The organism is Nocardioides panaciterrulae, from assembly GCF_013409645.1.
Taxonomy (GTDB): Bacteria; Actinomycetota; Actinomycetes; order Propionibacteriales; family Nocardioidaceae; genus Nocardioides; species Nocardioides panaciterrulae.
Genome location: NZ_JACCBG010000001.1, coordinates 1,519,716 through 1,575,859, shown reverse-complemented (window position 1 = coordinate 1,575,859; position 56,144 = coordinate 1,519,716). Strand labels below are relative to the sequence as shown.

Here is a 56,144-nt window from a genome sequence, read left to right as displayed (position 1 = left end):
CGTCCTCGAGGCCCGCACGGACGAACCAGCGGTGCCCGTCGGTGGCGTGGATCTCCTTCTGCTGCCGGCGCCTGGTCAGCACGATCCGGTGGAGCCGCTGGACGCCGTAGGACCTGAACGGCGCATCGGTCCAGTCTCCCCCCGCGCCGAGCACCTTGTGGGTGCCACCCGCGAGCTCGCTGATCGGGCGCACGCCGTCCCAGGTCAGCACCCGGGTCTCGGCGGCGAGGCAGTGGTAGAAGCCGCGCGAGGGCGTGACGTGGAACGACGGGGACTTCTCGTCGTGGAAGGGACAGAGGCCCTTCTGCGAGCCGCCACCGGCGTTGCGCAGGCTCACGTAGGAGGAGACGACCTCGTCGATGCGCGCCTTCTCGCGCACCTCGGCGATGCTGTCCTCGCGAATCCTCCCGGCCACGCTGCGGAGTCTACGGGCGCCGCCGGGGCCTCCGGGCGGCACTCCACAGGAGTCAGTACTCCCCCGTCATCACGTTGGCCAGCGGCTCGCCCGCGGCGAAGCGCCGCAGCTGGTCGCGGACCAGCCGGTGGGCGCGCGACCACATGGCGCTGCTGGCCCCACCGACGTGCGGGGTCAGGAGCAGGTTCGGCGCCGACCACAACGGGTGGCCGCCGGGCAGCGGCTCGGGGTCGACCACGTCGAGGGCCGCGGAGATCCGGCCCGAGTGCAGGGCGGCGACCAGGGCGTCGGTGTCCACGACCGGGCCGCGGGCGACGTTGACCAGCAGGGCCGCGTCCTTCATGCGGTCCAGGAACTCCCGGTCGACCAGGCCGCGGGTGGCCTCGGTGAGCGGCAGGATCAGGATCACCACGTCGGCCCCGGGGAGCAGCGCGGGCAGCTCGTCGATGCCGTGGACCCCGGCGCGGGCGGAGCGGGCCACCCTGACCACGTCGACCTCGAACGGCCGCAGCCGGGCGTCGATGGCCTCGCCGATCGCGCCGTACCCGACCAGCAGCACCTGCTTGTCGGCCAGCGCCGGGCGCCACTGCGCGTCCCACTCCCCCCGGTCCTGGGCCCGCACGAACCCGGGCACGCCACGCAGCGAGGAGAGCGTGAGGGTCACCGCGAGCTCGGCGGTGGAGGTGTCGTGGATGCCGCGGCCGTTGCAGAGCAGGACGCCCTCGGGCACGTACGCGCGCACGTTGTCGACCCCGGCGGTCATCGTCTGGACCACCTTGAGCGCACTCATCCGGGGCAGCACCTCCCCGACGCGCCGACCGACCTGGTAGGGCGGGACGTAGAACTCGACCTCGGCCACGCTGTCGGGCACGTGCTCGGTGGGGTCGACCACCTCGTAGCGCAGTCCCGACGGCGGCTCACCGAGACGCTCGGGGTCGAACGGGAGCCAGACGAGGGGTGCACTCACGCCAGTGAGGCTAGCGGTGCCGGCGCAGCCGCTCGTGCCAGGCCACCGCACTGGCGTCGGTGAGCGAGGCCACCTGGTCGACCACCACACGCAGCCGACCCGCGTCGTCGCCGGCCGCGCGCCAGTCGTCGGCGAAGGCCCGCTCGAGCTCGTCGGGACCGCGATCGGCGAGCCGGGCGACCAGGTCGGCCAGCAGCTCGCGCTGCCGCACCATCGTCGCCAGCCGGTCGTCGGCCTGCATCACGTAGTGGGCGGCGATGCCCTTGAGCACCGCCATCTCGACCCGGGCGCGCTCGGGGACCACGAGGTCGGCGGAGTAGCGCGCGAACGGTCCCGCCGAGCCGGCGAACGTCGCGTGCTGGACCGCCCCGCAGAACCGGCCGATCAGGTCGCTGGTGAGGTTCTTCAACGCGGCCAGGCTCCGCCTCGAGGCGTCGTACGGCGCGGTCGGCCAGCTCTGCTGCTCCCGCAGTCCGGCCAGCCCGGCCTCGAGCAGGTCGTCGGAGGCCTCGGGGAGGTACCAGTCGCGGACCGTGTCCCACAGCGCCGCGTGGTCGAGCCGGGTCAGCTCGATCCGGCCGGCCACCACCCCGTCCTCGACGTCGTGGACGGAGTAGGCCACGTCGTCGGCGAGGTCCATGACCTGCGCCTCGAGGCAGCGGCGGGTGCCCTCGACCCCGGCCCGCATCCAGTCGAAGACCGGCCGGTCGTCGTCGTAGACCCCGAACTTGCGCACCAGGCGGGGCGAGCCGTCGGCGTGCACCCCGCCCGGCGCCCGGGCCTGGCTACGCGACCAGGGGTACTTGGTGCAGGCGTCGAGGGTGGCCCGGGTGAGGTTGAGCCCGACCGACCGGCCCGCGGCGTCGAGGGTCTTGGCCTCCAGCCGGGTGAGCAGGCGCAGCGTCTGGGCGTTGCCCTCGAAGCCGCCGCAGCGCTCGCTGAGCTCGGCCAGCACGCGTTCGCCGTTGTGGCCGAACGGCGGGTGGCCCAGGTCGTGGGCCAGCGCGGCGGTCTCGGCGATGTCGGGGTGGGTGCCCAGGGCCCGGGAGAGGTCGCGGGCGACCTGGGCCACCTCGAGGCTGTGGGTCAGCCGGTTGCGCACGAAGTCGTCGGTCTGCGGGCCCACCACCTGGGTCTTGGCCGCCAGCCGCCGGGAGGCGGCCGCGTGCACCACGCGGGCGCGGTCACGCTCGAACGGCGTGCGCTCGGGCGCGTCCACGCGCTTGGGCGGCTCGGGGACGAGCCGCTCGCGCGACGCGGCGTCGTACTGCTCCAGGGAGTCCATCGGCGCCGACCCTATCCGCGGCCGCCGACGCACCGGCGCCCGCGCGTCGGGTCAGTTGACCGACACGTGCACGTGGTCCATGTGGTTGGCGGTCGCCGACCCGTGGTCGCCGTAGTCCCGCCAGCCCTCGGCGGCGCGCTCGGGCGTCCAGATCCGGTCCCACCAGATGACGTCGTAGAGGCCCAGCTCGGAGGCGTGGGACTGGAGGAAGGCCGCGATCTGGTCGCCGAGGGCCTTGTCGCTGGTCATGATGTCGATCGCCTTGCCCGAGGCGTGCTCGCCGTGCGCGTCCCAGCCGCCGTACGACGTGATCTGCGGGAAGGCGTGGCACACGGCCCGGTAGACCAGCACCGCACCCGACGTCAGCCCGTTCTCCACGCTGCCGTCGGGGCAGGGCGCGGTCGACAGCCCGGCGGGCGCGGTCCGCGACGAGGTGGACGGCGAGCCCGAGGACGGGGACGTGGCGGGCTCCGGCTTGGGCTGCGGCTCGGGCTTCGACGCGCTGAGGTAGCCGGCGGTGACCCACCGGGACTTCCCGTCCACGGCCAGCTCGACCCGGCCGGACTCGGCGCGGCCGGTGATCAGGACCCTGGAGCCGGCGTCGAGGAGACCGACCTGCTCGGCGCCCTTCTCCGGCGAGGCCCACAGGTTCAGCAGCGCGGTGCTCCACCGGTGCACGTGGGCGTGGGTGACGGCGTGCCGGGTCTGCCGCGCGTCGTAGCCGTCCTGGAGGCGCATGATGTAGCGCTCGCCACGAGCGGCGGCCTGCCGCGACTCCGAGCGGGAGACGATGTCGTCGGCCCGGCTGATGCCGGTGGTGGTGGCTTCCTGGGCGAGCACGGCGCTCGGCGCGGGGTCGGAGCCCAGCACGCCGAGGGTGACGGCGGTGCCGGTGGCCAGGAGGGCCAGGGGGCCGGCCACGAGGGCGGCACGGGGCTTGCGGCGGGCAGCGGCGTCCCGCTTGTGGCGGATGGCCACAGCGCTGATCCTTTGCTGTTGCTGACGGGGGTCAGGTCCGAGAACGCCGCCGCGCTCGGGTAACAGAACGGCAACGAGCCCAGAGTCAAGCACACATTGACCATGCCGTCGCAACTTCGCCCACCCGGATGGGGGACGCGCTCCCGGGGGCACCCCGCGTCCGCGTCAGTTGGTGCAGACGTGCACGTGGTCGTCGTGGTTGGCGGTCGGGGACCCGCGGTCGGGCATCAGCCGCCAGCCCTCGCTCGCCCGCACCGGGGTCCAGATGTGTTGGCGCCAGATGATGTCGTAGAGGTCCAGCTCGGCGGCGTGCGCCTGCAGGAAGTGGGCGATCGAGGTGCCCAGCGCGACGTCGCTGGTCATGATGTCGATCGCCTTCCCCGAGGCGTGCTCACCGTGGGGGTCGTAGCCGAGATAGGCGTGGATCTGCGGGAACGCGTGGCACACGGCCCGGTGGACGAGCACCGCGCTGGGGGTCAGTCCGCTCTCCACGGCGGAGTCCGGGCACGGTGCGGTGGACAGCCCGGTCGCCGGCTGGCCGGCGGCTGTGGGTGTGGGCGTGGGCGTCGGCGTCGGCGTGGGCGCGGGAGTGGGTGCGGCCGTCGGCGTGGGCGTCGGCGTCGGCGTGAGCGCCGGGGTGGGTGCCGGCCGCTCCCGGGACAGGTAGGCGGCGGTGACCCAGCGGGCCTCGCCGTCGACGACCACCTCGGCGCGGTCGCCAGTACGCCGTCCGGTGACCAGGACCCGCTCGCCCCGGTCGACGACGCCGACGTCCCTGGCCCCGCCGCCCGGCCCCGTCCACAGGTTCAGCGCGGCGGTGGTCCACAGGTGCGCGTGCGCGCCACGGATCGCCTCACGGGTCGCCTCACGGGTCGCCTCACGGGTCGCCTCGCGGGTCACCCGCCGGTGGTAGGCGGCGTGGAGCTGCTCGAGGGAGCGCCGGCCCCGCAGGGCGAGCCGTGACGCCGACCGGGAGAGGGCATCGGCCCGGGGCGAGGACGGGGGCGCCGGGGCCACCGATCGCGCCGGGCTCGCCGCGTCGCGCGCGGGTGCCGTGAGTGGCGAGGACACGGCGAGGAGCACCGCGGCCAGCGCCGCCACCACGGCGAACGGTCCGGCGACCAGGATCGCCCCGGCCGCGCGGCTGACGGCGGTCTCCCGCCGGTGGCGGTGCGCCACAGCGCTTGTCCTTTGCTGTCGCTGTCAGGGATGTGCCCGAGACTGCTGCCGACCGCGGAGGCACGGACCGGCAGCGCGCGCCGAGTGAAGCACAGACGGGCTACCTTGCGACGGCACGTACCCCCCATCTGGGGTATGCCGGCCCGTCATCCGCCGGTGGCCTCGGTGGCCTCCTCCTGCAGGAAGCAGTCGCTGCCGTCGCGGTCGTCGAGCCAGCCCTCCGGCAGCGCCACCTTGGCCCGGGGCGAGCCCTGGCGGCCCCGCGGGCTCCCCAGCTCCGAGACCGGGAACGGCTCGGCGGGGTCCAGCTCGGCCAGCAGGGCGTCGAGCGTGGCGAGGCTGTCGACCAGGCCGAGCGAGCGGCGCAGCTGGCCGCCGGTGGCGAAGCCCTTGAGGTACCACGAGACGTGCTTGCGGAACTCCTTGCAGCCCCGCTCCTCCCCCATGTGCCGGCACAGCAGCTCGGCGTGGCGGCGCATCATCGAGGTCACCTCGCCCAGGGTGGGCAGGGTCGCCACCTGCTCGCCGGCGAAGGCGGCGGCCAGGTCGCGGAACAACCAGGGGCGGCCCAGGCAGCCGCGGCCGACCACGACCCCGGCGACACCGGTCTGCTCGACCATGCGCACCGCGTCCGCGGCCTCCCAGACGTCCCCGTTGCCGAGCACCGGGATGTCCACGTGCTCGACCAGGGCGGCGATCGCGTCCCAGTCCGCCTCGCCGGAGTAGGCCTGGGCCACGGTGCGGCCGTGCAGGGCGATCGCGGCCGCGCCGGCCTCCTGGGCGATCCGTCCGGCGTCGAGGTAGGTCAGGTGGTCCTCGTCGATGCCCTTGCGGGTCTTCATGGTCACCGGGACGTCGTACGGCGTCGCGGCCGCCACCGTGGCCTCGAGGATCCGCGCGAGCAGCCCGCGCTTCCAGGGCAGGGCGCCCCCGCCGCCCTTGCGGGTCACCTTCGGCACCGGGCAGCCGAAGTTCAGGTCGATGTGGGCCACGCCGTACTCCGCGCAGAGGATCTCCGCGGCCTTGCCGACGTAGACCGGGTCGGAGCCGTAGAGCTGGACCGAGCGGACCGTCTCGGCGTCGTCGAAGACCAGCATGTCGCGGGTGTGCTGGTCGCCCTCGACCAGCCCCCGGGAGGTGATCATCTCGCAGACGTAGAGGCCGGCCCCCTGCTCGGCACACAGGCGCCGGTAGGCCGCGTTGGTGATGCCGGCCATGGGGGCGAGCACCACCGGGGTCTCGACGTGGACCGACCCGAGGGTGAGCCCCGGGGCGGACTGGTCGGTCACGGTCGGCACGGCAGACATGGGCACCATTGTCCCCGGCCGCCAGCGCGGGCGGAAACCGGCGCCGGCTCCGCCGGGGGCCGCCGGGTCAGCCCTGCTTCGAGCCGCCGTGCCTCTTCGAGCCCTTGCCGCTCCGGTGGTGCTTGCCGGACGCCGGCGCGTCGGCCTCGGCGATCTTGCCGGTCCAGGTGATCGGGTTGAACTCCTGGCTGGGCCGGAAGCTCACGGCGGTCAGGTCGCCGTGCCGGGGCGAGAGGAAGACCAGGCAGGTCTTCACGGTGTCGCCGTGGCCGAACTTCTTCGGGAACGGCGTGCTCGGGCAGGGCTTGAACGAGCTGGCGAACGTGGAGGACTCGATCAGCGTGTCGTGCCCGTCGACGATGTAGAGCGGCACCGGCTTCCCGCCGAGATCGGTGTCGCCGACGTTGCGGACCGTGACGTGCACGAAGTAGGGGCTGGTGGCGCGGGTGGCCTTGTCCAGCTGCCACCCCTGGAAGGAGCGCGCGAACGTGGTCCGCTCCAGGCCGGTGACCTTGAGGTCGAGCGCCCCGATCGTGCCCTGCCGCGGCCGGTAGGCCACGACGGCGTCGTCGCCGAGCTGCAGCTCGCTGCCCTGGGCGGTGAGCTCGACGCCGTCCGGCACCGGGAGGTACGGCGAGGCCGCGACCGAGGCCTGGCCAGAAGCCGGCCCCGAAGCCGGACCTGGGTCGGCCGGGCCCGAGGAGCCCGACGGGGTCGCGGAGCCCGCGGCCGAGGCGGTGGTGTCCCCGCCCCCCGAGCAGCCCCCGAGGACCAGCGTGGCCGCCAGGCCGGACGCGAGCAGCACGCCGAGCGGCGCGACCCGGGAACCCATGGTCGAAGTCTGCATGGCCGGTGCCGTCAGCAGCCGACGAAACGCTCGGCGAAGTAGGAGGTGATGGCGTCGAGGCCGATCCGCTCCTGCTTCATCGTGTCGCGCTCGCGGACGGTGACGGCGTGGTCGTCGAGGGTGTCGAAGTCGACGGTCACGCAGTACGGCGTACCGATCTCGTCCTGGCGGCGGTAGCGGCGACCGATCGCCCCGGAGTCGTCGAACTCGACGTTCCAGTTCCGGCGCAGCTCGGTGGCGAGGTCGCGCGCCTTGGGCGACAGGTCGGCGTTGCGGCTGAGCGGGAGGACGGCCACCTTCACCGGCGCCAGCCGCGGGTCGAGGCGCAGCACGGTCCGCTTGTCCACGCCGCCCTTGGTGTTCGGCGCCTCGTCCTCGGTGTAGGCGTCGATCAGGAACGCCATGAGCGACCGGGTCAGGCCGGCGGCCGGCTCGATGACGTAGGGCATGTAGCGCTCGTTGGCGGCCTGGTCGTAGTAGGACAGGTCCTGGCCGGAGAACGTGGAGTGCTGGGTCAGGTCGAAGTCCGTGCGGTTCGCGACCCCTTCGAGCTCCTCGAAGTCGCGGCCGGAGAAGCCGAAGCGGTACTCGATGTCCACGGTCCGCTTGGAGTAGTGGCTGAGCTTCTCCTTCGGGTGCTCGTAGTGCCGGATGTTCTCGGGGTTGATCCCGAGGTCGGTGTACCAGCGGGTCCGCTCGTCGATCCAGTACTGGTGCAGCTCCTCGTCGTCGCCCGGCTTGACGAAGTACTCCATCTCCATCTGCTCGAACTCGCGGGTGCGGAAGATGAAGTTGCCGGGCGTGATCTCGTTGCGGAAGCTCTTGCCCATCTGGGCGATGCCGAACGGCGGCTTCTTCCGGCTCGAGGTCACGACGTTCTGGAAGTTCAAGAAGATGCCCTGCGCGGTCTCGGGCCGCAGGTAGGCCAGGCCCGACTCGTCCTCGAGCACGCCCAGGTAGGTCTTGAGCATCATGTTGAACGCGCGCGGCGGGGTCCACGCGCCACGGGTGCCGCAGTTCGGGCAGGGCACCGACTCGTTGATGTCGACCGAGTCGGGGTCCACGGGCTCGCCCTTGCCGGCCTTGCGGGAGGCGAAGTCCTCCTGCAGGTGGTCCTCGCGGTAGCGCTTGTGGCAGGACTGGCACTCGGTCAGCGGGTCGTTGAAGGTGCTCAGGTGGCCGCTGGCCTCCCAGGTCCTGGTCGGCAGGATCACGCTGGAGTCGAGGCCGACGACGTCCTCGCGGGCGGTGACCATGTAGCGCCACCACTGGCGCTTGATGTTCTCCTTCAGCTCCACGCCCAGCGGGCCGTAGTCCCACGCCGACCGGGTGCCGCCGTAGATCTCGCCGCACGGGTAGACGAACCCCCGGCGCTTGCAGAGGGAGACGACCTGGTCGAGGGTCGAGGCGGGCGGCTTGGCCACAACTGCTCCTGTTCGATGGCCGGCTGGCTGCCGGTCTGGTTCGCGGGCTGAGGGATCAGCCTAACGACCTCGGCGACCCGGTATTCAGCACGGTGTCCCCGGTGACCACCTCGTAGGCGCTGGGCTCGTCCAGGGCCCGTGAGAGCACGGCCACCGCCCGCAGCTTCACGTCGTACGACGACAGCGCCCGGCGGTAGGAGCCGACGTTCTCCCAGGTGGTGGTGAGCACCCACAGGGTGGGGTCATCGACGTTGCGGCCGACCGTCCCGCCGGCGTACCCGGGGCACGCCGCGAGGGCGGCGTGGGCCTGCGCCAGGGCGGCCCGGAACTCGCCGGCATCGCACTCGGGCACACGGAACCTGCTCACCACGATCACGCCCCGACCCTACGTCCGCGCGCAGTTGACAATGATTCTCATTCTGATTGAGAATCGTTGTCATGACCAGTTGGGCTCGCCGCATCGCCGGGGCGGTGACGGGCCTGCTGGTCGCCCCGCTGCTCGGTGCCTGCGGCCATCTCGGCACGGCCTGGGAGCAGCCGACGGTGGTCGCCTCGTTCTACCCGCTGGCGTTCGTCGCCCGACAGGTCGTCGGGAACCACGAGCGGGTGGTCGACCTCACCCACCCGGGCCAGGAGCCTCACGAGATCGAGCTCACGGTCGGTCAGACCGCCGACGTCGTGGACGCCGACGTCGTCCTCTACGAGCAGGGCCTGCAGCCGGCGGTCGCCAGCGCGGTCGCGGAGAACCGGACCGGCCCGACCGTGGATGCCGCGGTGTCGGGCGGTCCGCTGCGTGCCGGCGACCCGCACTTCTGGCTGGACCCGGTGCGGCTGGCGCGGGTCACCGAGGCGTTCAGCCGCGAGATGGCGCGGGTGGACCCGGCCCACGCGGCGGACTACCGGCGCCGCGGGCATGACCTGGAGCGCCGGCTGCACCGGCTCGACGAGCAGTACCGCCGCAGACTGGCCCACTGCGCGCGCCGGACGATCGTCGTCAGCCACGACGCGTTCGGCTACCTCGGGCGTCGCTACGGCCTGCACGTCGTGGCCATCAACGGGCTGTCCCCCGACGCCGAGCCCTCCCCCGCGCACCTGCGCCAGCTGCACGACCTGATCCGCACCGACCACATCACCACCGTGTTCAGCGAGGCGCTGGCCAGCCCGGTGCTCGCGGACACGCTCGCCCACGACCTGGGCATCCGGACCGCGGTCCTCGACCCGATCGAGGGCCTCACCGACGCCACGGCCGACCAGGACTACCTCTCGCTCATGCGCCGCAACCTCGCGGCGATCCAGGAGGCGAACCACTGTGACTGAGACCGACTCCCCCGTGCTGGAGCTGCGCGACGTCGCAGTCGAGCTCGGCGGCCGGCCGGTGCTGCGCGGCATCGACCTCACCGTCGAGCCCGGCGAGGTGCTCGCCGTGATCGGCGCCAACGGCTCCGGCAAGTCCACCCTGGTGCGCACCGCGCTGGGGCTGGTCCCGACCTGCCGCGGCGAGGTCCGGCTCTTCGGCACGCCCCTGCGCGAGTTCGCCGAGTGGCACCGGGTCGGGTTCGTGCCGCAACGCTCCGCGGCCGCCGGCGGGGTGCCCGCCAGCGTCCGCGAGGTGGTCGCCTCCGGTCGGCTCTCGCGCCGCCGGCTGCTGCGTCCGACGAGCCGCGCCGACCGGGACGCGGTCGCCGAGGCGCTCGACCAGGTCGGCCTGGCCGACCGGGCCCGGGACGCCTTCGCCACCCTCTCCGGCGGCCAGCAGCAGCGGGTGCTGGTGGCTCGGGCGCTGGTCTCGGGGCCCGACCTGCTCCTCCTGGACGAGCCGACCGCGGGGGTCGACCTGCTCTCCCAGGAACAGCTCGCCGCCACCCTGCGCCGCCTGGTGGACCTGGGGACCACGCTGGTGCTGGTGCTGCACGAGCTCGGGCCGCTCGCGCCGCTCATCGGCCGCACGCTGGTGCTGGGCGGCGGCCGCACGGCGTACGACGGCCCGCCGCTGGCCAGCTTCACCGACGTCGACGCCCACGCCCACGCCCACCACCCGGACCTCGAGCCGCAGCGGATCCACACGCCCGGGATGACCTCGCCGCTGGACCCGCAGAACCGACAGGAGGACCGGGGATGACCCTGCTGCACTACGACTTCGTGGTCCGGGCGCTGCTCGGGGCGCTGTTCACGGGCCTGGCCGCCCCGGCGGTGGGCACCTACCTGGTGCAGCGCCGCCTGTCCCTCCTCGGCGACGGCATCGGCCACGTCTCGGTCACCGGCGTGGCGCTCGGCCTGCTCACCGGCACCAGCCCCACCTACACCGCCGTCGTGGTGGCCGTGCTCGGTGCGGTCGTGATCGAGCTGATCCGCGCCACCGGCCGCACCAGCGGCGATGTCGCGCTCGCGCTGCTGTTCTACGGCGGGATCGCCGGCGGCGTGCTGATCACGGGCCTGGCCGGCCAGTCCGCGGCCACCCTCAACACCTACCTATTCGGCTCCATCACCACGATCTCGGACTCCGACGTCGTGGTGACAGCGGTGCTCGCCGCGATCGTGGTCGCGGTGGCGATCGGGTTCTCGCCCCAGCTGTTCTCGGTCGCCCAGGACCCGGACTTCGCCCGGGTCAGCGGCCTGAACGTGCGCGCCTACAACCTGCTGGTCTCGGTGCTGGCCGCCGTCACCGTGACCGTCGCGATGCGGACCGTGGGGCTGCTGCTGGTCAGCGCGCTCATGGTCGTGCCGGTGGCGACCAGCCAGCAGGTGGTCCGCGGGTTCCGCGTCACGCTGTTCTCGGCGATGGCGCTGGGCACGTCGGTCTCGCTGGTCGGCGTCACGACGTCGGCCTACGTCGACGTCGCCCCGGGCGCGAGCATCGTGCTGCTCGCGCTGGCCTGCTTCGTGATCACCTACCCGGTGGGGTCCTGGCAACGTGCGCGCCGGCGACGGTCGGCGCCGTTCGACGCCGGCCCCGAGGACGGCTACGGCGTGGACACCGGGCACACCGAGGTGCCCGAGGAGCACGTCCACCGGCACGGCGAGGACTGCGGGCACGTGGCCGTCCCCCACGGCGGCCACGTCGACTACGTCCACGACGGGCACCGCCACGCAGCGCACGGAGGTCACTATGACGAGCACTGACGCCGGGGCCGGTCCGCTGCGGCCCACCCGCCAGCGGCGCGCCGTGGTCGAGGCGCTGGCCTCCTTCGCCGACTTCCGCTCGGCGCAGGAGATCCACGAGCTGCTCGGCGAGCGGGGCGAGCAGGTCGGGCTGGCCACCGTCTACCGCACCCTGCAGCGCCTCGCCGATGCCGGCGAGGTCGACATGCTGCGCTCGGAGGACGGCGAGGGGATCTACCGGCGCTGCTCGGACACCCACCACCACCACCTGGTCTGCCGGGAGTGCGGCGCGACCGTGGAGGTCGAGGGCCCGGCGGTGGAGCGGTGGACGGGGGCGATCGCCTCCGAGCACGGGTACGCCGAGGTCAGCCACACCCTGGAGATCTTCGGGACCTGTCCGGCCTGCCGCTGACCGGATCCACGCCGGACTCGATTTCCGGGCTCGACTACCGGCTCGACTACCGGGCCCCGCCGTACCTCCGGTCCCGGCTCGCGTAGGTCTCGATCGCCTGCCACAGGTGCCGGCGGTCGACGTCGGGCCACAGCACGTCGGAGAAGACCAGCTCGGCGTAGGCCGACTGCCAGAGCATGAAGTTCGACAGCCGCTGCTCCCCCGAGGTGCGCCACACCATGTCGGCGTCGGACTGCTCGGGGACGTAGAGGTGCCGGGCGACGGTGCGCTCGTCGACCTTGTCGGGGTTCAGCCGGCCGGCGGCGACCTCCCGCGCGATCGCGCGGGCGGTGTCGGCGAGCTCGGCGCGACCGCCGTAGTTGACGCACATCGTCAGCGTGAGCACGTCGTTGTCGCGGGTCAGCTCCTCGGCGACCTGCAGCTCGCGGATGACCGACTTCCACAGCCGGGGCGCCCGCCCCGCCCACCGCACCCGGACGCCGAGCTCGTGCATCTCGTCGCGCCGCCGCCGGATCACGTCGCGGTTGAAGCCCATGAGGAAGCGCACCTCGTCGGGCGAGCGCGACCAGTTCTCGGTGGAGAACGCGTAGGCCGAGATCGCCCTCACCCCGATCTCGATCGCCCCCTCCACGACGTCGAACAGCGAGTGCTCGCCCTGCTCGTGCCCGGCGGTGCGGGGCAGGCCGCGCTCCTTGGCCCAGCGCCCGTTGCCGTCCATCACCACGGCGACGTGGCGCGGCACCAGGTCGCGCGGGACGGCCGGCGGGCGGGCTCCGGACGGGTGCGGGGTCGGGGGACGTACGGCGCGCTTCACGCGGTAGAGCGTAGGCCCGCTGACCCGGTCAGGGCCGGACGCTCCCGGCCCGCTCGAGGACCAGCCCCTCCACCTCGGCCAGCACCTCCCGGGGCGGGACCACCTCGACCGGGCACGGCGCCTCGCGCAGCAGCGTCCGGGCGGTGCCACCGAGGTGCGCGGTGAACGGCAGGCCGTGGGCCCGCCGGACGAGCACGAGCAGGTCCGCGCCGGCCGCGGCGTGCAGCAGGGCGCGGGCCGGCTGCTGGTGCACCACCGAGAGCTCCACCTCCACCGCCGGGTGCTCGCGGCGGTGCCGCTCGACCAGCGGGTCGAGCTCCTCCTCGAGCTGTCGCGCCCGCTCCCCCGGGTGCGAGCGGGCCTCCACGACCTCGTCGTACGGGCCGGGGAGCTGCCAGGCCCGCAGCACGACCAGCCGGGCCCCCCGCGTCTCCGCCAGGTCGAAGGCCCGGGCCAGCAGCTCGGTGGCGTGCGCGGGCGCGCGCAGGCCGACCACCACCCGCCCGTGGTCCCCGTCCGGCTCCCAGTCCGGCGGGACAGACACCATCGGGCAGCGGGCCCGACCGGCGACGCCGACGGTCGTCGACCCGGTGAACACCGCACCCAGCCGGCCGTGCCGGTCCCGGCCGAGCACGATCAGGTGGGACTCCGCCGCGAGGTCCAGGATCGTGGCCGCCGTCGGGCCGGTGCGCCGCACCGTCGCCACCTCGCAGTCCGGCGCGGCCGCGCGGACGACCGCCACCCCCTCCTGCAGGATCCGGTGGCCGACCTGCTCGAAGTCGTCGCGGATCAGCGGCAGCATCGGTGTGGTCGGCGTGTAGTCCGGCGACACGTGCACCAGCCGGACGCCGGTCCCGACCCGTTGCGCCTCGGCGACGGCGTACCGGATCGCGCGCTCGCTCGCCGGCGAGCCATCGGTCCCGACGACGATGAACGGGGTGGTGCTCGCGGCGCCCATGGCCGATGCTCCCCACGCCGCGGACGAAGCGGGCAGGGGCGTTGTTCGGCGCGTGGAGGACCGAACGGCCCGCCGGGGGCGGCGGCGCCGGGGCGGCTCAGCGCTCGACGTAGGCGAGCGAGCGCAGCGCTCGCTCGAGGTGCCAGGCCAGGTAGGCCGACACCAGGCCGCTGGCCTCGCGCAGGTGCCGCTCCTCGGCGGCCTCCACCACCGGCCAGTCCCCCGTGAGCAGGGCACCGAGCACGCCGATGGTCTCGGTCGCCGGGCTGGCGGAGCCGGGGATCCGACAGGTGGCGCAGAGCACCCCGCCCATCGAGGGGTTGAACCACCGGTGCGACCCGCCCGCGGTCGGCAGCGTGCCGCACCGGGCGCAGTGCTCGAAGGTCGGGGCGTAGCCGGCCACCGCCAGCGACCGCAGCAGGTAGGAGTCCAGGACCTGGCCCGGGCCGCGCTCGCCGGCGACCATCACCCGGAGCCCGCCCACGAGCAGCAGGAACTGCTGGACCGCCGGCTCCTTCTCCTCCACCACGAGCCGGTCCGCGGTCTCGAGCATGACCGTGCCGGAGGTGTACCGGTCGTAGTCCTGGCCGAGCCGGTCGGAGAACGGGGTGATGGTCTCGGCCTGCGTCACCACGTCGAGGCTGCGGCCCTCGGCCAGCTGCAGGTCGACGTGGGTGAACGGCTCCAACCGCGACCCGAACCGGGAGCCGGTGCGACGCACGCCCTTGGCGACCGCACGCACCCGCCCGTGCTGACGGGTCAGCAGGGTGATGATCCGGTCGGCCTCACCCAGCTTGTGGGTGCGCAGCACGATCGCCTCGTCGCGGTAGAGCACCGCACCATTGTGCCTCGCCCCGGCGCCTGCGACCGCCTCAGCGACCCGCGCGCCGCGCCCGCCCCGGGGTCTGCCAGCAGCCCAGGGCGAAGCCGATGGCCGCGCGGTTGAGCCGGTCCGGGGTCGCCCGCCACTCCAGGATGCTCCGGGCCCGCACGAACGTGGCCCGCGGCATCTCCCCGGCCAGCATCGCCGCGTCGGCGGCCGGGTGGATCGGGTCCGCGGGGTGGCCGACCACCAGCGCGGGGGCGGTGATCCCGCGGCGCTGCTTGGAGGAGGGGGCGATCCGGCCGAAGAACAGCCCGTGGACCACGGCCGCGACCGAGTCGGCGTGCTGGTCGAGGGTGTCCAGGGCGATCCCGGCCCAGAACGGCACCAGCCCGCGCGGGACGGGCCGCGTCAGCAGCCGCAGCCCGTTGACGGTGAACGGTAGGAAGCGGGCGGCGAAGAGCAGCGGGCCGAACGCAAGGATGCCCGCCTCGAGCGCGTTGTTGAGCACCGGCATCTCGATGAGCAGGCCGCGCACCCGGTCCGGGGCGATCACCGCGACCTCGAGCGAGACGTTCGCGCCGAGCGACGTACCTCCGATCACCGCCTGCGGGGCGCCGAGGTGGTCCAGCAGCGCCACCACCTGCTCCGCGAACGCGGTCATCGAGTAGAGCAGCGGGTCGGCCGGCCGGTCGGAGCGGCCGTGGCCGAGCAGGTCGAGCGTGACCACGTGCAGGCCCTCGGCCGCGAGCGCGCGCGCCAGCGGCTGGTGCATCCGGCGGGGCATCAGCTGCCCGTGCAGCAGCACCACCCAGGCGTCGCCGGAGCCGTACTCGGTGTACTCCAGGCGGTCCCGCCCGCTGTCGCCCTCGACGAAGAACTGCCCGATGCGCTCGGAGACCAGCATGAGGCGAAATCTAGTGGCATGCCGGTCGCGCCGGCTGACATCGTCCTGCCCCGTGGACCTGGAGCTCATCGAGACCTACTACGACACCGTTCCCCGCGCGGTGGCCGTCGCCGAGGAGGTGGGCCCGTTCACGCTCTTCGTGGCCGACCCCGCGACCGGTTGGCAGTTCTACGCCCGACCCCGGCTCGGGCTCGACGTGGACGTCACCGCGGACGACGTACGACGGGTGTTGGCCAGGCAGGCCGAGCTGGGCGTGCCGCGGGCGATCGAGTGGGTCGACGAGGTGACCCCGGGCCTGCTCCCGGCGGTCCGGGCAGCGGTGGACGGTCGCCACGACCTTGCGCGCTGCCCGCTCCTGATCCTGGCGAAGGACGCCGCGCCGCCGGCGCCGGCCGCGCGGGCACGGGTGCTCACCGGAGACGACCCCGACCTCCCGCTGGTGCTCGGCGCCGTGAGCGCGGCCTTCCGCGGCCACGACGACGTCGTGCCGAAGGAACCGGGCCGCCAGACCGAGATGGTCGCCCAGGGACTGCTGGTCGTCGTCGCGGCCCTCGACGCCGCCGGTGCCGTGGTGGGCGGCGGGTCCGCCGCCCCCCGCGGGGAGGTCGCCGAGCTGATGGGGATCGCGATCGTGCCGTCCGCCCGCCGGCAGGGGCTCGGCGCCGCGGTCACGGCGACGCTGGCGGCCGAGTGCCGCCGGCGCGGCGTGCGCACGACGTTCCTCTCGGCGGCCTCCGAGGACGCCGCCGGCGTCTACCGCTCGGTCGGGTTCGAACGGGCCGCCAGCGCCTGCATCCTGGGGGTCGGCTGAGCGGCACCGGTCGCGGTCGACCTCCCCAGCCCTCGGTATTGACCCCGCCCGGGGTCGGCTGTGCACGGTGGAGGTGAAGCAACCGCCCCGTGACAGGCAGCCGGGCCACACACGGCCCCGGCTCACGCGTCTCGCGGCTGCCGTCGCGGCCCGGTGAAACCCATCCCACGTAGGAGGCGCGACATGCTCGTGCGCACCATCTTCGGATCTCTGGCCACCTCGGCCCTGATCGCCGGCGGCCTGGCGGCGCCGGCCAGCGCCCACGGGGACCACCGCCATCACCACCATCACGCCGACGAGGTCAAGGTCCTCGTCTGCGCGAAGTTCCAGGACCACCACGACCACGGCGACCACCACGGCGACGACCGCGGGACCGACCCCGGCAGCGACCACGGGGACGACCACCACGGGGACGACGCCCAGGTCGCGATCACGGTCCGGACCGACGAGGACCAGGGCAGCGCGACGCTCGGCGACGGGGAGTGCTCGCGCTTCCAGCTGGACTTCCACCGCAGCCTGCTGCGCGTCTACGCCGCCACCCAGGACGACGAGGGCCACATCCGGTTCAAGGTCTTCGGCGACGTCGTGGGCGCGTGGAGCCGCGACAACCTGCTCAAGGTCCGGTTCGATGCCGGTGAGGACCACCCGTTCGTCGGCGTCGGCGTGGGGGTCGAGGAGGACCATCACCACCACGACCACTGACCGGCCGCACCGATCCGGCCGCACCGATCCGGCCGCCCCACCCCCCGCGCGGGGGGTGGGCGGCAGCGGATCGGGGCCTAGCCGCGGTTGACCGCGCTGATCACGGCCTTGAGCGAGGCCGTGACGATGTTCGGGTCGAGCCCCACGCCCCACAGGACCCGTTCGCCGACCAGGCACTCGACGTACGCCGCGGCGATCGCGTCGCCACCGGAGGAGAGCGCGTGCTCGGCGTAGTCGAGGACGCGCACGTCGAAGCGGCTGCCACCGGCGGGGTCGGGGAGCTCGTTGATCGCGTTGACGAACGCCGCGATCGGTCCGTTGCCGGTGCCCTCGAGGGTCCGCATCTCCCCGTCGACGTAGACGTTGACGGTGAGCGCGTCCTTCTCGCCGGCCGCGGAGGAGGTGTGCACGGAGTTCAGCTTCAGCGGCGCCTCGCGGTCGAGGTACTCCGCCGAGAACACCGACCAGATCTGGTCGGCCGACATCTCGCCGCCGTCGGCGTCGGTGCGCTCCTGCACGACCCGCGAGAACTCGATCTGCGCGCGGCGCGGCAGCTCGAGCTTGTGCTCGGCCTTGAGGATGTAGGCCACGCCGCCCTTGCCGGACTGGCTGTTGACGCGGATGACCGCCTCGTAGGAGCGGCCCACGTCCTTGGGGTCGATCGGCAGGTACGGCGCCTCCCAGGGCATCCGCTCGACCGGGATCCCCTGCTCGGCGGCCCGCCGCTCGAGGTCCTCCAGGCCCTTCTTGATCGCGTCCTGGTGGGACCCGGAGAAGGCCGTGTAGACCAGGTCGCCCGCGTAGGGGTGGCGCGGGTGGACCGGCAGCTGGGTGCAGTACTCCACCGTCCGGCGGATCTCGTCGATGCCCCCGTCGATGGCGAAGTCGATCATCGGGTCGACGCCCTGGCTGAACAGGTTCATGCCGAGCGTGACCAGGCAGACGTTGCCGGTGCGCTCGCCGTGGCCGAACAGGCAGCCCTCGACCCGGTCGGCGCCGGCCATCATGGCGAGCTCCGTCGCGGCCACCGCCGTACCCCGGTCGTTGTGGGGGTGCAGCGAGATCACGGTGTGCTCGCGACGGGTCAGCTGGCGGGAGAACCACTCGATCTGGTCGGCGTAGACGTTGGGCGTGGCGACCTCGACGGTGGCCGGCAGGTTGAGGATGATCTCGCGACCGTCCTCGGGCTGCCACACGTCGGAGACCGCCTCGCAGACCTCGGCGGAGAACGGCAGCTCGGTGGAGGTGAAGATCTCCGGGCTGTACTCGTAGCCGATCACCGTGGTGTCGAGGTGGTTCTCGACGTGCTTCATCACCAGCTCGGTGCCGCGGACGGCGATGTCCTTGACCTCGTCCTTGCTGGCCCGGAAGACGACCCGGCGGAACATCGGCGCCAGCGCGTTGTAGAGGTGGATGTTGGCGCGCGGCACGCCGACCAGGGACTGCACGCTGCGCTCGATCAGGTCCTCACGGGCCTGGGTGAGCACCGAGATCGTGACGTCGTCGGGGATCCGGTCGCCCTCGATCAGCTGGCGCACGAAGGCGAAGTCGGTCTCGCTGGCCGAGGGGAACCCGACCTCGATCTCCTTGTAGCCCATGCGCACCAGGAGGTCGAACATCTTCATCTTGCGCGCCGGGCTCATCGGGTCGATGAGGGCCTGGTTGCCATCGCGCAGGTCGGTGGAGAGCCAGCGCGGCGCCTCGGTGATCGTCGCGTTCGGCCAGGTGCGGTCCGGGAGGTCGATCGGGGGGAAGGCGCGGTAGCGCTCGATCGGCATGCCGCTGGGCTTCTGGGAAGGGATGGTCATGGGGTCCTCGCCTCGGGAGTGGGGTGCCGGTCGCAGGCGAACCTCCGCAGCGAGGGGGTCCGGCTGTGGCTCAGACCTCGCTGCGGCAGCGAAGGAGGAGGCTGCGCATCATGACGGCCCCCACCATAGACCAGCGAGCCCGACCGCCGGCCCGGGCGTCTCACCGCTCGGTCGCGGTCGAGCCGTCGGGGCCGTGGGGGCCGTCGGGGCCATCGGGGCCGTGCGGGCCGTGGGGGTCGTCGGGGCCGCGCAGCCGGTCGTCCAGGGCCGCGATCCGCTCCTCGAGGGCGGCCAACCGCTCCAGCAGCTGTCGGTCCAGGGCCTGCTCGCGGGCCTCGGCCGGCGCCTCGTCCTCCCGCACGAACAGCGAGGCCAGGCCGGCGCTGAGCAGCGACAGCAGCAGGAAGCCGGCCAGCATCAGGACCGCCGAGGTGATCGCGCCGCCCAGCGTGCTGGGTGGCGCGCCCTCCACGAAGCCGACGGTGGTCATCAGCCCGAGCGCCCACCACAGCCCCTCCCAGTAGCTGTCCACGGTGTCGGACTCGAAGGCGGCCGCGGCCCCCGCGCCCACCAGCAGGGCGGTGAACGCCACGATCACGCCCGGCAGCACCAGGCTGCGTCGCAGCCGCGGCACACGCATGCCCCCACGATAGAGCGGTGCGAGCGCCGGGGGTCCTGCCACGGCGGCCGGTCCCCACTGGCACGATCGGCGCATGACGCAGCCCGACACCGACGGCCGGACCATGCGCGACCGGATGCTCGCCGGTGACCCCTACATCGCCGACGACCCGGAGCTGTTCCGGGAGAGCCGGCGCGCCCGGGTGCTCTGCCACCGGTTCAACCAGCTCGACCTCGAGCAGGCCGAGGAGGCGGACCGGCTCCTCGGCGAGCTGCTCGGCGGCTTCGGCGAGCACAGCCACGTGCGGGCGCCGTTCCACTGCGACTACGGCTACCAGACCTCCATCGGCGCGCGGACGTTCGTGAACTTCGGGCTGGTCTGCCTCGACGTGGCGCGGGTGCGGATCGGCGACGACGTGCAGATCGGCCCGAACGTGCAGCTGCTCACCCCGACCCACCCGGTCGAGGCCGGCCTGCGCCGCGAGAAGTGGGAAGCCGCCGCCCCGATCACCATCGGGGACAACGTGTGGCTCGGCGGCGGCGTGATCGTCTGCCCGGGCGTCACGATCGGCGCGAACACCGTGGTCGGCGCGGGCTCGGTCGTGGTGCGCGACCTGCCCGCGAACGTCGTCGCGGTCGGCAACCCCGCCAAGGTCATCCGGCACCTCGAGGCCTGACCCGCACCGTCCCGCACACCCGTCCCCCAGTCACCGGGGATGAACATCAGCCACCGGCCATGAACACTGGTGCCATGACCGCGACCGCACCAGACGCCTGGGGGATCCAGCAGGACTGGATCGACGCCTACGACCAGCCGCACCGCGTGCCCGACCCGACCGTGGCAGCGCTGCGCGAGGCGATCGGCGCTCCACCGGCCGACCTCGAGCAGCGCGCGCCCGTGGTGACCCGGCCCGGCCGACGGCTCGGGCTCGTCGACCACGGGGGCAGCCTCGAGGTCGAGTGCGAGGACGGCTCGCGTCGTACCCTCGGCGACCTCGTGCCCGAGGACTTCCCGCTCGGCTACCACCGGCTGCTCACCGCCGACGGCTCGAGTCGCCGGCTGATCGTCTCCCCCGGGCGGTGCTGGCTGCCGGAGGACCGGCTGTGGGGCTGGACGGTGCAGCTCTATGCGGCCCGCTCGCGCAGCAGCTGGGGCATCGGCGACCTCGGCGACCTGCGCACGCTGCGGGAGTGGACCGCCGCGGCGGGCGGCGGCTTCCTGCTGGTCAACCCGCTGCACGCGGTGGCGCCCACGCTGCCCCAGGAGGCCAGCCCCTACCTGCCCGCGACCCGGCGGTTCCGCAACCCGGTCTACCTCCGCGTCGAGGACGTGCCGGGCGCGGTGGTGAGTGGGGACCTCGCGCGGGCCCGGGAGGTCAACGGGCTCGACCCGATCGACCGCGACGCGGTGTGGGCGCTCAAGCGCGACGTGCTGTGGCGGACCTTCTGCGACACCGACGCCGGCCGCGACCCCGCGTTCTCCGCCTGGCGGGAGCAGCAGGGCCGGGCGCTGGAGGAGTTCGCCACCTGGTGCACGCTCGCCGAGCAGCACGGGCCCGACTGGCGCGACTGGCCGGCCGGGTTGCGCCGCCCGGACGGTCCGGAGGTGGCGGCGTACGCCGAGGACCGGGCCGACCGGGTGTCGTTCCACGCGTGGCTGCAGTGGCAGCTCGACGTGCAGCTGCGCCGGGCCGCCGGCGACCTGATGGTGCTGCAGGACCTGCCGATCGGGGTCTCCGGCGGCGGCGCGGACGCGTGGGCCTGGCCCGACGAGGTGGCCGGCGGCATCACGGTCGGAGCCCCGCCGGACCTGCTGAACAGCACCGGCCAGGACTGGGGCTCGCCGCCGCTGGTGCCGTGGCGGCTGCGCGCGGCCGACTACGAGCCGTTCATCCAGTCGCTGCGCGGCACCATCGCCGGCGCGGGAGGGCTGCGCATCGACCACGTGATGGGGCTGTTCCGGCTGTGGTGGATCCCCGAGGGCCACGCGGCGACCGACGGCGCCTACGTGCGCTACCCGAGCGAGGACCTGCTCGACATCGTGGCGCTGGAGTCCCACCGCGCGCAGGCGGTGGTGGTCGGCGAGGACCTCGGCACGGTCGAGCCCGGCGTGCGCGAAGCGCTCGCCGAGCGGGGCATCCTGTCCTACCGGCTGCTGTGGTTCGAGGAGGACGACCCCGCCGACTGGCCGGCCTCCGCGCTGGCGGCGGTCACCACCCACGACCTGCCGACGGTGGCCGGGCTGTGGACCGGCTCCGACGCCGAGGACCAGCTCGCCACCACCACGATGACCGAGGACGACGTCCGCGCCGGACGCGCCGACCTGCTCGCCCGGCTGCAGCGGGACGGCGAGCTCTCCGCAACGCCGGGCCCAGGCCCGGTCGCCGGGCCGGTCGCCGGGGTGGACGAGGCCGTCACCGCGGCGTACCGCCAGCTCGGGCGCGCGCCCAGCCTGCTGCTGTCGGTCGCGCTCGAGGACGCGGTGCGCGAGGAGCGACGGCCCAACGTCCCCGGGACCGTGGCGCGGGACAACTGGCGGATCCCGCTGCGGGTGCCTGTCGAGGACCTGCCGCAGCTCCCGGAGGCGGTGGCGTTGGCCCGGCTCGTCGACGGGGCGGTACGACGGGACGGGGTCAGCCCGCCAGCATGATCCCCACGAACGTGGCGGCGAGCGCGGTGAGGCCGGTGAGCGCGCCGTAGACCGCCATCTGCGTCTTCGAGCTGGCCCGCGCGTGCAGGAACGCGGTGACGCCGGAGAGCAGGACCAGCACGTACTTCAGCTGCAGCGTGTGCTGGAAGGCCGCCGAGTGGTCGTCGGCCGCGACGACGTTCCACACCCCGGTCAGGATGAGGACGGCGAAGGCCGGCCAGGCGACCCGGTTGAACGCGTTGGCCGCGGCCTTCGGCACCTCGGTGCCGGCGGCCCGCAGCGCGGGGACCAGTGCCGCGAGGGTGATCTGGCCTCCCACCCAGATGGTGGCCGCGAGCACGTGCAGGAACAGGCGGATGGTCTCGAGGTCGACGCTCTTCACGGTCGTCAGGCTCTCATCCCCGCCCGGGCAGGGCAGGATCGGGGCATGGCCACGCTGCTGATTGTCCACCACTCCCCCACGCCGGGCGTGCGCGCGCTGAGCGACGCGGTGGTCGCGGGCGCCCACGACGACGCGATCGAGGGCGTGGAGGTGGTGGTCCGGCCGGCGCTGGCGGCCACCGCTGCCGACGTGCTGGGGGCCGACGGCTACCTCCTGGGCACGCCCGCGAACTTCGGCTACATGAGCGGCGCGCTCAAGCACTTCTTCGACACGATCTTCCTCGAGGCCGGCGGTGCGCTCACCGAGGACGGCTCCGCCTCCGCGGCGGGCGGCGGCAAGCGACCCTGGGGTCTGTGGGTGCACGGTCGCTACGACACGACCGGCGCGGTGCGCTCGGTGCAGTCGATCGTCGGTGCGCTGCCGTGGCGGCAGGCCGCGGAGGTCCTGTCGGTGGTCGGCGACGTGGGTGAGGAGCACCGCGCCGCGGCGTACGAGCTCGGCGGGACGCTGGCCGCCCTGCTGGCGGACTGACCCCCGGGCCCGGGTGCCCCGGTAGAGTCGCGACGTCATCGCCCGCGCCGTCGAGGAGGAGCCGTGCCGCAGGTCCGCCGGCTCGTCGTACCGCTCGTGCTCGGTGCCCTCGCGCTGGCTCTGCTGGTCGGGTGCGACGGGTCGCGCGCCCGCGGCGACGACGGCGAGCCCGACCGGGTGGACGCGGTCGAGCCACCGACCCTCGGGGCCTGTCGCGACCTGACGCCGGCCGACGTCGCTCAGTCGAGCAACGCCACCGCCACGGTCCCCTGCTCCCGCGCGCACACCGCCCAGACCTACGTCGTGGGCGCGCTGCCCTCGTCGCTCGTCAACGCCGGCTACGACTCGCGCGCGCTCGGGGCGTGGGCGTACCGCACCTGCTCGGCCCGGCTGATGCGGTTCCTCGGCGCCGACGAGAGCCTGCTGATGCGCTCGGTCCTGAGCTGGGCGTGGTTCCGCCCCTCGCGCAGCGCGTGGGACGCCGGAGCGCGGTGGTACCGCTGTGACGTGGTCGGCGGCGGCGACCAGAGCAGGGAGTACGCCGACCTGCCGACCAGCGTTCGCGGCCAGCTGCTCGGCAAGGAGGACGACGACTGGATGGTCTGCGCCTCCGGGCGGACCGTGGCGGGCTCGGTCAAGATCCCCTGCTCGCAGCCGCACGCCTGGCGCGCGGTCACGACCATCGTGCTCGGCGAGAAGGACGACCCCTACCCGGGCGACCGCCTGGTCGAGGTCAGGACGCACGACTACTGCTCCGACTCGGTCGGCGCCTGGCTGGGCTACCCGGCCAGCTACTCCCTCGGGTTCACGTGGTTCCACCGGGCCGAGTGGGAGGCGGGCAACCGTCGTTCGGTGTGCTGGGCGGAGACCGACCGGTGAGGCGCCTGCTCCCCCTCGCCGCGGGCGTCCTCACCGGCGTCCTCGCGCTCGCGGGCTGCTCCGGCGGCGGCGGGTCGTCGGACTCTGCTCCGGGGCCCTCGTCCGCCGGCTCCGGGGCCACCGGGTCCTCGTCCGCCGGGTCCGGGGGCACCGGGTCCGTGTCGCCGGCCCCCACCCCGAGTCGGGCGACGCAGGCGCCCTCGCCCGAGGAAAGGGCGTGCTACCGGCTGTCCTACGCCCAGGCCGTCGCGCCCACCACCGCTGCGCACAGCGTCCCGTGCGGTCGCAGCCACACCTCCATGACGTTCGCGGTGGGCCGCCTCGCCGCGGTGGTCGACGGGCACCTGCTGGCCGTCGACTCCCGGCGGGTCCAGCAGCAGGTCGCCACGACCTGCCCGCGCCGGCTGACGTCGTACGTCGGGGGCACGGCCGACGACCTGCGCCTGAGCATGCTCCGGTCGGTGTGGTTCACCCCGACCGTGGCGCAGTCCGACGCGGGCCAGGACTGGTTCCGCTGCGACGTGATCGCGGTCGCGGCCGACGGCCGGCTCGCGCCCCTCGCGCCGCGGATGGCCGGGGTCCTCGGCACCTCCCAGGGGCAGGACCGGTTCGGGATGTGCGGCACCGCCGAGCCCGGCGCCGCCGACTTCGCCCGCGTGGTCTGCTCCCGTCCCCACAGCTGGCGGGCCGTGCAGGTCGTGCACCTCACGGGCGGGTCCTACCCCGGCACGGCCGCCGCGCGGGACGCCGGCCAGGGCCCGTGCCAGGACGCCGGCCGCGCCGCCGCCGCCGACACGCTCGACTTCCGGTGGGGCTACCAGTGGCCGACCCGGCAGCAGTGGGCGGACGGCCAGCACTACGGCCTGTGCTGGGTGCCCGACTGACGTTGAGTTGGCCCTCCCGCCGGTGTGAGTTGGGCCTCCCGCCGGTCCGAGTTGGGCTTTCCGCCGGTGTGAGTTGGGCCTCCCGCCGGTGCGAGTTGGGCTTCCCGCCGGTGCGGGGCCCAACTCAACGCGACACGGGGCCCAACTCAACGCGGTGCGGGGCCCAACTCAACCCGGCACGGGGCCCAACTCAACGAGTCATTAGAAGCCGAGCTTGCGGAGCTGGCGGGGGTCACGCTGCCAGTCCTTGGCGACCTTGACGTGCAGGTCGAGGTAGACGGGGGTGCCGAGCAGCGCCTCGATCTGGTGGCGGGCCGCGGTGCCGACCTTGCGCAGGCGGGTGCCCTTCGGGCCGATGACGATGCCCTTCTGGGAGTCCCGCTCGACGTAGAGGTTGGCGTGGACGTCCAGCAGCGGCCTGTCCTCGTCGCGGCCCTCACGCAGCCCCATCTCCTCGACGACGACCGCCACCGAGTGCGGCAGCTCGTCGCGCAGCCCTTCGAGGGCGGCCTCGCGGACCAGCTCCGCGACGAGGATCTCCTCTGGGGCGTCGGTGAGCTCGCCGTCCGGGTAGAGCTGGGGGCCCTCGGGGAGCTGGGCGACCAGCAGGTCGGCGAGCAGCGAGACCTGGTCACCGGCGGTGGCCGAGACCGGCACGATCTCGGCCCACTCGATGCCGGCCTCGCGACCGATCTCCTGGATGTCCAGCAGGTGCCGGCCGATCTGTTCCGGGGTGGCCAGGTCGGTCTTGGTGGCGACCGCGAACTTGATGGTGCGCCGGATCTTCGCGACCTCGCCGGTGATGAACCGGTCGCCGGGGCCGATCCGCTCGTTGGCGGGGAAGCACACCGCGACGACGTCGACCTCCGACAGGGTGGTCGTGACCAGGTCGTTGAGCCGTTCGCCGAGCAGCGTGCGCGGCCGGTGCAGGCCGGGGGTGTCGACGAGGATCAGCTGCGCGTCGGGACGGTGCACGATCCCGCGCACGACCGTGCGCGTGGTCTGCGGCTTGTCGGAGGTGATCACGATCTTGGTGCCGACCAACGCGTTGGTCAGCGTGGACTTGCCCGCGTTGGGCCGGCCCACGAACGACGCGAAGCCGCTGCGGTGCGGCTGGTCGTGGCGGCCCGTGTCCTGGGTGCTGGTGCCCTGGGAGCTGGGGTCCTGGGGGGTGGTCTGCTCGGTCACCGGTCTGCCTCCTGCTGCGCCCGGGTCCGGGCCTCGTCGTAGGTCGCCCAGATCTGCTGGTCGCTGTGGCCGGCCGCCCGGCCCGCTCGCCAGACCGGCCCCGGGTCGACCGCGCGCGGCTGCCGTTTCGCACCGCCGCGCCAGTAGCCCATCACGTCGTACGCCGGGCTCGGGAGCTCGCGCACGCGCATCAGGTGCTTGCGGATCGCGCGCATCTGGCCGGACTCGCCGGCCATCCAGAAGTAGCCACGGCCCTCGGGCCAGTCGATGCCCTCGACCACCGCGGCGAGGTCGCTGACGCCGTCGGCGGGCGGCGCCAGCCAGGTGACCTCGGCGTGCTCGGGGAGGTAGCCGGAGGCGCGGAGCTCCTCGGCGTCCGCCGCCTCGGCCCAGACCCGGAGCGGCAGGCCGGCGGGCGCGGTCTCGGCGATCCTCGCCATCGCCGGCAGCGCGGTCAGGTCCCCCACCAGGAGCAGCCACGAGGCGTCCTCGGGCAGCGCGAAGGAGCCGCGGGGGTCGGTCACGGTGACGGTCTCACCGACGCAGTCCCGCGCCGCCCACTCGGTGACCAGCCCGACCTCGTGCACCACGACGTCGAGGACCAGCTCGGCGCCCGTCCAGGAGCGCACGGTGTAGTACCGGCTCTGGAACTGGTCCGGGACCACCAGGCCGACCCACTCGTCGGGGATCCCGGTGCTGACGAACCCCGCCAGCCCCGGGCCGCCGAGCGTCAGCCGCACCAGGTGCGGGGTCAGCTGCTCACGGCGCAGGACGTCGGCGGCGTACTGCCTCCCTCGGGTGCTCACCGGCCAACCGTATCGGTCACCCGGCTCGGTCTCGATACGCCGGTCGCGAGCTCGTTCCTCGCCCGCGCGGCTACTCGACCTGGCTGCTGGGTCCTGGACCTCGCAAGCTCGGTCCAGGGCAGCTCAGAACGTGTGGCGCAGCGGGTAGCCGCTGTCGCCGTGCTCGTCGGTCTTGGTCGCCAGCACGTGGTGCAGCTGGATCTCGTTGCGCTCGAAGGCCAGCCGCGAGCCCGCCATGTAGAGCCCCCAGACCCGCGCGGTGCCCTCACCCACCTCGGCGACGCACTCGTCCCAGTTCTCCTGCAGGTTGCGGCACCAGCCGGCGAGGGTCTTGGCGTAGTGCACGCGGAAGTTCTCCTCGTGCTGGACCTCGAGGCCGGCGTTCTGCACGTCGGTGATGATCCGGCCCGAGCCGATCAGCTCCCCGTCGGGGAAGACGTAGCGGTCGATGAACGCGCCGGTGTTGCGCGGCACGTTGTCGTAGCGGGTGATGCAGTGGTTGAGCAGCCGGCCCTGCGGGCGCAGCTTGTCGTGGATGAACCCGAAGTACGCCGGGTAGTTCTTGACCCCGATGTGCTCGGTGAGGCCGATGGAGGAGATCGCGTCGAACTCGCCCTCCTCGACCAGGCGGTAGTCGAGGTAGCGGACCTCGGCGAGGTGGTCGAGGCCCTCCTCCTTGATCCGCTGCTGGGCCCAGCTGGCCTGCTCACGGGAGAGCGTGACGCCCAGCGCCTTCACGCCGTACTCCCGGGCGGCGTGCCGCACCATCCCGCCCCAGCCGCAGCCGAGGTCGAGGAGCCGCTGGCCGGCCTTCAGGTCGAGCTTGCGGGCGATCAGGTCGTACTTGTGGGCCTGGGCCTCCTCGAGGGTCGCGTCCTCGGTCGGGAAGACCGCGCAGGTGTAGGTCATCGACGGGCCGAGGACCATCTCGTAGAAGCGGTTCGACACGTCGTAGTGGTGGTGGATCACCTCGGCGTCACGGACCAGCGAGTGCCGCACGCCCTCCACGACGCGGCGCCAGCGCGGCAGGTGCTCCTGCGGCGGCGGGGCCGGCGGGCGCAGGTTGGACAGGCCGAGGCCGCGCAGCAGCGCGACGGCCTCGCCGGCGCTGGGCCGGCGGAAGCGCAGGTGGTTCTGCAGCAGCCGCAGCGCGTCGTAGGGGTCGCCGGGGTGCACGCCGTGCACCTGGAGGTCGCCGGACACGTAGGCGCGGGCCATGCCCAGGTCGCCGGGCGCGGTCAGCAGGAAGGACAGCCCCCGCTGGTTGAGCAGCTCCAGCTCGATCTCGGCGTCGGCCGGGCCGGCCGAGCTGCCGTCGTACGCCGTGAAGCGCACCGGCATGCCGTCGCGCAGCAGGGACGCCACCGCGTCGCCAATGAGGAGCGACCCCTTCTGGATCGTAGTCATCTTCTCTTCACCGCCTTGTCGTAGAGGCTCGTCAGCCTGTCGTCGGGATCGTGGCGCCGCTTGACCGCGGCCAGGTTGGCGCCGTCGTAGAGCCGGTCGAAGGTCTCCCGGTCGTAGAAGGCCTCGGAGTAGAGGGACTTGTGGCCGCCGAGCCGGTGCACCTCGGCCTCGATGGCGCGGTTGCGCGGGCCCTCGGGCGCCTCGGGGCCGACGTGGACCGTGCCCCAGAAGCCGACGTTGACGTAGCTCGCGCCCGGCTCGAGCGGGTAGGTGGGCCAGTCCCCCCGCGCGACCAGCGGGCACAGCCACACCGGCCGCATGCCGACCTCGCGGTCGAACCAGTCCAGGAACTCCGGCAGCCGTCCGACGGGCACCTCGACGTCCTGGATCACCCGCTCGCGCAGCGGCCGCCCGGCCCGGCGGTCCAGCCAGTCGGCGAGGCCGACGCGCCGGTCGAGGCCGATCAGCTTGTGATAGACGTCCGAGCGCCGCCAGCGCCGCGGCCAGAGGCGGCGTACGGCGGGGTTCTGTACGCCGAACGCCCCGGAGCACCAGAACCAGTCGGTGTCCCAGCGCCACAGGTAGTCGTACATGGTCAGCAGGTCGCTGCCGGCGCCCGCCTCGGCGCGCTGCTGGATCGAGCGGTAGAAGATCTGCTGGCCGGTGTAGTCGCTCGGCTCCACGGTGCGCCCGTCGACCACCGGCTGCTCGGACCAGGTCGCCAGGGTCAGGTAGTACTCCCCCGGCGCGAAGGCCACGCCGTCGATCCCGTCGACGCGGATGCCCTCGTGGACGCCGCTCTCCACGATGGCGGCGATCGTCTTGGCGAGCACCTCGGCGTCGTCGAAGCGGAGATGGTGCAGCGCGACGTACGACGGGACCGCCTCGAGCTCGATCCGCAGCCGGGTGGCGTAGCCCAGCGAGCCGTAGGAGTTGGGGAACGTGTCGAACAGGTCCTCGCCGGGGCGGGTCGTGACCACCTCGCCGGCGCCGGTGAACACGTCCATCTCGAGCACGGACTCGTGCGGCAGCCCGTTGCGGAAGCTGGTCGACTCGATGCCCAGCCCGGTGACCGCCCCGCCCAGCGTGATCGTCCGCAGCTGCGGGACCACCAGCGGGATCAGGCCGTGGGGCAGCGTCGCGTCGACCAGGTCCTCATAGGTGCACATGCCCTGGACCTCCGCGGTCCGGGTCTGCGGGTCGACCTCGATCACGCCGGTCAGCCCGGAGACGTCCAGGCCGGGCGCGTCGACCGCCGACCGCGGGCGGAACAGGTTCGAGGTCTTCTTCGCCAGCCGCACCGGCGCCCCCGCAGGAATCGCGGCGTACGACGCGCTCAGGCGGTCGACCGCCTCCCGATGCTGCTGCCATCCTCCCCGTTCCGACACGCCCCACAGATTACTCCCGCCCGCTGGCCGGCATTCCACCGGTCGTCGTGGTCGCTGACCGGACAGGGCTCAGGTCCGCGAGGTCGCGCGGAGCGCCCCGCGCGGGTCACCGACGTGCACGACCACCCCGCCGCCGGCGAAGTCCGCGAGGGCGGCGCGGTCGGCGTCGGGCAGCCCCTCGGCCTCGGTCAGCACGACCACGGCCTCGAGGGCGCGCGACCCGGAGGCCACCGCCATGGCGATGCACACCCCCACCGCGGAGACCTTCAGCGAGGGCAGGTCGACGGTGGCGGCGGCGTAGGTCCGGCCGTCGCCGTCCCGGACGGCGGCCCCCTCGGCGGCGCCGGTGCGGGCCCGGGTGGCGCGGGCCAGGGTGACCAGCTTCCGGTCCTCGGCGGACAGCTCACTCGCTGCGGTCACGGTGCTCCTCCTCCTCGGTGCCGTGCCCGTCGGCCGGCGCGGGCTGCACCTGGCTGATCAGCACGGTCTCGATCTTGTTGCGGCGTCCCACGACGCCCTCGGCCTCGAACCTCAGCCCGTGCGCGACGACCGACGAGCCGGGGATCGGCACCCGGCCCAGGTGCTTGGCCATCAGCCCACCGACGCTGTCCACGTCGTCCTCCTCGACCTCGAAGCCGAACAGCTCCTCGAGGTCGTCGACGGGGTACCTCGAGGAGACCCGCGCCTCGCCGGGGGCCAGCACCTCGACCGTGACCTCGTCGCTGTCGTACTCGTCGGTGATCTCCCCGACGATCTCCTCGAGGATGTCCTCGATGGTGACCAGGCCGGCGGTGCCGCCGTACTCGTCGACGACCACCGCGATGTGCTGGCGCATCGCCTGCATCTCCGAGAGCAGCGCGTCGACGGGCTTGGAGTCGGGCACGAAGTGCGCGGGACGCATCACCCCGTCGATGCGCTGAGTGAACTCGACGTCGGGCGCCTCGAAGTCGCGGCGCACGATGTCCTTGAGGTAGGCCATGCCGACCACGTCGTCGAGGTTCTCCCCGATGACCGGCACCCGGGAGAAGCCGCTGCGCAGGAACAGCGACATCGTCTGGCGCAGGTTCTTGTGCCGCTCGATGTAGACGACGTCGTTGCGCGGGACCATCACCTCCCGCGCGCTGGTGTCGCCGAGCTCGAAGACCGAGTGGATCATCCTGCGCTCGCCGGACTCGATGACCGCGGAGGCCTCGGCCAGGTCGACCAGCTCGCGCAGCTCGGTCTCGGTCGAGAACGGGCCCTCGCGGAAGCCCTTGCCCGGGGTGATCGCGTTGCCGACCATGATCAGCAGCGCCGGCAGCGGGCCGAGGATGCGGGTGACCACGGTCAGCGGCCCGGCGGTGAGCAGCGCCGTCCGCTCGGCGTGCTGCCGGCCCAGGGTGCGCGGCGCCACGCCGATCGCCACGAACGACACCAGCAGCATCACCGCGATCGCGGTGACCACGGTGGGCCACCAGGACCCGGCGTACGCGTCGTTGACCTCGAGGGTGACCAGCACGATCGCGGAGGTCTCGCAGAGCAGGCGCAGGAACAGCGCGGTGTTGAGGTAGCGCGGCGGGTCGTCGAGCAGCGCCACCAGCCGGCGCGCGCCCGGGCGGGACTCGTCGAGCAGCTCCTCGGCGCGGGCGCGGGAGAACGAGCCGAGGGCGGCGTCGGCGCCGGAGAAGGCGCCGGCGAGCAGGACGAGGGCGGCTGCTACGAGGAGCAGCCAGGCATCACCGCTGCTCACCGGAGGGCGTCGCGCCGGAGCGCCACGCGGCCAGGAGCTCGTCCTGGAGGCCGAACATCTCCTTGTGCTCCTCGGGCTCGGCGTGGTCGTAGCCGAGCAGGTGCAAGATGCCGTGCACGGTCAGCAGCTCGAGCTCCGCGCCCTTGCCGTGCCCGGCCGTGACGCCCTGCCGCTCGGCGACGTCGGGGCACAGCACCAGGTCTCCGAGCACGCCCTCCTCGGGGTCCTCGTCGACCAGGCCGGGACGCAGCTCGTCCATGGGGAACGCGAGCACGTCGGTCGGCCCCTCCTTCTCCATCCACTGCTCGTTGAGCTCGGCGATGGTGGGCTCGTCGACGGCCTTGATGCACAGCTCGGCCTGCGGGTGCACGCGCATCCGGTCCATCACGAACCGGCTCAGCGCGGCGAGCCGCTGCACGTCGAGGTCGTGGCCGGACTCGTTGAGCACCTCGATGCTCATGCCTCCCCCTCCGCGCGGGCGGGGCGGGCCGGCCGGGGCGCGGGCCGGGCGTCGAACTCGTCGTACGCCGCCACGATCCGCCCGACCAGCCGGTGGCGGACCACGTCGTTGCTGGTGAGCAGGTTGAACGAGATGTCCTCGATGTCGTCGAGGATGCCCTGGATGATCCGCAGCCCCGACTTGGTGCCCGAGGGCAGGTCGACCTGGGTGACGTCACCGGTGACCACGATCTTCGAGCCGAACCCCAGCCGGGTCAGGAACATCTTCATCTGCTCCGGCGAGGTGTTCTGGGCCTCGTCGAGGATGATGAAGGAGTCGTTGAGCGTGCGCCCGCGCATGTAGGCCAGCGGCGCCACCTCGATCGTCCCGGCCGCGAGCAGCTTCGGGATCGTCTCCGGGTCGATCATGTCGTGCAGCGCGTCGTAGAGCGGGCGCAGGTAGGGGTCGATCTTCTCCGACAGCGTGCCGGGCAGGAACCCGAGCCGCTCCCCCGCCTCGACCGCGGGCCGCGTCAGGATGATCCGGTTGACGTTCTTGGACTGCAGGGCCTGGACCGCCTTGGCCATCGCCAGGTAGGTCTTGCCGGTGCCCGCGGGCCCGATGCCGAAGGTGATCGTGTGCTTGTCGATCGAGTCGACGTAGCGCTTCTGGTTCAGCGTCTTCGGCCGGATCGAACGCCCGCGGTTGGAGAGGATGTTCAGGGAGAGCACGTCGGCGGGGCTCTCGGTCGTCTCGGCACGGAGCATGCCGAGCACCCGCTCCACCGTCTCGGCGGTCACCCCCTGGCCGGTGCGGATGATCGAGACCAGCTCGTCGAGGAGCCGTTCGGCCAGCGCGACCTCCCCCGGCTCGCCGTACAGCGTGATCCGGTTGCCACGCACGTGGACGTCGGCCTGGAACGCCTGCTCGATCAGCGCGAGGTGCTCATCGCCGGGTCCGAGAAGGCTGACCATGTTGATGCTGTTGGGAACGACGACGGTGTGCCGGGTGGGGTACTGGGCCTGGTGCCCGGTCGGCGCCGCCGCGGGGCTGCCGTCGTGTCGGTGCGTGTCAGTCATGGATGCCCGGGCTGGGCGGTCCTTCCGGTCGGGGTCCTCGAGTCCTCCATGCTACGGGAGACGACCCCCGGGCCCCAGCGGGTTGTCCCCCGGCCCCAGCCGGCCCCCCGTCGGTGAGGCGGGGGGCCGGCCGGTCGAGCGGTCGGACGGGATCAGCCGAGCGGACCGCGCTTCGCGGGGTGCAGCACGCCGCACGCCACCGGGTCGGTGGCCTCGGCGGGCAGGCTCGGGTCGAGGTCGCTCTTGCCCGCGGCGAAGTCGTACTTGCCGTTGCCGTTGTAGTCGATGCCGTGGATCACCAGCGCCGCGTCGCCGTGCCGGATCGCGCGGGCCAACGTCTTGCTGACCCGGAAGGTCCGGTCGTAGTGCACCCGGTGGTGCGGCGCGGTCGGGAACCGGTCGACCGCGAGCGCGCTCTTCGCGGAGGTGTCCCCGCGCGTGGTCAGGGAGGACTGCACCATGCCGTAGGACGGGGCGCCCTCGGAGGTGGTGAGCCGGTGGTCGTGGTCCTTGTCGTCCCGCACGGTCGGGCACATGTGGTCGGAGTCCGCGCTGTAGTGGAAGTGCATCGCGTGGGGGGCGTTCTTCAACAGGTGGAAGCCGTTGACCGAGACCTCGACCTTGCGGCCCCGCACGGTGACGGTCGCGTGGCCCTTGACGCCGGAGTTGTTCAGCGCGTCGAGCCGGGTGTGGGTCGGCGTGGCGTGCCCGACGAGGTGACGTGCGGAGGCGGTGGCGTCCGCGGCGGTGGCCGCCGTCGCCGTGGTGCCGGCCATCAGGCCGGCCGAGGCCACCAGCATGGCGCCGGCCGCGAGCTGCCGGCCCTTGTGTGAGAGATGCATGCGGATCCTTCTCCTGCTCCTCGCCCCTGCGGGCGGTCGGGATTGTTGGCGTGCAGCATGTGTTCGGAGCCGCGGCGTCACCGGATTGGCCGATCCGGGTGCCGGTCCTCGGATCTGGCCTACCGTGGGTCCATGCGGGAGGGGTACGACGACCTCGACGACCACGACGACCACGACGACGACACCGCGCCGGCGTGGGAGGCGGGCCAGCACCTGCCCCCGGACGCCCACCGGATGGGGCTCACCCACCACGTGCCGGACGGAGCTCTGCTGGACTTCGCCGGCTCGCTGGACTCCCGCAAGCCCCTGCACCGGCTCACCGCCTGGGTGATGCTCGCGGTCTTCGGCCTGCCGGTCGTGTTCTACGTGCTGCGGCTGGTGCTGGAGGTCCTGCCGGGGTGACGGACCTTCGCCCCTGACGGGCCCGCGGGCGCTCGTGGACCGTGGAGGCAGCCGTCCCCGGGAGGTCCGCGTGACCAGGTTGCTCGCGCTGCTGGTCGGCAGCCTGCTGGCCATGTCATTGGTGGGGCCATTCGCCGGGCCGTTCGTTGGGCAACCGGGGGCGCAGGCCGCGCCGGCCCGGGTCTCCCGCGTGGTGCTGGTCGACGGCACCGGTGACGTCTGGCGGATCGGCCCGGGCGAGGACACCTGGCACTTCTTCGGCACGAAGCCCGAGGTCGACCTCACCGGCGCCACGGCCGCCCACCGGGCGCACGAGGTCCGGGTCACGATGCGGTTCGTGGACCTGCGCCGGGTACGCCCCCAGGAGTTCCAGGTCCGCGTCCGCACTCCCGAGACGTTCCGGCGGGCGATCGTCTCCACGGCGCCGGACGGCTGGGCGGGCACGGACCGGTTGCTGGACCGGCACGAGCGGGTGCGCGCCTGCCCGGGGCTGCACCACCGCGTGGACTACCCGGCCGACCGGGTCGTGGTCGGCATCCCGCGCGGGTGCCTGGGCACGCCCGACCGGGTCCGGGTCGCGCTCAGCGCCTACTACTGGCGCCCGATGAGCACGCTGGCGGACAACCCGCACGACGACGGGCCGCCGGGGCCGGCGTACACCCGGTGGCTCGCGGCCCCGTCGGGCTGAGGATCAGCCCGGCGGCCAGGTCATCGATCGGCCGGCCAGCAGGTGCAGGTGGGCGTGGAACACCGTCTGCCCGACGCCCTCCCCGGTGTTGAAGACCAGCCGGTAGTCGTCGTGACCCTCGGTCGTGGCGACCTCGGCGGCCACCCGGACCAGCTCGGCGGCCGACTCGGGGTCGGCGTGCGCCAGCTCCGCGGCGTTGGCGTAGTGCGCGCGCGGCACCACGAGCACGTGGGTGGGGGCCTGGGCGTTGATGTCGCGGAACGCGACCGCTCGGTCGGTGGTGTGCACGACCTCGGCGGGCAGGTCGCCCGCGACGATCCTGCAGAACAGGCAGTCGGGTGCGGCAGCCATGGGTCTCCTCTCGTCGGGGCCATGCTGGCACGGGGCCGGAAGCGGACCGGAGGAAACTCGTGCCGTCCGCGTGTAAACCACCGGAGGCTGGTGCGCGTGGGACTAGCGTGACCAGTTATGCGACGGCGGCACGCGTGTCCCCCGGGCGGCGGGCCGCGATGAGCCCGTCGCCGGGCTCCCGCGCCCTAGACGCGGTCGCCGCGCGCTGGACCGCCGACGAGGCGCTCGAGCAGCTCTACGCCGCGCACTGGCGCCGGCTGGTCCGCCTCTCGGTGCTGCTGGTGCACGACCTGCCCACCGCCGAGGAGGTCGTGCAGGACGCGTTCGTCGCGGTCCACGGGCACTGGTCGCGGCTGCGTGACCCCGACCGGGCCCTGGCCTACCTGCGCCAGGCGGTGGTGAACGGCTCCCGCTCGGCGCTGCGGCACCGGGTCGTGGTCGCGAAGCACGCCGTACGCCGGACCGCGCCGGCCACCGTGCCCGGGGCCGACGAGGCCGCCGTGGCCGGCACCCGGCGCGCGGCGGTGCTCGAGGCGCTGCGCGACCTGCCGCAGCGGCAGCGCGAGGTGGTCACCCTGCGCTACTACCTCGACCTGTCCGAGGCCGAGATCTCCACCGCCCTGGGGATCAGCCGCGGGGCCGTCAAGAGCCACGCCTCGCGTGGCCTGGCGTCCCTGCGCGCCGTGCTCCACGACCACTGGGAGGAACGGCCGTGAGCGACCGACCCCGCACCGAGCCCGCCGACGACGAGCCACCGGGCGACCGGGTCCGGCTGTCCGACCTGCTGGACGACGCCGTCTCCGACGTCGAGCCGCGCGACGCGCTCGACTCCATCCGCAACCGAACGAAGGTGACCCCCATGCCCGCACGTCGTCCCTGGAGCTACGCCGTCGGTGGTGCCGTCGTCGCCGTGGCCGCGGTGGTGGTCGCGATCGCCGTCGCCGGCGACCAGCTCGGCCTGACCGGCGGCGACCAGCAGCCCGCCCCCGCGGCCGCCACCCACCACCGCCACCGCACCGCCCCGGCCACCACGGACCCGACGCCGGCCGCCGAGGAGACCACCGCGGAGTCCGCCTCCCCCGCGGCCTCACCCGCGGCGACGGCGGCCGTCGCGACCTACCTCGCCGGGGACACGCCCTCGGGGCCGCGACTCTTCCGGGAGTTCACGTCGGTCCGCGCCGACGGTGACCTGCCCACCGAGGCCGTGAACGCCGCCCTGGCCCGGACCTCGGGCCCGCACGACCCGGACTACTCCTCGTTGTGGCCCGACAACGCCTCCACCCAGCAGGTGAGCCTCGACGGTGACGCGATCACGGTCGACCTGGTGGGCGAGAACGCGATCATGGACCGGCCCGACGCGATGACCGACGCCGAGGCCCGGCTGGCCCTGCAGCAGGTCGTCTACACCGCGCAGGCCGCCCTGCAGACGCGCGCCCCCGTGCGGTTCCTCGTCAACGAGCAGCCGGCCGACCGGGTGCTGGGCGTGGACACCGGCCAGCCGGTCGCCGGGGGCGACCCGCTCGAGGTGCTGTCGCTGATCAGCATCAGCGATCCGGCCGAGGGGGCCACCGTGCACGGGACCCTCACCGCCACCGGGGTGGCCAGCTCGTTCGAGGCCAACGTGCCGTGGCAGATCCGGCAGGGCGACCAGGTCGTGAAGAAGGGGTTCACCACCGCCGAGGGCTGGATGGACAAGCTCTACCCGTGGAAGGCCGAGATCGACGTCAGCGACCTCGCTCCCGGCGAGTACACCTTCGTCGCGATGACCGACGACCCGTCGGCCGGCGAGGGCAACGGGCCCTACGTCGACACCCGGACGATCACGGTGCGGTAGCCCCCGGCCCGGCCGGGCGCAGCGAGCCGCCCCGGCGCCGGTGGAGGTCCGCTCAGCGCCAGCGGGGGGTGCGCGCGAGCAGCACAGCGCAGGCGGCGACGCCGGCGGTGGAGGTGCGCAGCACCTCCGCGCCGAGCCGCACCGAGCGGGCGCCGGCGGCGAGGAACGAGGCCACCTCCTCGTCGGTGAGCCCGCCCTCGGGACCCACGACGACCACGATCCGGCCGTGCGGCGGGACCTCCACCGCGGCGAGCGGCTCGCTGGCGTCCTCGTGCAGCACCACCGCGAGGTCGGCCGCGCCAGCCAGGGCCGACACGTCGGCGGTCGTCGCCAGCGGCGAGACCTCCGGGAACCAGGAGCGGCGGGACTGCTTGGCGGCCTCGCGGGCGGTGCCGGCCCACTTCGCCTGCGACTTCACGGCGCGCTCGCCCTTCCACACCGCCACCGACCGGGCGGCCGCCCACGGCACGATCCGGGCGACCCCCACCTCGGTCAGCACCTCGACGGCCAGCTCGCCCCGGTCGCCCTTGGGCAGCGCCTGCACCACCACCAGCTCGGGCTCCGGCGCGGGGACGTCGGCGACCTCGGCGACCTCGACCGTGAAGACCCGCTTGCCGGTGGTGGTGACCGCGCCGGTCACCGACCGGCCGGCGCCGTCGGTCAGCACCACCCGCTCGCCCACGCGCAGCCGGCGTACGGCGACCGCGTGGTGGGCCTCGTCGCCGGCGACCTCCACCACCGACCCGGTGGCGGCGCCGTCCAGGGACGGCACGGCGTGGACCGGCAGCGACATCCGCGCGCCGCCCGTCAGTGCTCGTTGAACGCGTCGCGCAGGCGACCGAAGAACGACTTGCTCGCGGCCTGCACCTGCCCCGTCGGCTGCTCCTCGCCACGGATCGCGGCCAGCTCGCGCAGCAGCTCCTCCTGGCGCTCGTCGAGGCGGCTGGGCGTCTCGACCACGACCGAGACGACCAGGTCCCCGCGGCCGCCGCGCAGGCCGGGCACCCCGCGCCCGCGCAGCACCTGCTCGGTGCCGGACTGGGTGCCGGGCCGGATCTCGAGCTCGAAGCTGGTCTCGACCCCGGAGTCCGCGCCCTGCTCGACGTCGGCCTCGAGCGTCGGCAGCGTCAGGGTGGTGCCGAGCGCCGCCGCGGTCATCGGCACCGTCACCGTGCAGTGCAGGTCGCTGCCGTGGCGCGTGAAGGTCTCGTGCCGGGCCACCTGGATCTCGACGTAGAGGTCGCCGGCCGGCCCGCCACCGGGACCGACCTCGCCCTGCTCGGCGAGCTGGACCCGGGTGCCGTTGTCGACACCGGCCGGGATCTTGACCGTGATGGTCCGCCGCGAGCGGACCCGGCCGTCGCCGGAGCACTCCCGGCACGGCTCGGGGATGATCGTGCCGTAGCCGCGACAGGCGGCGCAGGGGCGCAGCGTGCGGATCTCGCCGAGGAACGAGCGCTGCACGTGGGCCACCTCGCCGGCGCCATGGCAGGTCTCGCAGGGCGCGGGGTGGGTGCCGGCCGCCGTGCCCTCGCCGTGGCAGGTGCCGCACAGCGTCGCGGTGTCGACGGCGATCTCGCGGGTGACGCCGAAGGCCGCCTCGGCCAGGTCGATGTCGAGCCGGATCAGCGCGTCCTGGCCGCGCCTGGTGCGCGGCCGAGGGCCCCGGCCGGCCGCGGCTCCGCCGGCGGCGCCGCCGAAGAACGCGTCCATGATGTCGGTGAACGAGAAGCCCGCGCCCTGCCCGAAGCCGGCCCCGCCCATGCCGCCGAACGGGTCGCCGCCGCGGTCGTAGGCCGCGCGCTTCTGGGGGTCGGAGAGCACCTCGTAGGCGTGGGAGACCTCCTTGAACCGCTCCTGGGTCTCCGGGTCCGGGTTGACGTCGGGGTGCAGCTGCCGGGCGAGTCGCCGGTAGGCCTTCTTGATGGCGTCGGCGTCCGCGTCGCGGTCGACACCGAGCAGGTCGTACAGGTCCTGACTCAAGTCGGTTCCTTCGGGTGGTGGGTGGGGAGGTTGGTCGGGGGCCGGGGCCCGCGGGGGTCAGCCCTCGTCGAGGAAGCGCGAGACGTAGCGCGCCACCGCGCGCACCGCCCCCATCGTGCCCGGGTAGTCCATGCGGGTGGGACCGACGATCCCGAGCGTGGCCAGCGCCTCGTCGCGCGGTCCGTAGCCGGTGGCGACGACGCTGGTGGAGGCCAGCTCCTGATACGGGCCCTCGTGGCCGATGCGGACGGTGACGGTCCCGCCGACGGTGGCCTCGCCGAGCAGCTTGAGCAGCACGACGTGCTCCTCGAGGGCCTCGAGCAGCGGGCGTACGGCGGAGTCGAAGCTGTCGCCGTACCTGGCCAGGTTGGCGGCCCCGCCGACCGCCACCCGCTCGTCGGAGCGGTGGTCGGACATCGCCTCGACCAGCGCCTCGACCACGGCCGCGGTGGCGGCCCCGTCGACCGGCGGCACCGCCCGGCGCAGCGCGGCGGCCGCCTCGGCGATCACCTCGCCGGTCGCGGCCCGGTTGACCAGGCTGCGCAGGTCGGCGAGGTCGTCGTCGGTCAACGGCGCCTCGAGCTCGACCAGTCGCTGCTCGACCCGGCCGGTGCTGAGGATCAGCACGACGAGCAGGCGGCTCGGGGTGAGCGCGACGAGCTCGACATGGCGGACCGTGGACCGCGAGAGGGTCGGGTACTGCACGATGGCGACCTGACGGGTCAGCTGCGAGAGCAGCCGCACCGAACGGCTCACCACGTCGTCGAGGTCGACCGCGCCGTCGAGGAAGCTCGCGATCGCCCGCCGCTCGGCCGGGGTCATCGGCTTCACCGTGCTCAGCCGGTCGACGAAGAGGCGGTAGCCCTTGTCGGTGGGCACCCGGCCGGCGCTGGTGTGCGGCTGGGTGATGAACCCCTCCTCCTCCAGCGCCGCCATGTCGTTGCGCACCGTCGCCGGCGAGACGCCGAGACGGTGCCGCTCGACCAGGGCCCGGGAGCCGACCGGCTCCTCGGTGGCGACGTAGTCCTCGACGATCGCGCGGAGCACGGCGAGCCTGCGCTCCTCCTGCATCCCGCCTCCTCTCACGTTCTCACGGTTGGCACTCGTCAATCCCGAGTGCCAAGACTACTAGGGTGGGCGGCATGACCGCACACACCCACAGCCACACCGGCGAGGGCTTCCGCGAGGTGGCGGACCGGGTGTGGGTCGCCCGCTACGCCTGGTTCGACGTCAACGTCACCCTGGTCGGCGGCGCGCTCGGGCTGCTCGTGGTCGACACCCACGGGTCCGGCGCCGCGGCCCGTGAGGTCCTCCACGACGTGCGCCGGCTGGGCGCGGGCGAGGTCGTCGGCGTCGTCAACACCCACTGGCACTTCGACCACACCTTCGGCAACGCGACCTTCCGCGAGGCGTACGGCGAGGTCCCGGTGCACGCCCACGAGAACGCCCGCGACGAGCTCGAGCGGTGGGGCGAGCGGCTCAAGCAGCGGGTCCGCGACCACGAGGGTGAGGACCCGCACCGCGACGAGGTGCTCGCCACCGAGATCGTGCTGCCCGACCAGACCTTCTCCAGCGCCCGGGTCGTCGACCTGGGCGACCGTGCGGTCGAGCTCGTGCACCCCGGCCGCGGGCACACCAGCGGCGACCTGGTGCTCCGGGTCCCGGACGCCGACGTGCTGCTCGCGGGCGACCTGGTGGAGGAGTCGGCACCCCCGTCGATGAACGACGACGCGTGGCCCATGGACTGGCCGCTCACGCTCGACGTCGTGCTGGGGCTGACCACGCCCGCCACCGTGGTGGTCCCCGGGCACGGGCTGCCCGTCGACCGCGACTTCGTGGAGACGCAGCGGGGCGAGCTCGGGATCGTCGCGGAGACGATCCGCGACCTGGCCGGCCGCGGCATACCCGTCGAGGAGGCGGTGCAGGCGGCCGACTGGCCCTGGGAGCGGGAGCGGCTGGAGACCGCCGTACGACGGGGCTACGAGCAGCTGCCCCGCAGCCAGAAGCGGTTGCCGCTCGTCTGATCCCGGACGGGTGCGGCTCCCGGCACGCGTGGCGGTGTTGACTCCCGGGCCCGGACGGCTAGCGTCGCCTCGCATGACGGACTCCAGCAACCACCCCGACACCGAACCCTCCCAGGGCGACTCCGCGGGCGCCTCCCAGGGCGTCACCGACGACCAGCTCCCCGACGACGTGCGACCCGGCGAGGACAACCCGCTGGCGGAGGGCCTCGAGGACGACGTCGACACCGACGAGCTCGACGTGCTCGGCGGCAAGGGCGCCGAGCAGTGGGACGAGGAGCAGCTGGAGGACTGACCGGCCGGTGCCCGGCCCGGCGCGTCCTGCCGGTGCCGGGCCGGCCGCCCGCCTAGCGTTGTCCGGTGACTTCTCGCGACCGCTACGGCTCCGACGTCCTCGCCACCGACTGGCGCGCGCCCAAGCGCGGCCGCGCCGTCGAGACCCCGGCCGAGATCGGGGCCGTGGTGGAGGAGGTGACCACGGACTGGGTCGGCGAGATCGTCGAAGTGGACCGCGACCTGCACACGGTGACGCTCGAGGACCGGCGCAACAAGCGGCGCACCTTCCCGCTCGGTGCCGGCTTCCTGCTCGAGGGGAAGCCGGTGATCCTGACCGCCCCGGTGCGCGCGGCCGCGCCCGCGAGGCCGACGCGCACCGCGTCCGGGTCGGTCGCCGTCCACGGCGCCAAGGCACGGGTCGCCCGGGCCAGCCGGATCTTCGTCGAGGGCCGGCACGACGCGGAGCTGGTCGAGAGGGTGTGGGGTGACGACCTGCGCATCGAGGGCGTGGTCGTGGAGTATCTCGGCGGGGTCGACGACCTCGCCGACCACCTGCGCGACTTCAAGCCGGGCCCGCAGCGCCGGGTGGGCGTGCTGGTCGACCACCTGGTCCGGGGCTCCAAGGAGAGCCGGATCGCCCAGAACATCGCGAAGTCCCCGATCGGCAAGGACGTGCTGATCGTGGGGCACCCGTTCATCGACATCTGGCAGGCGGTCAAGCCCCAGCGGCTCGGCTTCGCGCGGTGGCCCGACGTGCCCCGCAACATCGACTGGAAGACCGGCACCTGCCAGCAGCTCGGCTGGCCGCACCGCAACCAGGCCGACATCGCCCGGGCGTGGAAGCACATCCTCGGCGGGGTCCGCTCCTACGCCGACCTGGACCCGGCGCTGCTCGGCCGGGTCGAGGAGCTGATCGACTTCGTCACCGCCTGAGCCCGGGGCGGGCGGTTCCCGGTTACCGTGGATCGGACGGGTCCTGACCCGCACACCGGCATCCGCCGAGATTGGGGGCACGTGATGAGCGATCCGAACCGTCCAGGACACCCTGAGGACCAGCCGCCGCAGGGGCAACCGGGCCTGGGGCCGACGCCTCCCCCGCCGCCCGGCCAGTACGGGCAGTACGGGCAGTACGGGCAGTACGGCCAGTACGGCCAGCCCGCCCAACCGCCGTACGGCCAGCCGCCGTACGGCGGCCCCGGCCCGCTGTCCCAGGACGAGATCACCTGGGGCTCGGCCGCCCACTGGAGCGCCCTGGTCGCCGCGTTCGTGGCGCTGGCGTTCCTCGGGCCGCTGATCGTAATGCTCACCAAGGGCACGCAGTCGGCCTACGTGCGCCGGCAGGCGGTGGAGTCGCTGAACTTCCAGCTGTCGATCCTGATCTACGGGATCGTGTCGCTGGCGCTGTGCCTGGTGCTGATCGGCTTCCTGCTGCTGCCGATCGTCGGCGTGGTCTGGCTGGTCTTCACCATCCTCGCCGCGGTGCGCGCCGGGCAGGGCGAGGAGTACCACTACCCGCTGACCATCCGGATGGTCAGCTGACGGTCGCCGCCAGGCGTCAGCCGAGCAGGTCGCGCACGACCGCGTCGGCGAGCAGCCGCCCGGTACGGGTGAGCACCAGCCGGCCGGCGCCGGCCGGCGGCACCAGCAGCCCACGCCGCACGAGGTCCGGGACGGCCGCCCGGCCGGCGGCGTCGAGCGCGTCGAGCGGCAGCCCGTCGCGCAGCCGCACCTCGAGCAGCACCCGCTCGACCCGCCGGGTCTCCTCGTCGAGCACCTCGCGGGCGTGGGCGGGGCTGCGGTCGGCGGCCAGCCGGTCGGCGTACGCCGCGGGGTGCTTGACGTTCCACCAGCGCACGCCGCCCACGTGCGAGTGCGCGCCGGGGCCGACCCCCCACCAGTCGGCACCGGTCCAGTAGAGCATGTTGTGCCGACAGCGGCTCGAGGCGTCGCGCGCCCAGTTCGACACCTCGTACCAGCCCAGGCCGGCGGCCTCGAGCCGCTCGTCGGCGGCGAGGTACTTGTCGGCGAGGTCGTCGTCGTCGGGCATCGGCACCTCGCCGCGGCGGACCTGCCGCGCCAGCGCGGTGCCCTCCTCCACGATCAGGGCGTACGCCGAGACGTGGTCGGGCGCGCACGCCAGGGCCGCGTCCACCGAGGCCTCCCAGTCGGCGAGCGACTCCCCCGGGGTGCCGTAGATGAGGTCCAGGCTGACCTGGTCGAAGCCCGCCGCCCGCGCCCACTGCACGACCGACGGCACGCGGCGCGGGTCGTGGGTGCGGTCGAGGGTGCGCAGCACGTGGGCGACGGCGGACTGCATGCCGAACGAGATCCGGCTGATCCCGCCCTCGCGCAGGGCCTCGAGGTCGGCCGCGGTGACGCTGTCGGGGTTGGACTCGGTGGTCACCTCCGCACCCGGGGCCAGGCCGAACTCCGCGTCGATCGCCGCGACCACGGCGGCCAGGTCCGCCGACGGCAGCAGGGTCGGGGTGCCCCCGCCGAAGAACACCGTGGAGACCGGCAGCTCGCGTGCGCCGAGCACCGCCCGGGCCCGGCGCACCTCCGCGATCGCGGCCTCGGCGTACGAGGCTCGCGACGCGCCCGGCGCCGCGCCGGCACCACCCAGCTCCTCGAGCGTGTAGGTGTTGAAGTCGCAGTAGCCGCACCGCACCGTGCAGAACGGCACGTGCACGTAGAACCCGAACGGGCGCTCGCCGCACTCCGCGAGCGCCTCCGGCGGCAGCGCCCCGTCGTCGGGCACCGGCTCACCGGCGGGCAGGGTGGAGGGGGGCACGCCCCCATCCTCCCAAGCCCGCCGGCTCAGGCGTACATCGCGTCGATCTGCTCCTGGTAGTTGGCCCCGACGACGTTGCGCTTGACCTTCATCGACGGGGTGAGCTCACCGGACTCCACGGTCAGGTCGTGGTCGAGCAGGTCCCACTTCTTGATGGTCTCCCAGCGGTTCAGCCGGGAGTTCAGCTCGTCGACGTAGCCCTGGACCAGGCTGCGCACCTTCGCGGACCGGACCAGGTCGGTGTAGGACTTCCCGGCCACGCCGTTCTCCTCGGCCCAGCCCTCGAGCGCCTCCGGGTCGAGGGTGACCAGCGCCACGCAGTAGTTGCGCTCGCTGCCGAACACCATGAACTGGCTGGCGTAGGGGCAGACCGCCTTGAACTTCGACTCGATCGCAGAGGGCGCGATGTACTTGCCGCCGGAGGTCTTGAACAGGTCCTTGATCCTGCCGGTGATCGTGAGGAAGCCGTCGGCGTCCAGGCTGCCCTTGTCCCCCGTGCGCAGCCAGCCGTCCTGGGTGAGCGTCTTCGCGGTCTCCTCGGGCAGGTTGTGGTAGCCCTCCATCACCCCGGGACCCTTGATCTGGATCTCGTCGCCGTCGCCCAGCCGGACCTCGCTGCCCGGCAGCACCGGACCCACCGTGCCGATCCGGTAGTCGCGGGGATGGTTCACGAACGACCCCGCGGAGCTCTCGGTCAGCCCGTAGCCCTCCAGGATCAAGATCCCCGCGGCGTTGAACCAGTGCGCGATGTCCTGGTTGAGCGCGGCGGCACCGGAGATGAAGAACCGGACCCGGCCGCCGAAGCGCTCGCGGATCTTGCTGAAGACCAGGCGGTCGAACAGCGCGTGCTGCAGCCGCAGGTGCGGCGGGACCATCCGGCCCTCGGCGCGCCGCCGCTCGACCTCGAGGCCCACGGCGAAGGCCCGGTCGAAGATCTTCTCCTTGGGGCCGCCCTCGCTCTGCTGCATGGTCACGATCCGCGCGTGCGCCTTCTCGAAGATGCGGGGCGCGGCGCCCATGAAGGTCGGCTTCACCACGCCGAGGTTCTCCACGATCTTGTCGACGCGGCCGTCGATGGCGGTCGCGAACCCGCAGGCGAGCTGGGTGGAGAGCAGCACCTTGCCGAACGAGTGCGCCATCGGCAGCCACAGGAACTGCAGGTCGTCCTCATGGAGGATGTCCTGCACCTGGATCGAGGCGCCCTCGTAGACCCAGGAGCGGTGCTGCAGCCGCACGCCCTTGGGCCGACCGGTGGTGCCGGAGGTGTAGATCAGCGTGGCCAGCTGGTCGGGGGCGATCGCCTTCGCGGTCTGGGCGATCACGTCCGGGTGCTCGGCGAGGTACTGCTCGCCCATCTCGGTCAGCTTGGCGAGGTTGATCACCCAGCTGTCGTCGGTGGTGCCGTCGAAGGTGACCACGCGCAGCAGGTGCGGCAGCTCGGCCTTGTGCTCCTTGAGCTTGGCGACCTGCTCGTCGTCCTCGGCGAAGACCACCCGGCACTCGGAGTCGCTGAGGATGTACGCCGTGTCGGCGGCGTTCGTGCTCGGGTAGACCGTCGTGGTCGCTCCCCCGGCACACATGACCGCGAGATCGGCCAGGATCCACTCGTACCGGGTCGCCGACAGGATGCCGACCCGCTGCTCCGGCTCGATCCCGAGGGCGAGCAGCCCGGCGGCGAACACGGAGACCCGCTCCCCCGCCTCGCGCCAGGTCATCGACGCCCAGCCGGCGCCCTCGGGGTAGCGGTAGGCCTCGGCGTCCGGGCTGGCGGCCACCCGGTCGAGGAACTGGACGGCCACGTTGGGGGCCAGTCGGTCGAGGAAGCTGGTGTCGTAGTTGATCGGCATGACACTCCTGCGTGGCGGCGGTCAGGACGGGACGGCCCGGCAGCGGGCGTCCGTGCCAGTAAACCTAGAACAACACGTTACGCCCCGGTAGCCGAACCGGTGGTGCCCGCGACGTAGGCCTCCGCCCTGGCCCGCGACTTCGCCGCCAGGCCGTCCACCCGGAGCAGCTCCGGCAGCAGGGATCGGTCCGTGGTCAACGCCCGGAACATCGTGCGCACGGTGACGCCGTGACCGGGACGGTGCACGACGGTCACCTTGTCGCCGGCGCGCAGCTCGCCCTCGACCACCACCCGCAGGTAGGCCCCCGGCGCCTGCTCCTCGGTGAACCGCCGCACCCAGGCGCGATCGTCGTAGCCGCAGCGGCCCATCCAGGTCTTGAAGTCGTTGCAGGGGATCCGCACCGCGGCGACCTCGAGCACCGCGTCCCCGACCAGCCACCGCTCGCCGAGCTCGGCGGCGTTGACGTCGAGCCCGAGGGTGGTCAGGTTCTCGCCGAACTGCCCGTCCGGGACCTCCAGGCCGAGCGCGTCGGCCCAGCCGTCGAGGTCCTCGCGGGCGAAGGCGTAGACCGCCTGGTCGGCGCCTCCGTGGTGGCGGGTGTCGGAGACCCGGTCCCCGTCCAGGCCGAGCCGCCGGGCGAGCACCGGGCCGGTGACCGGGCGCTTGTCGATCGAGGTCCGGCCGATGCCGGCCCAGGCCGCCTCCCGGGGCCGGCCGACGTTGACGGAGAGGACGCTGGGCATGACCGGATTGTCACCGTGGACGCGCCCCACGGCCAACTCCCGCCACACCCTAGGGTGTGCAGGATGAGAGCGCAGGACCTCGCCGAGGACTACCCCTCGATCGACGTGACCGCCCCCGCGCTGGAGGCCGCGCGGATGATCGGGACCGACCGCCGGCCGGCCGTGGTGGTGGTCGACCAGGGCCGGCCGTTCACGGTGCTGCCGGGATCGCAGGTGCTGAACTTCCTGATCCCGGGCTATCTCCAGGAGGACCCCTCCCTGGTGCGGGCGATGGACGAGAGGTCCGCCGACACCTCCCTCGCCCGGCTGGCCGGGAAGAGCGTCGGTGACCTGCTGCCCCGGGACCGGCGCACCGAGCTGCCGAAGGTCGCACCCGAGGCGACCGTGCTGGAGTGCGCGGCCGTGATGGCCCAGCTGCACAGCCCGCTGCTCGTGGTCGTGGACCGGCTCGGGGTCCTGCAGGGCGTGATCACCGCCTCCCGGCTGCTCGAGACGCTGGTCGGCTGAGCCGGTGACGCTGACCCACGTGGCCGCCCTGGCCGTCTTCGTCGGGGCCTACGTCCTGATCGCCACCGAACGGGTGCACCGGGTGGCCGCCGCCCTCGGGGGCGCGTCGCTGATGCTGCTGCTGGGCCTGACCGACGGCCAGGCCGCGTTCTACTCCAGGGACACCGGCATCGACTGGAACGTCGTCTTCCTGCTGTTCGGGATGATGGTCATCGTCGGCGTCGTCAAGCAGACCGGGTTGTTCGAGGCACTGGCCATCCACGCCGCCAAGCGGGCCCGGGGCCGGCCGTTCGCGATCCTGGTGATGCTGCTGGTCATCACCGCGACCGCCTCCGCGCTGCTCGACAACGTCACCACGGTGCTGCTGATCGCCCCGGTCACCTTCCTGCTCTGCGAGCGGCTCGCGCTGCCGGTCACGCCGTACCTCATCGCTGAGGTGATGGCGGCGAACATCGGCGGCACCGCCACCCTGATCGGCGACCCGCCCAACATCATCATCGCCAGTCGGGCCGGGCTGACCTTCAACGACTTCCTCGAGCACCTGCTGCCGCTCGTGCTGGTGCTGATGGTCGTGCTCATCGCGCTGTGCCGGTGGCTGTTCCGCGGCGCCTTCCGCTACCACCCCGAGCTGGTGGCCGAGGTGATGGCGCTCTCCGAGCGCGAGGCGATCCGGGACCGTCGCCTGCTCGTGCAGAGCCTGGTCGTGCTGGCGCTGGTGCTGGTCGGCTTCGTGCTGCACCCGGTGCTGCACTACGAGCCCTCGGTCGTCGCCCTCCTCGGCGCCGGGCTGCTGGTGCTCGTCTCGAGCGTCACCGTCGAGGAGGCCATCGCCGACGTGGAGTGGGAGACCCTGGTCTTCTTCATGGGCCTCTTCGTGATGGTGGGGGCGCTGGTGGAGACCGGCGTCATCGACGAACTGGCCGGCCTGCTCGTCGACGCCACCGGCGGGCAGCTCGTGGCCACCGTGCTCGTGCTGCTGCTGGCCTCGATGGTGCTCTCGGGGGTCGTCGACAACATCCCCTACGTCGCCACGATGGCGCCGGTGGTCGCGGCCCTGCAGCAGCACGGCGGCGGCACCGACCACGTGCTGTGGTGGGCGCTGGCGGCGGGGGCCGACCTCGGCGGCAACGCGACCGCGGTGGGCGCCAGCGCCAACGTGGTGGTGCTCGGGATGGCCAAGCGGTACGGCACGCCGATCAGCTTCTGGGAGTTCACCCGCTACGGCCTGATCGTCGTCGCCGCCTGCGCGGTGGTGTCGGTGCCGTGGTTCTGGGTGCGCTACCTGGCCTGACCGCCCCGCCTGGCCGCCCTGGCCGCCCTGGCCGCCCTGTCAGTCCTGGACGGCCTTGACGATCGCCACGCACTGGGTGAGGCGGTGCCGCTCCGACGGGGTCAGCCGACGCTGCTGCGCCCGCGCGTCGTCCACCGTCCACGACGCGTCGACCACCATCCGCACGATCGTCCAGTCGCGGGCCCGGCTCTCGTCGAGCCCCGCGGCGTCGACGACGGTGTGGAACCGGCGTCTGAGACCGCCCCGGAGGTCCCCGGCCAGCTCGTCCCACCGGTTCCACAGCAGCGGCGGCACCTCGTAGTGCGCGTCGCCGTTCATCGGCTTGGGGTCGATGGCCAGCCACGGCTCGCGGTCGGCGGCGAGGACGTTCTCGTAGTGCAGGTCGCCGTGCACGACCACGGCGGTGCTGGCGTCGTCGGTCACCAACGACCGACCGAGGTGCAGGGCCTGCTCGACCATCCGCGGCGGCACCGGCATCTCGCCCCGCAGCTCCTCGAGCCGGGCCAGCCACCGGTCGACGTACGACGTCAGCGTGCGCAGCTGCGGCAGCGCGGGCAGGTGCAGCCGGCCGTAGAGCCCGGCGACCACCTCGCAGGCCTCGAGGTCCCACAGCCCGGTGAGGTCCTCGGTGTGCAGCCGCTCCAGCAGCAGCGCACGCCGGCGCGGGTCGGCGCGGAGCAGCCGGACCATGCCGTCGCCGGCCACGCGCTGGAGCACCAGGGCCTCATGCTCGCTCTCGTCGTCGCCGTCGAAGGTGAGCTTCAGGACGGCCGGCTCGGCCTCGGCGGTGCGGACGGGCAGCACCAGCGAGCAGAAGCCGTGCATCGGCTCGCCGTCGCGGGTGAGCGCCCACTCCTCGAGGAGCTCCCGAGCCAGTCCCGGCAGCCGGTCCAGCCAGCGCGACCAGTCGGCGCCGAGCGCACGGTTGCGGTCCAGCTCGGCGGGGACGTGCACACTCACGGCGCCGGCTACTTCTTGCCGGACTTCTCCGTGGGCTGGGTGGTGGAGAGCGCGGCGACGAACGCCTCCTGGGGGACCTCGACGCGGCCGACCATCTTCATCCGCTTCTTGCCCTCCTTCTGCTTCTCCAGCAGCTTGCGCTTGCGGGTGATGTCACCGCCGTAGCACTTGGCGAGCACGTCCTTGCGGATCGCGCGGATGTTCTCGCGGGCGATCACCCGCGCGCCGATCGCGGCCTGGATCGGCACCTCGAACTGCTGCCGCGGGATCAGGTCCTTGAGCTTGCCGGCCATCATCACGCCGTAGGAGTACGCCGTGTCGCGGTGCACGATCGCGGAGAACGCGTCGACCGGCTCGCCCTGCAGCAGGATGTCGACCTTGACCAGGTCGGCGGCCTGGTCGCCGGAGCGCTCGTAGTCCAGGGACGCGTAGCCCTTGGTGCGCGACTTCAGCTGGTCGAAGAAGTCGAAGACGATCTCGCCCATCGGCAGCGTGTAGCGCATCTCCACGCGGTCCTCGGAGAGGTAGTCCATGCCGAGCAGCGTGCCGCGCTTGGTCTGGCACAGCTCCATGATCGTGCCGATGAAGTCCGACGGGCTGAGGATCGTCGCCCGGACCACCGGCTCGCGGACCTCGTCGATCTTGCCCTCGGGGAACTCGCTGGGGTTGGTCACCTCGTGCTCGGTGCCGTCCTCCATGGTCACGTTGTAGACGACGTTCGGCGCGGTCGAGATCAGCTCGAGGCCGAACTCGCGCTCGAGCCGGTCGCGGGTGATCTCCATGTGCAGCAGCCCCAGGAAGCCGCAGCGGAAGCCGAAGCCGAGCGCCCCGGAGGTCTCCGGCTCGTAGGCGAGCGCGGCGTCGTTGAGCTGCAGCTTGTCGAGCGCCTCACGCAGGTCGGTGTACTGGTCGCCGTCGATCGGGTAGAGCCCGGCGAAGACCATCGGGTTGGGGTGCTTGTAGGCGCCCAGCGGCTCGGTCGCCCCGTTGCTCTGGGTGGTGATGGTGTCACCCACCCGGGACTGGCGCACGTCCTTCACGCCGGTGATCAGGTAGCCGACCTCGCCGACCCCGATCTCCCCCACCTTCACCTGCTCGGGGCTGATCACGCCGATCTCGAGCAGCTCGTGGGTGGCGCCGGTGGACATCATCTTGATCCGGTCGCGGTGGTTGAGCCGGCCGTCCACGACCCGCACGTAGGTGATGACGCCGCGGTAGGTGTCGTAGACGGAGTCGAAGATCAGCGCGCGGGCCGGCGCGTCGTCCACGCCGACCGGCGGCGGCGTCCGCCTGACGATCTCGTTGAGCACCGCCTCCACGCCCTCGCCGGTCTTGGCGCTCACGCGCAGCACGTCGGCCGGGTCGCACCCGACCAGGCCGGCCAGCTCCGCGGCGTACTTCTCGGGGTTGGCGCTGGGCAGGTCGATCTTGTTCAGCACCGGGATGATGTCCAGGTCGGCGCCCATGGCCAGGTAGAGGTTCGCCAGGGTCTGCGCCTCGATGCCCTGCGCCGCGTCGACCAGCAGGATCGCCGCCTCGCAGGCCTCGAGCGACCGGGACACCTCGTAGGTGAAGTCGACGTGGCCAGGCGTGTCGATCATGTTCAGCACGTAGGTGCCCGGCCCGGACTCGATGCCGTGCAGCACGGCCGCGTCCTCGGTCACGGTCCACGGCATGCGGACCGCCTGGCTCTTGATCGTGATGCCGCGCTCGCGCTCGATGTCCATCCGGTCGAGGTACTGCGCCCGGGCGGCGCGCGCGTCGACCACGCCGGTCAGCTGCAGCATCCGGTCGGCCAACGTCGACTTGCCGTGGTCGATGTGGGCGATGATGCAGAAGTTGCGGATGACCGCCGGGTCGGTTTGGCCGGGACGGAGCGCGCGTGGGTCAGACATGTCCCACCCATTCTCACCCGGGCGGGGCTGCCCTGACCAATTGCCTCTCAGCTGCCGTCGAGGGCACCGGTCGCCTGCAGCGCCTTCCAGACCTGCTCGCGTTGCGACATGGCGTAGTCGACCGTGTAGTGGTGGTCGTCGCGGAAGACCACCTTGCCGTCCCGCACCGGCAGGCAGACCGGCGCCGTGGGGCAGAAGATCGGGTTGAGGTCCAGCGTGTGCACCCGGGGGTCCTGGGCGGCCAGGGTGGTCGCGAAGCCGTCGGTGGCCGAGGGCTTCGGCTGGGCCGTGACCAGGCACTGGCTCACCTTCTTGGCACCGGCCAGGCAGTCGGTGGCGTTGAAGGTCTCGGGCATGATCAGCCGCTGCACGATCACCGCGGGCGCGACCTTGACGACCTTCTCCACGGTCTCCCGGGTGCTGCGCCACACGGCCTGCTCCAGCGGCAGCTGCTTGCCGTCGCGGCGGCCCACGAGGTCGCCCCACTCCGCCGGGTCGTCGCGGGGACGGCCCAGCAGCACCACCACGTCGGGGTCCAGCTTCGGCAGCACCTTGTCGTACCAGCCGACCCGGGCCTTCGTGCAGTCCGCGGCCGACCCGTCGGACTGCTTGGCGTTGGTCAGCTGCTCCTGCCAGGGACAGCCGGCGAGCACGTCGAGATCCAGGGAGAAGTCGTGCTCGCGGGCGAGCTTCTCGAAGACCGGCACGAGCGTCTCGGCCTGGCTGTCGCCGACGAGCAGCACCGTCGGGCCCGAGCCCTGCACGGCCCGGCACGCCGAGATGTCGGAGGCGTCGCAGAACCTCTGGTCGCCGTACTGCTTGCTCAGCGCCCCGTAGTCGGCCTTCGGCACCGGTCGCTGCAGCTTCTGGCCGAGGTCGGCGTCGGCCACCAGCGAGGCACTTGCCCCGCCGCCGGCGGAGAGCGCCGGCTTGCGGTCCTGCTCCAGGATCGCCGGGACCACGAACGCCGCGACCAGCGCGCTCAGCGCCACGCCGGTGACCGCCGTGCGCCACCGGAACGGCTCCAGCCGCGACCAGCGGCGGACCGGCATCTCGAGCAGCTCGAAGGACAGCGCGGCCAGACCCGTGGAGAGGCCGAAGGCCAGCACGGCGAGCACGACCGGCCTGGTGTCCAGGACCGTGCGCAGCGCGACGATCACCGGCCAGTGCCACAGGTAGGTGCCGTAGGAGATCCGGCCGAGGTAGACCATCGGCTTGACCGAGAGCATCCGCGAGAGCCGGCCGCCCTCGGCGTGCGCGAGGCCGCCGAGCAGCAGCAGCGAGGCGACGACCGCGCCGACCCCCCGCCACGAGGGGTTCAGGTCCAGGACGCCGGTGCCGACCAGCAGGATCCCGAGCATGCCGAGGCCGGCGGCGGCCCCGGCCACGCCCCGGCGGGCGCCCGGCGTCCGGCCCGAGAGCCAGATCGTCAGCAGCGCACCGGCGAGCAGCTGGTAGAGGCGCGTGTCGGTGCCGTAGTAGGCGCGGTCGGTGCTGCCCGGAGCGAGGACGAGTTGGAGGGTCAGCGAGGCCGCGAACAGCACGCCGACCACGCCCAGGAGCGTCGGCCGCCGACGGTGGCGCGGGACGACCTTGAACAGCAGGAGCAGCAGCAGCGGGAAGAACGCGTAGAACTGCTCCTCGATCGACAGCGACCAGAAGTGCAGGAACGGGCTCTTGTCGATGCCGGTGGCGAAGTAGTCGCCCGCGGCCTGGAGGAAGTGCCAGTTGGCGTAGTAGAGCAGCGCGCTGATCGCGTCACCCACGACGGGTGCGCGCAGCACCACCGACCACAGCAGCGTGAACGCCAGGCAGGTGGCCACCACGACCACCACGGCCGCGGGCAGCAGGCGGCGGACCCGTCGGGCGTAGAAGCGGCCCACCTGCAGGTTCCCGGTCTCGAGCAGCTCACCCAGCAGCACGCTGGAGACCAGGAAGCCCGACAGGCAGAAGAACAGGTCGACCCCGATGAAGCCGCCGGCGAACCAGCCGAGGCCGGCGTGGAAGAGCAGCACCAGGTACACCGCCACGGTGCGGAGGCCGTCGAGGTCTGGTCGGTAGCCGCGAATCACGTCGGCCACCGTAGGGCAGACGGTCGGGTCCGGCCCCAATCCGCGGCGGCGCCCGTGTGCTTGCTCACGTGACCCACTGTGCTCCTCGTCCGGGCGCGTCACTCGGCGCTGGCGACGAACTCCTTGCTCTTGGCGATCGCGAAGCCCCAGCCCTGCTCCAGCGTCGGCTTGGGCGGTACGGCGATCTCGTCGGGGTTGGTCAGCACGTCGAGCAGCACCGGGCCCGGGTGGGCCAGCGTCTCGCGGACCGCGTCCTCGACGTCGTGCGGGTCCTCGACCCGGAGGCCGCGCATGCCGACCGCCTCGGCGACCTTGGCGAAGTCCGGGTTGTGCAGGACCGTCCCGAACTCCGGCAGCCCGACCTGCTCCATCTCGAGCTTCACCATGCCGAGTCGCCCATTGTCGAAGACCACGAGCTTCACCGGCAGCTCGTGGGAGACGGCCGTGATCAGGTCCCCCATGAGCATCGAGAGGCCACCGTCGCCGCAGAAGGCCACCACCTGGCGGTCCCGGTCGAGCCCGGCCGCGCCCAACGCCTGCGGCATCGCGTTGGCCATCGAGCCGAGGTTGTAGGAGCCGATCAGGCGCCGGGTCCCGGTCATCCGCAGGAACCGCGAGAGCCAGACCGTGGACATCCCGGTGTCGGAGGTGAACACCGCGTCGGCGTCGGCGTGCCGGTCGATCATCGCCGCGAGCAGCTCCGGGCGGACCCGGCCCTCGGGGTTGTCGACCTTGCGGCGCAGCAGCCCGACCGGCTTGCGCTCGTAGTCCGGGTCGGCGAAGTGCAGCTGGCCCTCGCGCCAGTCGAGGTACGACGACCGCGTCTTCTCCAGCAGCCCCCGGTCCTCCTTCGGCTCCAGCAGGGGCAGCAGCGCCTCCAACCCGAGCCGGGCGTCGCCCACCAGCGGGTGGTCGACGGTGATCCGGCGACCCACGTGGGTGCCGCGCACGTCGAGCTGGACCACGGTCTTGCCCTCGGGCAGGAACTCCTTGTAGGGGAAGTCGGTGCCCACCAGGAACAGCGCGTCGCAGTCGTCGAAGGCGACCTTGGTGGCGTGGTTGCCGATCAGCCCGGACTGCCCGATCTCGAACGGGTTGTCCTCCTCCAGGCCCTCCTTGGCCTTCAGACTCAGCACCATCGGGGCCGCGAGCCGGTCGGCCAGCTCGAGCACCTCGGCCCGGGCGTGCCGGGCGCCCATGCCGACGAGCAGGGTCACCCGGCCGGCGGCGTTCAGGGCCGCCGCGGCCCGGCGTACCGCCTCGGCGTCGGGGGCGGCCGGCGGCCGCTCCGCGACGAAGCGGGGCACCGGGGTGTGCCGGGGCAGGTCCAGCCCCCCGACGTCGCCGGGCAGGGTGAGGACCGCGACCCCGCGCTCCTGGAGCGCGGCGTTGCCGGCCTGCTCGATGAGCAGGGGCAGCTGGTCGATGCTGGTCACGGTCCGGTTGAAGACCGCCACGTCGGCGAACAGCGCGTCGTTGTCGACCTCCTGGAAGAAGTCGCTGCCCATCTCCTCGCGGGGCACCTGGCCGCAGATGGCCAGCACCGGCGCGTGGGACTTCTTGGCGTCGTAGAGGCCGTTGAGCAGGTGGATCGCGCCCGGCCCGACCGTGCCCATGCACACCGCGAGGTCGTCGGTGAGCTGGGCCTGGGCGCTGGCGGCGAAGGCCCCGGCCTCCTCGTGCCGGACCCCGACCCACTCGATCCGGTCCTCGCGCCGGATCGCGTCGGTCACCGGGTTCAACGCGTCACCCACCACCCCCCACACCTGGGTCACGCCGTGCTCGGCGAGGGCCTCGATCAGCAGCTCTGCGACAGTCGTCATGTCGCCCTCCTACCCATGCTCGTCCGCCTTCACCCCTGACCGGCCGCCCGACCGGCCGCCCGCCGGGTGCTACGGCTGGAACCGGTCGGGGTCGGCGCGGTCCCAGTCGCGCTCCCAGCTCCGGGGCGGGTCGCGCAGCAGCTGGCCCGGGGCGAGGTGCTCGAACATCTCGGCGTACGACGTGACCGTGCCGTGGTCGATGCGCCGGCGCAGCATGTGCGGACGCAGCTCGTCGAAGGAGTGCAGGCCCATCGAGGCCACCACCTGCAGGGCCTGCTGGACGGTGGCCTGCTGGTAGCGCACCACCCGCTCGGTCTTGTCCGGCACGTCCAGCGCCCGCATCCGCTTGGGGTCCTGGGTGGCGACCCCGACCGGGCAGGTGTTGGTGTGGCAGGTCTGCGCCTGGATGCAGCCGACGGCCATCATCATCGCGCGAGCGGCGTTGGTGTAGTCCGCGCCCTGGATGACCCGCTTGACCAGGTCGATCCCGGTGGCGACCTTGCCGGAGGCGCCGACCTTGACCCGGTCGCGCACGCCCGCGCCCACCAGCGCGTTGTGCACGGTCATCAGGCCCTCGGTCAGGGGCATGCCGACGTGGTCCTCGTACTCCAGCGGCGCGGCGCCGGTGCCGCCCTCGGCGCCGTCGACGATCACGAAGTCGGGGGTGATGTCCTCCTCCACCATCGCCTTGCAGATCGCGAGGATGTCGGTGCGCGAGCCGAGGCAGAGCTTGAACCCGGCCGGCTTGCCGCCGGCGAGCTCACGGAAGTGGCCGATGAACTGCACCAGCTCGCGCGGCGTGGAGAAGACCTGGTGGTACGGCGGGGAGATGACCGTCTGCCCCTGGGGCACGTCGCGGGTGCTCGCGATCTCGGCGGTGACCTTGGCCCCGGGGAGCACGCCGCCGATGCCGGGCTTGGCGCCCTGGCTGAGCTTGAGGCTGACCATCTTGACCTGGTCGTCGGCGGCCTTCTCGGCGAACTCCCGCTCGTCGAAGCCGCCGTCCTTGGTGCGGGCTCCGAAGTAGCCGGAGCCGATCTCCCAGACCAAATCGCCGCCGTTGCGGTGGTAGGGGCTGATCGCGCCCTCGCCCGTGTCGTGG

At 73.1% G+C, this 56,144-nt stretch carries 58 protein-coding genes (2 of these 58 cut by a window edge); 21 read left to right on the top strand and 37 right to left on the bottom strand.

The genetic code is table 11. The features are described 5' to 3' along the window. From dnaG to BJZ21_RS07375, 9 genes are all read right to left on the bottom strand, one after another. Positions 1-415 carry the beginning of a DNA primase gene (gene dnaG / locus BJZ21_RS07415; protein WP_179663160.1) on the bottom strand. The gene continues 1,961 nt to the left of window position 1, outside the view, so only the first 415 of its 2,376 coding nucleotides appear in the window; the start codon lies at positions 413-415; its stop codon lies beyond the left edge, outside the window. Between the two features lie 52 nt (positions 416-467). Beyond that, positions 468-1,382: an NAD(P)-dependent oxidoreductase gene (locus BJZ21_RS07410; protein WP_179663159.1), complete on the bottom strand. Its 915-nt coding sequence runs from the start codon at positions 1,380-1,382 to the stop codon at positions 468-470. A gap of 10 nt (positions 1,383-1,392) precedes the next feature. Further along, positions 1,393-2,667 (bottom strand): deoxyguanosinetriphosphate triphosphohydrolase, encoded by a 1,275-nt coding sequence (locus BJZ21_RS07405; RefSeq protein WP_179663158.1) that lies wholly within the window; start codon positions 2,665-2,667, stop codon positions 1,393-1,395. A 51-nt stretch (positions 2,668-2,718) separates the two neighbouring features. Next, complete coding sequence (locus tag BJZ21_RS07400; RefSeq protein WP_179663157.1) at positions 2,719-3,645, bottom strand: VldE C-terminal domain-containing protein; 927 nt, start codon at positions 3,643-3,645, stop codon at positions 2,719-2,721. Between the two features lie 165 nt (positions 3,646-3,810). After that, positions 3,811-4,824: a VldE C-terminal domain-containing protein gene (locus BJZ21_RS07395; RefSeq protein WP_179663156.1), complete on the bottom strand. Its 1,014-nt coding sequence runs from the start codon at positions 4,822-4,824 to the stop codon at positions 3,811-3,813. 146 nt (positions 4,825-4,970) lie between these two features. Beyond that, on the bottom strand, positions 4,971-6,131 hold the full coding sequence (dusB, locus tag BJZ21_RS07390) for a tRNA dihydrouridine synthase DusB (RefSeq protein ID WP_179663155.1): 1,161 nt from the start codon (positions 6,129-6,131) through the stop codon (positions 4,971-4,973). A 67-nt stretch (positions 6,132-6,198) separates the two neighbouring features. Continuing rightward, the gene (locus BJZ21_RS07385) at positions 6,199-6,963 is read right to left on the bottom strand and encodes a hypothetical protein (protein WP_179663154.1); all 765 of its coding nucleotides are present in this window, start codon (positions 6,961-6,963) and stop codon (positions 6,199-6,201) included. Positions 6,964-6,989: 26 nt separating this feature from the next. Then, complete coding sequence (locus BJZ21_RS07380) at positions 6,990-8,402, bottom strand: glycine--tRNA ligase (protein ID WP_179663153.1); 1,413 nt, start codon at positions 8,400-8,402, stop codon at positions 6,990-6,992. A 55-nt stretch (positions 8,403-8,457) separates the two neighbouring features. Beyond that, the gene (locus BJZ21_RS07375) at positions 8,458-8,778 is read right to left on the bottom strand and encodes an antibiotic biosynthesis monooxygenase (protein ID WP_179663152.1); all 321 of its coding nucleotides are present in this window, start codon (positions 8,776-8,778) and stop codon (positions 8,458-8,460) included. 62 nt (positions 8,779-8,840) lie between these two features. Here BJZ21_RS07375 and BJZ21_RS07370 point away from each other — a divergent pair, with 62 nt between their 5' ends. Genes BJZ21_RS07370 through BJZ21_RS07355 form a run of 4 tightly spaced genes read left to right on the top strand, consistent with a single transcriptional unit; the run spans position 8,841 to position 11,913 of the window. Next, positions 8,841-9,719 (top strand): metal ABC transporter substrate-binding protein, encoded by an 879-nt coding sequence (locus tag BJZ21_RS07370; protein ID WP_179663151.1) that lies wholly within the window; start codon positions 8,841-8,843, stop codon positions 9,717-9,719. After that, entirely contained in the window at positions 9,712-10,521 is an 810-nt protein-coding gene (locus BJZ21_RS07365) for an ATP-binding cassette domain-containing protein (RefSeq protein WP_179663150.1), read from the top strand. Before BJZ21_RS07370 ends, BJZ21_RS07365 begins: the two co-directional genes overlap by 8 nt. Next, the gene (locus BJZ21_RS07360; RefSeq protein ID WP_179663149.1) at positions 10,518-11,522 is read left to right on the top strand and encodes a metal ABC transporter permease; all 1,005 of its coding nucleotides are present in this window, start codon (positions 10,518-10,520) and stop codon (positions 11,520-11,522) included. The genes BJZ21_RS07365 and BJZ21_RS07360 overlap by 4 nt, the downstream gene beginning before the upstream one ends. Further along, positions 11,509-11,913, top strand: a complete 405-nt coding sequence (locus BJZ21_RS07355) for a Fur family transcriptional regulator (protein ID WP_179663148.1) — start codon at positions 11,509-11,511, stop codon at positions 11,911-11,913. The genes BJZ21_RS07360 and BJZ21_RS07355 overlap by 14 nt, the downstream gene beginning before the upstream one ends. A gap of 46 nt (positions 11,914-11,959) precedes the next feature. On the opposite strand, the gene BJZ21_RS07350 is transcribed toward BJZ21_RS07355, so the two are convergent. The 4 genes from BJZ21_RS07350 to BJZ21_RS07335 form a co-directional block, all read right to left on the bottom strand. Next, positions 11,960-12,727: an isoprenyl transferase gene (locus BJZ21_RS07350; protein WP_179663147.1), complete on the bottom strand. Its 768-nt coding sequence runs from the start codon at positions 12,725-12,727 to the stop codon at positions 11,960-11,962. 28 nt (positions 12,728-12,755) lie between these two features. Then, a complete protein-coding gene (locus tag BJZ21_RS07345) occupies positions 12,756-13,685 on the bottom strand; it encodes a universal stress protein (protein WP_179663146.1) in 930 nt (309 codons plus the stop codon). A gap of 97 nt (positions 13,686-13,782) precedes the next feature. Continuing rightward, complete coding sequence (recO, locus tag BJZ21_RS07340; protein WP_179663145.1) at positions 13,783-14,520, bottom strand: DNA repair protein RecO; 738 nt, start codon at positions 14,518-14,520, stop codon at positions 13,783-13,785. Between the two features lie 37 nt (positions 14,521-14,557). Further along, a complete protein-coding gene (locus BJZ21_RS07335; protein ID WP_179663144.1) occupies positions 14,558-15,415 on the bottom strand; it encodes an alpha/beta fold hydrolase in 858 nt (285 codons plus the stop codon). Positions 15,416-15,467: 52 nt separating this feature from the next. Between BJZ21_RS07335 and BJZ21_RS07330 the strand changes: the two genes are divergently transcribed. Next, positions 15,468-16,226 (top strand): GNAT family N-acetyltransferase, encoded by a 759-nt coding sequence (locus BJZ21_RS07330; protein WP_218851367.1) that lies wholly within the window; start codon positions 15,468-15,470, stop codon positions 16,224-16,226. A gap of 183 nt (positions 16,227-16,409) precedes the next feature. Further along, positions 16,410-16,928 carry a hypothetical protein gene (locus BJZ21_RS07325; protein WP_179663142.1) on the top strand — a complete coding sequence of 173 codons (519 nt, stop codon included), beginning with the start codon at positions 16,410-16,412 and terminating at the stop codon, positions 16,926-16,928. A 77-nt stretch (positions 16,929-17,005) separates the two neighbouring features. On the opposite strand, the gene leuA is transcribed toward BJZ21_RS07325, so the two are convergent. Then, the gene (gene leuA / locus BJZ21_RS07320; protein ID WP_246298465.1) at positions 17,006-18,736 is read right to left on the bottom strand and encodes a 2-isopropylmalate synthase; all 1,731 of its coding nucleotides are present in this window, start codon (positions 18,734-18,736) and stop codon (positions 17,006-17,008) included. A gap of 160 nt (positions 18,737-18,896) precedes the next feature. Continuing rightward, entirely contained in the window at positions 18,897-19,376 is a 480-nt protein-coding gene (locus BJZ21_RS07315; protein WP_179663141.1) for an ion channel, read from the bottom strand. Positions 19,377-19,449: 73 nt separating this feature from the next. On the opposite strand from BJZ21_RS07315, the gene BJZ21_RS21365 reads away from it, so the two are divergent. Together BJZ21_RS21365 and malQ are read left to right on the top strand one after the other, a co-directional pair. Beyond that, positions 19,450-20,031 carry a sugar O-acetyltransferase gene (locus BJZ21_RS21365; protein ID WP_281380832.1) on the top strand — a complete coding sequence of 194 codons (582 nt, stop codon included), beginning with the start codon at positions 19,450-19,452 and terminating at the stop codon, positions 20,029-20,031. A gap of 74 nt (positions 20,032-20,105) precedes the next feature. After that, positions 20,106-22,004, top strand: coding sequence for a 4-alpha-glucanotransferase (gene malQ / locus BJZ21_RS07305; RefSeq protein WP_179663140.1), 1,899 nt, complete (start codon positions 20,106-20,108; stop codon positions 22,002-22,004). Here the strand turns inward: malQ and BJZ21_RS07300 are convergent. Next, entirely contained in the window at positions 21,988-22,386 is a 399-nt protein-coding gene (locus tag BJZ21_RS07300) for a hypothetical protein (protein WP_179663139.1), read from the bottom strand. The two genes, malQ and BJZ21_RS07300, sit on opposite strands and share 17 nt — an antisense overlap. Before the next feature lie 45 nt (positions 22,387-22,431). On the opposite strand from BJZ21_RS07300, the gene BJZ21_RS07295 reads away from it, so the two are divergent. From BJZ21_RS07295 to BJZ21_RS07285, 3 genes are all read left to right on the top strand, one after another. Then, positions 22,432-22,917: a flavodoxin family protein gene (locus BJZ21_RS07295; RefSeq protein WP_179663138.1), complete on the top strand. Its 486-nt coding sequence runs from the start codon at positions 22,432-22,434 to the stop codon at positions 22,915-22,917. A 63-nt stretch (positions 22,918-22,980) separates the two neighbouring features. After that, on the top strand, positions 22,981-23,796 hold the full coding sequence (locus BJZ21_RS07290; protein ID WP_343052010.1) for a septum formation family protein: 816 nt from the start codon (positions 22,981-22,983) through the stop codon (positions 23,794-23,796). Then, positions 23,727-24,680: a septum formation family protein gene (locus BJZ21_RS07285; RefSeq protein WP_343052009.1), complete on the top strand. Its 954-nt coding sequence runs from the start codon at positions 23,727-23,729 to the stop codon at positions 24,678-24,680. The genes BJZ21_RS07290 and BJZ21_RS07285 overlap by 70 nt, the downstream gene beginning before the upstream one ends. A gap of 201 nt (positions 24,681-24,881) precedes the next feature. Here the strand turns inward: BJZ21_RS07285 and era are convergent, their stop codons facing one another. From era to BJZ21_RS07240, 9 genes are all read right to left on the bottom strand, one after another. After that, complete coding sequence (gene era / locus BJZ21_RS07280) at positions 24,882-25,766, bottom strand: GTPase Era (RefSeq protein ID WP_425490534.1); 885 nt, start codon at positions 25,764-25,766, stop codon at positions 24,882-24,884. A gap of 98 nt (positions 25,767-25,864) precedes the next feature. Next, positions 25,865-26,674, bottom strand: coding sequence for an SIP domain-containing protein (locus BJZ21_RS07275; protein WP_179663135.1), 810 nt, complete (start codon positions 26,672-26,674; stop codon positions 25,865-25,867). 123 nt (positions 26,675-26,797) lie between these two features. After that, entirely contained in the window at positions 26,798-28,081 is a 1,284-nt protein-coding gene (locus BJZ21_RS07270) for a class I SAM-dependent methyltransferase (RefSeq protein ID WP_179663134.1), read from the bottom strand. Next, complete coding sequence (locus BJZ21_RS07265) at positions 28,078-29,469, bottom strand: FAD-binding protein (RefSeq protein ID WP_179663133.1); 1,392 nt, start codon at positions 29,467-29,469, stop codon at positions 28,078-28,080. The genes BJZ21_RS07270 and BJZ21_RS07265 overlap by 4 nt, the downstream gene beginning before the upstream one ends. A gap of 69 nt (positions 29,470-29,538) precedes the next feature. Then, positions 29,539-29,889 (bottom strand): cytidine deaminase, encoded by a 351-nt coding sequence (locus tag BJZ21_RS07260; RefSeq protein WP_179663132.1) that lies wholly within the window; start codon positions 29,887-29,889, stop codon positions 29,539-29,541. Continuing rightward, positions 29,873-31,198: a CNNM domain-containing protein gene (locus tag BJZ21_RS07255; RefSeq protein WP_179663131.1), complete on the bottom strand. Its 1,326-nt coding sequence runs from the start codon at positions 31,196-31,198 to the stop codon at positions 29,873-29,875. Before BJZ21_RS07255 ends, BJZ21_RS07260 begins: the two co-directional genes overlap by 17 nt. After that, positions 31,185-31,658 (bottom strand): rRNA maturation RNase YbeY, encoded by a 474-nt coding sequence (gene ybeY, locus BJZ21_RS07250; protein WP_179663130.1) that lies wholly within the window; start codon positions 31,656-31,658, stop codon positions 31,185-31,187. The genes BJZ21_RS07255 and ybeY overlap by 14 nt, the downstream gene beginning before the upstream one ends. Continuing rightward, on the bottom strand, positions 31,655-32,716 hold the full coding sequence (locus BJZ21_RS07245; protein WP_179663129.1) for a PhoH family protein: 1,062 nt from the start codon (positions 32,714-32,716) through the stop codon (positions 31,655-31,657). Before BJZ21_RS07245 ends, ybeY begins: the two co-directional genes overlap by 4 nt. Positions 32,717-32,868: 152 nt before the next feature. Next, positions 32,869-33,558, bottom strand: coding sequence for a hypothetical protein (locus BJZ21_RS07240; RefSeq protein WP_179663128.1), 690 nt, complete (start codon positions 33,556-33,558; stop codon positions 32,869-32,871). Positions 33,559-33,690: 132 nt separating this feature from the next. Here BJZ21_RS07240 and BJZ21_RS07235 point away from each other — a divergent pair, with 132 nt between their 5' ends. Beyond that, on the top strand, positions 33,691-33,960 hold the full coding sequence (locus tag BJZ21_RS07235) for a hypothetical protein (RefSeq protein WP_179663127.1): 270 nt from the start codon (positions 33,691-33,693) through the stop codon (positions 33,958-33,960). A 70-nt stretch (positions 33,961-34,030) separates the two neighbouring features. Further along, complete coding sequence (locus BJZ21_RS07230) at positions 34,031-34,648, top strand: hypothetical protein (protein ID WP_179663126.1); 618 nt, start codon at positions 34,031-34,033, stop codon at positions 34,646-34,648. Between the two features lie 3 nt (positions 34,649-34,651). Here BJZ21_RS07230 and BJZ21_RS07225 read toward each other — a convergent pair whose 3' ends face one another. Beyond that, a complete protein-coding gene (locus BJZ21_RS07225) occupies positions 34,652-34,999 on the bottom strand; it encodes a histidine triad nucleotide-binding protein (RefSeq protein ID WP_179663125.1) in 348 nt (115 codons plus the stop codon). 158 nt (positions 35,000-35,157) lie between these two features. Between BJZ21_RS07225 and BJZ21_RS07220 the strand changes: the two genes are divergently transcribed. Together BJZ21_RS07220 and BJZ21_RS07215 are read left to right on the top strand one after the other, a co-directional pair. Then, positions 35,158-35,715, top strand: coding sequence for a SigE family RNA polymerase sigma factor (locus BJZ21_RS07220; RefSeq protein WP_179663124.1), 558 nt, complete (start codon positions 35,158-35,160; stop codon positions 35,713-35,715). Beyond that, complete coding sequence (locus tag BJZ21_RS07215) at positions 35,712-36,833, top strand: Gmad2 immunoglobulin-like domain-containing protein (protein ID WP_179663123.1); 1,122 nt, start codon at positions 35,712-35,714, stop codon at positions 36,831-36,833. Before BJZ21_RS07220 ends, BJZ21_RS07215 begins: the two co-directional genes overlap by 4 nt. A 52-nt stretch (positions 36,834-36,885) precedes the next feature. Here BJZ21_RS07215 and BJZ21_RS07210 read toward each other — a convergent pair whose 3' ends face one another. The 3 genes from BJZ21_RS07210 to hrcA are packed head-to-tail and all read right to left on the bottom strand — an operon-like array spanning position 36,886 to position 39,887. Continuing rightward, positions 36,886-37,626 (bottom strand): 16S rRNA (uracil(1498)-N(3))-methyltransferase, encoded by a 741-nt coding sequence (locus BJZ21_RS07210; protein WP_179663122.1) that lies wholly within the window; start codon positions 37,624-37,626, stop codon positions 36,886-36,888. Between the two features lie 14 nt (positions 37,627-37,640). Continuing rightward, entirely contained in the window at positions 37,641-38,816 is a 1,176-nt protein-coding gene (dnaJ, locus tag BJZ21_RS07205) for a molecular chaperone DnaJ (protein WP_179663121.1), read from the bottom strand. A gap of 57 nt (positions 38,817-38,873) precedes the next feature. Continuing rightward, entirely contained in the window at positions 38,874-39,887 is a 1,014-nt protein-coding gene (gene hrcA / locus BJZ21_RS07200; RefSeq protein WP_179663120.1) for a heat-inducible transcriptional repressor HrcA, read from the bottom strand. A gap of 71 nt (positions 39,888-39,958) precedes the next feature. Here hrcA and BJZ21_RS07195 point away from each other — a divergent pair, with 71 nt between their 5' ends. From BJZ21_RS07195 to BJZ21_RS07180, 4 genes are all read left to right on the top strand, one after another. Then, positions 39,959-40,840, top strand: a complete 882-nt coding sequence (locus BJZ21_RS07195; protein WP_179663119.1) for an MBL fold metallo-hydrolase — start codon at positions 39,959-39,961, stop codon at positions 40,838-40,840. Between the two features lie 73 nt (positions 40,841-40,913). Beyond that, entirely contained in the window at positions 40,914-41,132 is a 219-nt protein-coding gene (locus BJZ21_RS07190; protein ID WP_179663118.1) for a hypothetical protein, read from the top strand. Positions 41,133-41,197: 65 nt separating this feature from the next. Continuing rightward, entirely contained in the window at positions 41,198-42,046 is an 849-nt protein-coding gene (locus BJZ21_RS07185; RefSeq protein WP_179663117.1) for a DUF3097 family protein, read from the top strand. Positions 42,047-42,130: 84 nt separating this feature from the next. Then, entirely contained in the window at positions 42,131-42,652 is a 522-nt protein-coding gene (locus BJZ21_RS07180; protein ID WP_179663116.1) for a DUF4870 domain-containing protein, read from the top strand. A gap of 16 nt (positions 42,653-42,668) precedes the next feature. Here the strand turns inward: BJZ21_RS07180 and hemW are convergent, their stop codons facing one another. The 3 genes from hemW to BJZ21_RS07165 form a co-directional block, all read right to left on the bottom strand. Then, entirely contained in the window at positions 42,669-43,904 is a 1,236-nt protein-coding gene (gene hemW / locus BJZ21_RS07175; protein WP_179663115.1) for a radical SAM family heme chaperone HemW, read from the bottom strand. 26 nt (positions 43,905-43,930) lie between these two features. After that, positions 43,931-45,751, bottom strand: coding sequence for an AMP-dependent synthetase/ligase (locus BJZ21_RS07170; RefSeq protein WP_179663114.1), 1,821 nt, complete (start codon positions 45,749-45,751; stop codon positions 43,931-43,933). A 77-nt stretch (positions 45,752-45,828) separates the two neighbouring features. After that, the gene (locus BJZ21_RS07165) at positions 45,829-46,494 is read right to left on the bottom strand and encodes an MOSC domain-containing protein (protein WP_179663113.1); all 666 of its coding nucleotides are present in this window, start codon (positions 46,492-46,494) and stop codon (positions 45,829-45,831) included. 63 nt (positions 46,495-46,557) lie between these two features. Between BJZ21_RS07165 and BJZ21_RS07160 the strand changes: the two genes are divergently transcribed. Together BJZ21_RS07160 and BJZ21_RS07155 are read left to right on the top strand one after the other, a co-directional pair. Then, entirely contained in the window at positions 46,558-47,001 is a 444-nt protein-coding gene (locus BJZ21_RS07160) for a CBS domain-containing protein (RefSeq protein ID WP_179663112.1), read from the top strand. Between the two features lie 4 nt (positions 47,002-47,005). Next, positions 47,006-48,292 (top strand): sodium:proton antiporter, encoded by a 1,287-nt coding sequence (locus tag BJZ21_RS07155; protein WP_179663111.1) that lies wholly within the window; start codon positions 47,006-47,008, stop codon positions 48,290-48,292. A gap of 39 nt (positions 48,293-48,331) precedes the next feature. On the opposite strand, the gene BJZ21_RS07150 is transcribed toward BJZ21_RS07155, so the two are convergent. The 5 genes from BJZ21_RS07150 to BJZ21_RS07130 form a co-directional block, all read right to left on the bottom strand. Then, the gene (locus tag BJZ21_RS07150; protein WP_343052008.1) at positions 48,332-49,252 is read right to left on the bottom strand and encodes an aminoglycoside phosphotransferase family protein; all 921 of its coding nucleotides are present in this window, start codon (positions 49,250-49,252) and stop codon (positions 48,332-48,334) included. A gap of 8 nt (positions 49,253-49,260) precedes the next feature. Then, entirely contained in the window at positions 49,261-51,147 is a 1,887-nt protein-coding gene (lepA, locus tag BJZ21_RS07145) for a translation elongation factor 4 (protein WP_179663110.1), read from the bottom strand. Between the two features lie 47 nt (positions 51,148-51,194). Further along, on the bottom strand, positions 51,195-53,228 hold the full coding sequence (locus BJZ21_RS07140) for an acyltransferase family protein (RefSeq protein ID WP_179663109.1): 2,034 nt from the start codon (positions 53,226-53,228) through the stop codon (positions 51,195-51,197). Positions 53,229-53,317: 89 nt separating this feature from the next. Beyond that, the gene (locus BJZ21_RS07135) at positions 53,318-55,042 is read right to left on the bottom strand and encodes a thiamine pyrophosphate-dependent enzyme (protein ID WP_179663108.1); all 1,725 of its coding nucleotides are present in this window, start codon (positions 55,040-55,042) and stop codon (positions 53,318-53,320) included. Positions 55,043-55,111: 69 nt separating this feature from the next. Next, positions 55,112-56,144, bottom strand: the 3' portion of a protein-coding gene (locus BJZ21_RS07130; protein ID WP_179663107.1) for a glutamate synthase-related protein. Its footprint extends 548 nt past the window's final position; only the last 1,033 of its 1,581 coding nucleotides appear in the window; the start codon falls outside the window, past its right edge; it ends in the stop codon at positions 55,112-55,114.

Coding starts and splice junctions, on each gene's coding strand:
- BJZ21_RS07405 (WP_179663158.1), bottom strand. CDS start 2,667: ATGGACTCCCTGGAGCAGTACGACGCCGCGTCGCGCGAGCGGCTCGTC.
- dusB (WP_179663155.1), bottom strand. CDS start 6,131: ATGTCTGCCGTGCCGACCGTGACCGACCAGTCCGCCCCGGGGCTCACC.
- BJZ21_RS07385 (WP_179663154.1), bottom strand. CDS start 6,963: ATGGGTTCCCGGGTCGCGCCGCTCGGCGTGCTGCTCGCGTCCGGCCTG.
- BJZ21_RS07370 (WP_179663151.1), top strand. CDS start 8,841: ATGACCAGTTGGGCTCGCCGCATCGCCGGGGCGGTGACGGGCCTGCTG.
- BJZ21_RS07360 (WP_179663149.1), top strand. CDS start 10,518: ATGACCCTGCTGCACTACGACTTCGTGGTCCGGGCGCTGCTCGGGGCG.
- BJZ21_RS07355 (WP_179663148.1), top strand. CDS start 11,509: ATGACGAGCACTGACGCCGGGGCCGGTCCGCTGCGGCCCACCCGCCAG.
- BJZ21_RS07345 (WP_179663146.1), bottom strand. CDS start 13,685: ATGGGCGCCGCGAGCACCACCCCGTTCATCGTCGTCGGGACCGATGGC.
- BJZ21_RS07335 (WP_179663144.1), bottom strand. CDS start 15,415: ATGCTGGTCTCCGAGCGCATCGGGCAGTTCTTCGTCGAGGGCGACAGC.
- BJZ21_RS07325 (WP_179663142.1), top strand. CDS start 16,410: ATGCTCGTGCGCACCATCTTCGGATCTCTGGCCACCTCGGCCCTGATC.
- leuA (WP_246298465.1), bottom strand. CDS start 18,736: ATGACCATCCCTTCCCAGAAGCCCAGCGGCATGCCGATCGAGCGCTAC.
- BJZ21_RS07315 (WP_179663141.1), bottom strand. CDS start 19,376: ATGCGTGTGCCGCGGCTGCGACGCAGCCTGGTGCTGCCGGGCGTGATC.
- BJZ21_RS21365 (WP_281380832.1), top strand. CDS start 19,450: ATGACGCAGCCCGACACCGACGGCCGGACCATGCGCGACCGGATGCTC.
- malQ (WP_179663140.1), top strand. CDS start 20,106: ATGACCGCGACCGCACCAGACGCCTGGGGGATCCAGCAGGACTGGATC.
- BJZ21_RS07295 (WP_179663138.1), top strand. CDS start 22,432: ATGGCCACGCTGCTGATTGTCCACCACTCCCCCACGCCGGGCGTGCGC.
- BJZ21_RS07270 (WP_179663134.1), bottom strand. CDS start 28,081: ATGACTACGATCCAGAAGGGGTCGCTCCTCATTGGCGACGCGGTGGCG.
- ybeY (WP_179663130.1), bottom strand. CDS start 31,658: ATGAGCATCGAGGTGCTCAACGAGTCCGGCCACGACCTCGACGTGCAG.
- BJZ21_RS07245 (WP_179663129.1), bottom strand. CDS start 32,716: ATGACTGACACGCACCGACACGACGGCAGCCCCGCGGCGGCGCCGACC.
- BJZ21_RS07240 (WP_179663128.1), bottom strand. CDS start 33,558: ATGCATCTCTCACACAAGGGCCGGCAGCTCGCGGCCGGCGCCATGCTG.
- BJZ21_RS07235 (WP_179663127.1), top strand. CDS start 33,691: ATGCGGGAGGGGTACGACGACCTCGACGACCACGACGACCACGACGAC.
- BJZ21_RS07225 (WP_179663125.1), bottom strand. CDS start 34,999: ATGGCTGCCGCACCCGACTGCCTGTTCTGCAGGATCGTCGCGGGCGAC.
- BJZ21_RS07220 (WP_179663124.1), top strand. CDS start 35,158: ATGAGCCCGTCGCCGGGCTCCCGCGCCCTAGACGCGGTCGCCGCGCGC.
- BJZ21_RS07210 (WP_179663122.1), bottom strand. CDS start 37,626: ATGTCGCTGCCGGTCCACGCCGTGCCGTCCCTGGACGGCGCCGCCACC.
- hrcA (WP_179663120.1), bottom strand. CDS start 39,887: ATGCAGGAGGAGCGCAGGCTCGCCGTGCTCCGCGCGATCGTCGAGGAC.
- BJZ21_RS07195 (WP_179663119.1), top strand. CDS start 39,959: ATGACCGCACACACCCACAGCCACACCGGCGAGGGCTTCCGCGAGGTG.
- BJZ21_RS07190 (WP_179663118.1), top strand. CDS start 40,914: ATGACGGACTCCAGCAACCACCCCGACACCGAACCCTCCCAGGGCGAC.
- BJZ21_RS07180 (WP_179663116.1), top strand. CDS start 42,131: ATGAGCGATCCGAACCGTCCAGGACACCCTGAGGACCAGCCGCCGCAG.
- BJZ21_RS07170 (WP_179663114.1), bottom strand. CDS start 45,751: ATGCCGATCAACTACGACACCAGCTTCCTCGACCGACTGGCCCCCAAC.
- BJZ21_RS07165 (WP_179663113.1), bottom strand. CDS start 46,494: ATGCCCAGCGTCCTCTCCGTCAACGTCGGCCGGCCCCGGGAGGCGGCC.
- BJZ21_RS07160 (WP_179663112.1), top strand. CDS start 46,558: ATGAGAGCGCAGGACCTCGCCGAGGACTACCCCTCGATCGACGTGACC.
- lepA (WP_179663110.1), bottom strand. CDS start 51,147: ATGTCTGACCCACGCGCGCTCCGTCCCGGCCAAACCGACCCGGCGGTC.
- BJZ21_RS07135 (WP_179663108.1), bottom strand. CDS start 55,042: ATGACGACTGTCGCAGAGCTGCTGATCGAGGCCCTCGCCGAGCACGGC.